We start from the raw sequence: 57671 nt of genomic DNA on the forward strand, positions 1-57671 counted from the left end.
GTCTTGCCTTTGGCCGGCGGCGGTGTCGCGAACGCGTCTTCGCCCTTGTCCCGGTATTTCTTCGCCCAATCAACCACGGTGCGCGAGGAGGCCAGGCCAAGCTCCTTGGCTAAAACGACTTTGTGTTCGCCATCGAGATACCGTTTCGCAGTCGCGATCTTCGTCTCTGCCGGTATCCGGCGGCGCTGGTGCGGTTCCATGACCGATATTGTTCCACGCACCAGCCACCGGTCGTGGAGGGGCTTGAGTGAGGGTTTGTGGACGTTGAGGATCGTGGCTGTCGAGGCATAGCCGTGCCCTTGGTCGAAGAGTTCGATCGCGGCTTTGGCTTGTTCGTCTGTGATCAGACAGTCCTTACGCATGGAATGGTCCCTTCAAGTTGGCTTGTGTTGATCACAGTCCAACTTTTGGGGACCAGTCCACGCCAGGCAGCTGGGCCCCCGTCAGGTAGTAGTTAGGAGAGGAGAAGGGAAGGGATGGAGACGAAGACAATTGACGCTCTCAGAGCCGAGCTTACTCGCGACGGCGAAGTCGCGATCGGGTTCAATCGGGCGAAACAGTTTCTGCGGAACCCTGCAGGTTTTCTCGGGGTCCGCCGTTCCTCCCCGCCCTCACCACAGGTGATCGTCAACGAGTTCGGTCTGTGGGCCGCCGTGGACGGATTCCCCGAAGGCGGCGTGCCGTGGCCCCGCATCCTCGAAGTGCACATCACCAAGGTGAACGTCAGCTCATATCTCGACGTCAGCATCAGAACTCCCGATACCCCTGACCGCCGGCGAACGCTGCGTCTGCCGCATATGCTCACGGTCGATCCGGAAGATCTTGCCAAATGGATCGTCATGGAACTGATGGAACGCGGCAACCCGATCTGACTTTCATCACGACAGTCCAATGACGACCATCAAGTCGGTGTCCTACTGAGGGGATCCCTTCCGGATGGTAGGCGACGCGTTCTCGCACCGAAGCTCAAATGCTTGTCCATAGTTATGTTGCATGTCACGATGAAACTGTCCGCTGCGCCGGATGCAAGTGAATAGTGACATCCGAATAGACAGCAAGGGAGAGACCGCATGAACGTATCAACCATCATCTGGATCGTCGTCGCCATCGTCGTGGTCCTGATCATCGTCGGCATCATCATCGCAGTCAGCCGAAAGGCGGCAGCGAAGAAGCGCGAACACCAGCGGCAAGAGGCCGCGCAGATTCGGCAGGAGGCTGCCGAATCCGAACATGATGTTCGTGCTCGAGAGGCCGAAGTCGAGAAACAGAGGGCAGATGCAAAGCGCGCAAAGGCTGAGGCCGATGCTCGAGCTGCCGAGGCTGATCGTCAGGCGGCCGAGGCTGAACAGCTGGATACCCAGGCCGCGAAGCGCGAAGAAGCTGTGAAGGCCGAACGGCTCGAGCACGACCGCAGGCTGCAACATGCCGACGAACTTGACCCGGATACACAGCAGGATTCCGGTGACGCTCGTCGTGCAGACAACGCCGGTGCTGCTGGGGCGGCCGCGGCCGGGGCTCATGGGACGTCGACGGCCAGCCAGACTGATCACCGCCCCGACGAAACCGTACCGCAGGCCGGGCATCGGCCCGACGAACCAGTCCAGCGAAACGATGTCCGCCATGAACAGCCTGTTCGGCAGGATGCGCCGCGTCCGGACCAGCCTGGCCCTCAGGAACCCGTGCGCCGCGATCCGTACGCGGAGCAGGACATCCGCGCGGACCAACAACCGCCGGAAAACGGAGTCCGGCCCCACGCCGAGGAACCGCTTGCCGGGGAGTACGATCCTCGAGTCGACCAACGCGGCACTCAAGACCCATACGCTCGCGGCGATCGGAGGGTGGATCCGCTCGATGACGGAGGGGACCCCGAAGCTCCGAGGCACTGACACATCGTCGGCCTGAGTCAGATGAGACGGTGCCCGAACCACCCACGGTTCGGGCACCGTCTCGTTGGTCTCGGACCTCCGGGCACTGCAAACGATCGTGCTTCGCATGGGAAGGCCGCCTCCGCGCGGGTTCTCGCTCGAGCGCAGTGAGACGTATTCGTGACAAGCGGTTGCGTTGAAATCGATTGATGCTTCTGTAGTGTGTACGGCAAGATCCTAAGGAAGGCACCCTATGCTCGATAAGCTGCACGACGCACTTCGACTCCGCACCAACCCGGCCATCTTCTTCTCCTCAGCGGCCGTGATCATCATCTTCGTCCTCGGGACGATCTTCTTCACCGATCAGCTCGACGCAGGAGTCTCGGTCGCCTCGGATTGGCTGCTGACGAACCTCGGCTGGTTCTACATCCTCGGCGTCACCGTCTTCGTCGCGTTCCTCATCTACATCGCCGCCTCCCGCTACGGGCGAGCGAAACTCGGCCCCGACGACGAACCGCCGGAGCATTCCAACGGCGCCTGGTTCGCCATGCTCTTCGCCGCCGGCATCGGCTCGATCCTCATGTTCTGGGGCGTTGCCGAACCCGTCAGCCACTTCGGCGATCCACCGCGTGCTTCCCTCGGCATCGAACCGGGCACGCCTGCCGCCGCGGTCGATGCCATGAACTTCACGTATTATCACTTCACCCTGCACACCTGGGCGATCTTCACCCTGCCCGCGCTGTGCTTCGCCTACTTCATCCACAAGAGGAATCTGCCGCCGCGCGTGAGCTCGATCTTCCAGCCCATCCTCGGTGAGAAGATCCACGGTCCCATCGGCAAGACGATCGATGTCGTCGCCATCATCGGCACCGTCTTCGGCATCGCCGTTTCGATCGGTCTGGGCACGCTGCAGATCAACGGCGGTCTCGCCCAGGTCATCGGCGTTCCCGAGAACGCTCTGTGGCAGCTGATCATCATCGGCGTCGTCTGCGGACTGGCTACGATCTCGGTTTCGCTCGGCCTCGACAAAGGCATCAAGGTCCTGTCGAACCTCAACATCGTCGTGGCTGTGCTGCTGCTCGTCTTCATCGTCGCCTTAGGCCCGACCCTGTTCATGGCCAAGGGCGTCTTCGAATCCCTCGGCACCTATATCCAACAGCTGCCCGAACTCGCGCTGTGGAACGACACATTCGCCAACACCGGCTGGCAGAACACCTGGACGGTCTTCTATTGGGCGTGGACGATCACCTGGTCGCCGTTCGTCGGCATCTTCATCGCGCGCATCTCCCGCGGACGCACCATCCGTCAGTTCGTCATCGGCGTGCTCGCCATCCCCTCTGCCTTCTCGATTCTGTGGTTCGGCATCTTCGGCTACGCCTCATTCGACATCGAGCTCAACCAAGGCGGAGGACTGGTCGACCGAGTCGTCGACCAGGGCGACATCCCGGGAGCGCTGTTCGCGTTCCTCGACCACTACCCGCTGGCCGGTCCGACATCGGTGATCGCGATCATCCTCGTGGTCATCTTCTTCGTCACCTCGGTCGACTCCGCGGCGCTCGTCGTCGACACGATGAACAACGGTCACGAAGACTTCAACCCGCTGCCGCAGCGCATCTTCTGGGCCCTCGCCGTCGCCGTCGTCACGGCGGCACTGCTGGTGTTCTCCGGCTCGGGAGGGCTCGAAGCGCTGCAGTCGACGATCATCCTCGTCGGCCTGCCGTTCTTCATCATCGCCTACTTCCAGATCTACGCTCTCATGCGAGCCCTGCGCGAGGATGCGGGCGTTCTGCCCCGCGTTCGCATGCGCCGTTGGAAGAAGGTCCTGCCACCCGAGGAGGTCGCACGCCGACTAGGCGGAGACGAACAGTTCGGACACGAATACGACGACGATGAGGAAGTCGTCACCGAACCCGAAGCGGTCGAACCGGCACCGGAGTTCCGGGATCCGTATATCGAGGAATTTCGCGAGAAGAAGAGCCGGCGCGAGGGGACCTTGGCCAGCCGCACCGGCAGCCGTTCGAAGAGCTCGGGCCACGGTAAGGGCGGCGACCCAGGGCAGGACGACGGCGCCGACTGAGGCAGCTCACCGTGGCCAGCGGCGACAGTCTGATTCTCGCGACCCGGAGCGATCAGCCTGATCGGCGCGGCCGGGCATGACGAAGGGGGGCGCTGCGATCGCAGCGCCCCCTTTGTTTCGGGTCTGGGCCGAAGTTCCCACTCTGGTCATCGAGTCAGCGCAGGGCAGCCTCGGTGATCTGGGATTCAGACGATCGGGTCAGATCATTGACCGTTCTTGATCATCTCCGCGCACTTCTCACCCATCATCATCACGGTGATGTTGGGGTTGACCGTGGTGATCTCCGGCATCGCCGAGGCATCGACGACGCGCAGACGGTTGACGCCCTTGACCCGCAGCTGCGGATCCAGCGGCGACATCTCGTCATCGGCAGCACCCATGCGCACCGTGCCGACCGGGTGGTAGACGGTGTTGTGGGTGCGGGTGATGTAGTCGGCGATCTGCTCGTCGGTCTGGACGTCCTTGCCGGGGAACAGCTCCTCGCCGGCCCATTCGGACATGGCGTCCTGGGCGACGATCTCGCGGGCCTTCTTGATGCCGGCGACCATGACGCGCATGTCATGGCCTTCCGGATCGGTGAAGTAGCGGGGATCGACCTTCGGTTTGTCACGGAAGTCCTTCGAACGCAGGCGCACGGTGCCGCGCGACTTCGCATGAGTGACATTCGGGGTGAGGCAGAAGGAGTTCTCCGAGGTCTTAAACCCCTGCCGCAGGGTGTGCATATCGAAGGGCACCGAACCGTAGTGCATCATGAGGTCCGGACGATCGAGTCCCTCCTCGGTGGGGGAGAAGATGCCGATCTCCCACCACTGGGTGGAATCCTCGACCATCGGCTTCTTGGCCTCCCAGGAGATGACGCCCTCCGGGTGATCGCCGAGGTGCTCACCGACTCCCGGCGAATCCACGCGAGCTTCGATGCCGACCTCGGCGAGGTGGGCCTTCGGGCCGATGCCCGAGAGCATGAGCAGCTGCGGGGTGTTGATCGCGCCGGAGGAGACGATGACTTCCTTCTTCGCCTCGATCCGGTTGGTCTTGCCGAAGGCATTGTTGACCACGAGTACGGCCGTGCAGTTGTCGTCCTCGTCGAACTCGAGCTCCTTGGCTTGAGTGTCGGTGAGGATCGTGAGGTTCTCACGGTCGAGGATCGGGTGGAGGTAGGACACCGAGGAGGACGAACGGGTGCCGTCGTCCTTGCGGTTGACCTGGAAGAAGTTCGCACCGTTGATGACGGTCTGGCCTTCGTTGAACTGCACGCGAGGGATGCCGGCCTGCTCGCAGGCGTCGAGGAGCGCGACACCACAGGGATCGACCGGGGGCACGTTCATCAGACGGACGGGGCCGTCGTGGCCGTGGTGGTCGCCGGGCAGCTCATTGTTCTCGAGCTTCTTGTACAGGCCGAAAGTGTCCTTCGAACCCCATCCCGCCGCGCCGTGCTTCTCTTCCCACTCGTCGAGATCCTCGCGCGGAGCCCAGAAGGCGATGCACGAGTTGTGGGAGGAGCAGCCGCCGAGCACCTTGGCGCGAGCGTGGCGCATGTGCGAGTTGCCGTTCTCCTGCTCTTCGATCGGGTAGTCCCAGTCGTAGCCAGATTCGAGGAGCTCCATCCAGCGGTTGAGCTCAAGGACGACGTCCTTGTCCGTGTCGGTGGGGCCAGCTTCGAGGAGTCCGACGGTGACTTCCGGGTCCTCGCTCAGTCGGGCCGCGACCGCTGCGCCGGCGGAGCCGCCGCCGACGACGACGTAATCAAAGCTATGAGTAGTCTTCACTGTTCATCTCTCCTTAAACTGCGGTATTCGTCTACAGGCTGCGGCGGATCACTTAGTGTGATCGGGGAACCATCCGGTGACTGCCGGCTCGAGGTTCTGGTAGATGTGCTTGGCTTCCTGGTATTCGGCCAGCCCCGTCGGTCCGAGCTCGCGCCCGAAGCCGGACTGCTTGTAACCGCCCCATTCGGCCTGCGGCAGGTAGGGGTGGAAATCGTTGATCCAGATGGTGCCGTGGCGCAGACGCTGAGCGACCAGCTGGGTCTTGCCCGCATCCTGGCTCCACACTGCTCCGGCCAGACCGTAGTAGGTGTCATTGGCGATCTCGACAGCCTCATCGACAGTGGAGAAGGTCTCGACGGTGACGACGGGACCGAAAGCCTCGTCGGAGACGACGGACATTCCGCGCTTGACCTGGTCGAGCACGGTCGGCAGGTAGTAGAACCCGTTCTCCAGGTCACCTTCACCGAACTTGCCGCCGCAGCGCAGACGCGCACCTTCGGCGATGCCCTTCTCCACATAGGCGTGCACCTTATCGCGGTGTGCTGCGGAGATGAGGGGACCGGTCTCGGCGTTCTCATCGAAGGGACCGCCGAGGCGGATCTGCTCGGCACGCTCCACGAGGCGGTTGACGAATTCCTCCGCGATGGATTCCTCGACGATGAGTCGGGCACCGGCCGAGCACACCTGACCGGAGTGGACGAAGGCGCCGTTGAGCGCATTGTCCAGAGCCGCATCGAAGTCGGCATCGGCGAAGATGACGTTCGGGTTCTTGCCGCCGAGTTCAAGGGCGATCTTCTTGATCGAGTCGGCGGCGTTGCGGAACAGCAGGCGACCGGTGACGAGTCCACCGGTGAACGAGACCATGTCGATGTCCTCATGCGTCGACAGCGGGGCACCGGCATCGGCACCCGCACCGAGGATGAGGTTGCCGACTCCAGCCGGCAGACCGAGCTCTTCGAGCACCTGCATGGTGAGGATCGCGGTGTGCGGGGTGAGCTCGGCAGGCTTGAGGATGAAAGTGTTGCCGGCGGCGATGGCCGGGGCGATCTTCCACGCTGCCTGCAGCAGCGGGTAGTTCCACGGGGTGATGAGCGCACAGACGCCGACGGGCTCGTGCACGATCTTCGAGGCCACGGTGTCGGTGCCGGCGTCGACGACGCGACCGGCATCGTTTGCGGCGAGCTTGCCGAAGTAGTCGAAGCAGTTCGCGATGTCGTCCATGTCGATCTGCGATTCGACGAAGCGCTTGCCGGTGTCGAGGGACTCGGCACGCGCGAACTCGTCCTTGCGCTCACGCAGAACGGCAGCGAACTTCAGGAGCAGATCGCCGCGTTCGCTGGCGGGAACCGACGACCAGACGCCGGAGTCGAAGGCACGGCGAGCGGCCTTGATCGCCAGCTCGGTATCCTCAGGGCTGGCTTCGTCCACCTCGGCGACGAAGCTGCCGTCGGCCGGATTATGGATCTTTCGGGTTCCACCATTGACGGCTGAAACCCACTGTCCGTCGATGAAGAGTGTGTTTGGCACGATTTCTCCTATTCCTAGCGGGTGAACGGTTGTGCGATCTGAAGGGCCGAACGCGCAGCCGCGGCAGTGGAGCCTGAGGTGTCGGGGAGTTTCCGAACTGCCGCGGAACTGCCGTTTGACCTGCGACTCGAACTGCTCCGGCGGCACTCATGCACATGCTTCCGGCAATCACAATAAGCGAAGTCCGGGGCCGAATGCGCAATCCGATGATGCTGGTCACACCGGCAAGTGATCTTGGTCATCACGTGGCGGGGGACGGCGGCTGCACTGGGGGACAGGCAGGCGCTAGCCGCACTGGGGGACGGGCAGGCAATGGGGCCGGAAATTCTGATCGTGGAATCGCGGAGACATCCGTCATCCGCACGATGAGCTTCCACGTCAGGTGTCATTCGTCCCCTGGTGTCGAGGCGGCGCGGACATGCGCTGCCGCCGAACCTCTTCGATTGCCGTCGGCCGTTCCACTGGATTCGCCTTGATTCTAACAGAGCACTGAGGCGGTGACCTGGGCGTTGACCCAGAGAACAGCGGGCACGGTGCTGAGGGGAATCGAGGTGCTGACGTGTCGCCGCCCACACGGCGACGAGACGGTGAGTGGACTAGAATAGAGCGGAACACCGAAAAGACTTCATAGGGAGAATCGTGGCCCAAGGGGATTCGCGAGACAGCCAGGACAACCGCCGCGCAGATGGCGGTCACCGCTCAGATCGCGACAACAATCGCAACCGTCGACCGGACAACCGGGACGGTCGCGGGCCACGCCAGTCCGACCGCCGAGGCGGCTACCAGGGCAGTCGTCGCAACGACGATGATCGCCGTGGCGGCTTCAACCGCGATCGCCGTGACGGTGATGACCGCCGAGGTGGGTACCAAGGTAATCGTCGCAACGACGACGACCGTCGGGGCGGCTACCAGGGCAGTCGTCGCAATGACGATGATCGCCGAGGGTACGGTCAGAACCGCAGCAATGACGATGATCGTCGTGGTGGGTTCAACCGTGATCGTCGTGATGACGATCGCCGGGGCGGATTCAATCGAGACCGTCGCGATGACGACCGTCGCGGTGGGTACCAGGGCAACCGTCGCAACGACGACGATCGCCGAGGCGGCTACGGACAGAACCGCCGCAACGATGATGATCGTCGTGGTGGCTTCAACCGGGATCGCCGTGATGGTGATGACCGCCGAGGTGGGTACCAAGGTAATCGTCGCAACGACGACGGTCGCCGTGGCGGTTATCAGGGCAACCGCCGGAACGACGACGATCGCCGTGGTGGGTTCAATCGCGACCGTCGTGATGGAGATGACCGCCATGGCGGCTTCAACCGCGACCGTCGTGATGGTGACGATCGCCGGGGCGGATACGGCGGAAACCGACGGGACGACAACCGCGGAGGACGCGGCGGCTACGGCCGCAACGACAACGACCGCCGTGCATCCCGCAAGACCGACACCGGCGACTACGCACGCGAACAGCGCGCCCGCCGTCCGCGCATTCAGGAACCCGAGATTCCCGAAGGCGTCACCGGTCGTGAACTCGATAAAGAGATCTCGTCACAGCTGCGCTCCCTCGACAAAGAGAACGCCGACATGGTCGCCAAGCACCTCGTCGCCGCAGGCGGGCTGCTCGACCTCGACCCGGAGCGCGCCCACGAGCACGCCAAGGCCGCTATGGCCCGCGCCGGTCGTGTCGCCGTCGTCCGCGAAGCACTCGGCATCGCCGCGTACTACGTGGAGAACTACGACGAAGCCGTCCGCGAACTGCGCACCCACCGCCGCATCTCCGGCTCGAATGACAATATCGCGCTGATCGCCGACGCCGAACGCGGCCGCGGCAAGCCCGAGAAGGCCATTGAGCTGCTGAAGAACGCAGAAGAACTCGACCTCGACAATGACACCCGGACCGAACTCGTCATCGTCGCGGCCGGAGCCAAGTCGGACCTCGACGACATCGCCGGTGCGCGCCGACTCATCGAAGCCGAGGACTTCACCCAGAAGCCCGGCGGCGGACTGGTCCGTCTCATGGCCGCCTACGCCGAGGTGCTGCGCATCGACGGCGAAACCGAACTCGCCGACAAGTACGAAGAGCTCTCCCGCCGGACCGCCAAGGCGACCGGCACCCTGTTCGGCGACGAAGAGCCCGACCTCAACGCCGGCGTCGAAATCGAAACTGTCGAAGAAGTCGAGGATGACCCCGAGGCTACCGACACCGAGACCTCTGCGGGCGCCGACGCTGAGTCAGCCGAACGTGAGGCCGCCGATGACGGGACAACCGACTCTGAGCCTGCCGACGCTGAAACCGCTGAGACGGTCGAAGCCGCAGAAGGCTCGGCCAGCGAGCCCGAAGCTAAGACACCGCAGACGGAATCTGACGTTGCCGACGCTGTCGCCGCTTCCGCGGAGGGAGCAGAAGCTGGGGACGACACCGCCGGCCCAGCCGCAGCACCGAAGTCGAAGACACATGTCTCGGCGAAGGAACTGAAGTCGGTCAAGGTCACCGACGACGAGATCGAAGCCGAACTCGACGAGATCCTCGCCGACGCAGGCTCCGAGCCCGACACAACAGCACCCGAGGCCGACGGAGAGCAGTGACACTGACCGCCGAACAGCACAACTCAGCAGATGGGCGCCTGCCCGAATCAACGGGCACGCCCATCGACTGTGTCCTGTTCGACCTCGACGGAGTCGTCTACCACGGCACCCACGCCGTCGATGGCGCCGTCGACGGCATCAACTGGCTCCACTCCCAGTCGATCCCGGTCAACTACGTCACGAACAACGCCACTCGCACGGCCGCAGCCACCGCCGAGAAGATCACCGGAATGGGCGTCAACGCCTCCGCGGACGAAGTGACCACCTCGGCGCAGGTGCTCGCCGAACGCTTAGCCGAACGATTCGGGCCGGGCGCCCACGTCCACCTCCTCGGCACGACCGGACTGCGGGTCGCACTCGAAGAGGCGGGCCTCGAGATCACCGACTCACTCGACGCGTCACCCGTCGCCGTCGCTCAGGGACTCGACCCGGAGATCGACTACGCGAAGATCGTGCGCACCTGCGAAATCATCCGCTCGGGCGCCGAATGGTGGGCGAGCAACCCCGACTTCTCCCTCCTCACAGAAACCGGGAAAGTCCCCGGCAACGGTGCCTTCGTCGACCTCATCGCCCGACTCACCGACGCCACCCCCGTCATCGTCGGCAAACCTGCACCGCACATGATGGACTTCACAGCCGGACGCCTCGGCGCGCACCGGCCCCTCATGGTCGGCGACCGCCTCAACACCGATATCGAAGGCGGCTGTGCCGCCGGCATTGACACCGCCCTCGTTCTCACCGGAATCCATGACATCCACGATGCCCTGCGTGCTGGCCCGGAGCGTCGACCGGCGTTCATCCTGCCGAATCTGCGCGGACTCGAAGCGCTCATCACCGGTACCGACCGCGGCGAGTCCGCCCGGATCGAAGCCGAACTCCGCCGAGCCTGGGCAGCCATCGATGCGGGGGAGACCGACGCCGAGACGGTCCTGGCCGAAGGACACCTGCCCCACCGGACCGGAGGGGACGAGTGAGCGAGACCCCGACCCCCGGCCCTGCTTCTGCCCCGACACCCGCCTCGGTGAGCGGGGACGTTCCGATCGAGACCTGGCGGTCCAGCCTCGACGAGGCCAAAGAAGCACCGGCGGCCGAACGGCACGAACTTCTCAACTCCTTGCTGGGCGACCTCGACGCGCAGGTGGGCTCCTTGTGAGCAGACTCGACCGGGCACTCGTCGACCGCGGACTGCTGAACTCCCGCTCTCGCGCCGCCCGCGAAATCGCCGCCGGTCGCGTCAGCGTCAACGGCCGCACCGCGACCAAGGCCTCCCAAGATGTGCGAGACACCGACGACGTCTCCGTGACCGAACCCGACCCCTGGGTCGCCCGCAGCGCCCACAAACTCCTCGGCGCGCTCGAGGCTTTCGACCTCACCGACCGACTTAATGATCTGACGGCCCTCGATGCAGGCGCCTCCACCGGAGGCTTCACCCAAGTCCTCCTCCATCACGGGGTCGCACACGTCTGGGCCGTCGACGTCGGCCACGATCAACTCGCGGCCATCCTCCGCGACGACCCGCGCGTCCACGTCCGCGAAGGACTCAACCTCCGCGAACTGACCGACTCCGACGTGCCGACCGTCGACCTCGTCGTCGCCGACGTCTCCTTCATCTCCCTGCGCCTGCTCATCGGACCGCTGCTGGCCGCGACCGCCGCGACGGGGGAACTCCTCCTCATGGTCAAACCCCAATTCGAACTGGCACGAGCATCGCTGGACAAACACGGCGTCGTCACCAGCAGGGAGAAACGCCGCCGCGCCATCGACTCCGTCCTCGACGCCGTGAGAGAACGCGCCGGACGCGTCGTCGACATCACACCCTCACCGCTGCCGGGCCCCAGCGGGAATCGGGAGTACTTCCTGCGTGTTCGGCCAGGCCGAACACATGACCAGTCCGATAGGCTCGACCAAGCAGACATCCCCGCCCACCTGGACGAAATGATGAGAGGAGAGTCGTGACCAGACACATCATGGTGCTGCTGCACCCCCAACGTGATGAGTCGGCCGTGGCCGCCGTCAGCGTGTTCAAGGCCCTCCTCGACGACGGAGTCACCCCCGTTGTCCTCTCCGACGAGATCGTCGGCATCCGCGCCCGCCAGGCCGAAGCCGTCGACGACGAACCCATCCTCAACCACTGCGTCATCATCGACCCCTCCGAACTCGGTGAGTGGAAGAACGCCTGCGAACTCGTCATCGTCCTCGGCGGCGACGGCACGATCCTGCGCGCCGCCGAACGCTTTCACGGGTCCGGTGCCCCGCTCATGGGCATCAACTTGGGCCATGTCGGCTTCCTCGCCGAAAGCGAGAAGGAAGACCTCGCCGAGGCGGTCCACCGCGCCTCCCAACGTGACTATTCCGTCGAGGAGCGGCTCGCGCTCGACGTGTCCGTGTGGCACGAAGGCGAGAACATCTTCAACGCCTGGGCGCTCAACGAGGCGACCATCGAGAAGACCTCGAAATCCCGGATGATCGACGTCGTCCTCGGCGTCGACGCCCGCCCCGTGTCCTCCTTCGGCTGCGACGGCGTCATCCTCGCCACCCCCACCGGCTCGACCGCGTACTCGTTCTCCGCCGGCGGCCCCATCGTCTGGCCCGAAGTCGAAGCACTCATCCTCGTCCCGATCTCCGCCCACGCCCTGTTCTCCAAACCGCTCGTCGTCAACCCGACCTCCCGCCTCGGCGTGGAGATCTCCCAGATGAACCCCGAATTCTCCGCAGTGCTGTGGTGCGACGGCCGCCGCGCCCTCGAACTGCCGTCCGGGGCCCGCGTGGAAGCCACCCGCTCGAAATCACCGATCCGCCTCGCCCGCCTCCACACCGGCCCCTTCACCGACCGACTCGTCGCGAAGTTCCGCCTGCCCGTCTCCGGCTGGCGAGGACCGATCAGGGAGGCCTGAATGATCTCCGAACTGCGCATCTCCCACCTCGGCGTCATCGCCGAGGCCGCCGTCGAACTCGACACCGGCTTCACCGTCGTCACCGGTGAGACCGGTGCGGGAAAGACCATGTTCGTCTCCGCCCTGTCCCTGCTCATGGGCCGCAAGGTGGGCTCCGGAGTCGTGCGCAAAGGCGCAGAGAAGGCCGAAGTCGAAGGCATCTTCACCGATGTGGCCGAACCCGTGCGCGAACGCATCGAAGAGGCCGGCGGCAGCGCCGACGACGAAGCGATCATCTCCCGCACCGTGGCGCTCAAGGGCCGCGCTCGGGCTACCGCCGGCGGTCGCACCGTGCCGATCTCCGTGCTCACCGACATCTCCTCCGACCTCATCACCCTCCACGGCCAATCCGAACAGCTGCGCCTCAAAGGCGCCGCCCAACAGCGTCACCTCCTCGACGCCGCCGGTGGCACTGCTCTCGCCGAGGTGGCCGACCGCTACCGTGTCGCCTTCGAGAACTGGCGCGAGACGGAAGCCCGCGTCACTCGCATCAAAGACTCAACCGCCGCCCGCCGCGAACGCATCCTGTGGCTGCGCGGCTGCCTGGAGGCCATCGACAAGGTCCGTCCCGAACCCGGTGAGGACGAGACCCTGGCCGCGCAGGCGGCGAAGCTCGGGTCCGCCGCCGAGATCACTCGTGCCGTCGGCGCCGCCCATGATCTGCTGCTCGGTTCTGAGATCGACGATGCCGGGGCGGCCGTCGACCTCGTCCACCAAGCCATCAGCACGATCGCCGATGTCGAAGGCTCCGACAGGGAACTCGTCGCCATCCGCGAAGCCCTCGGCGACGCCGTGCTGCGCCTCTCCGACTCCGCCGCGGAACTGTCCTCCTACCTCTCCGGTTTCGACGAACTCGGCGAAACATCGCTGGAAGAGACCGAAGCACGCCGCGCGGAACTCGGCACCTTGGCCCCCTACGGCCAAGACGTCGCCGAAGTCCTCGACTTCGAAACCCGCTCGGCCGCGGAACTCGCCGAACTCGAAGCCGAGGACCGCGACCTCGACGGACTCGACGCCGAACTCGACTCAGCTCGCGAGACCATGGAGGCGGCCGCCTCGGCACTCACCGAGATCCGCAAGGCCACCGCGGACGAATTCTCCGCAGCGGTCAGCGAAGAGCTCACCGCCCTGTCGATGCCGAAAGCCACGGTCGCCTTCGAGATCTCCGAACGCGAACCCACCACCCACGGAGCCGACGAGGTCCGACTGACCTTCGCCGCCCACGAATCCTCCATCCCCGACGACATCGCGAAGATCGCCAGCGGCGGTGAGCTCTCCCGCGTCATGCTCGCCATCGAAGTCGTCCGAGCCGCCAGCGAATCCATCCCCACCTACGTCTTCGACGAAGTCGACGCCGGAGTCGGCGGCAAAGCGGCCGTGGAGATCGGCCGTCGGCTGGCCAAACTCGCCCAGGGCGCCCAGGTCATCGTCGTCACCCACCTGCCGCAGGTCGCCGCCTGGGCCGACACCCATGTGACCATCGTCAAGGACGACGACGCCGAGACCGTGCGCTCGGGAGTGCAGGAGCTGACCGACAAAGAACGCGTCGTCGAACTCTCACGCATGTTGGCGGGCATGGACGACTCCGCCTCGGCGAAGGCCCATGCAGCCGAACTGCTCGACAACGCTCGGCAGGTCAAGGAGGCCGGCGTTGGCAGCAGATGAGAGAATGGGCGGACCATGAAAGTGCGCAGACAGAACCTCACCGCACCGACCCGGTTCGGCCCCGCCCCTGCCCGCTTGGATCGACGCACGAAGAATCTGACGAAACGCCTCCAAGCAGGCGACATCGCCATCATCAAGCACTCCGATATCGACCGCATCTCCGCCGAAGCCCTCGTCGCCTGCCGGCCGGCCGCGGTGATCAACGCCGACAAGTCGATCTCCGGCCGCTACCCGAACCTCGGCCCGAGCATCATCGTCGACGCCGGCATCCCCCTCATCGACGCCGCCGGAGCCGAGATCTTCGATGCGGTCGACGAGAACGCCGCGATCTCCATCGAGGGCGCCACTGTGTACGCAGGCGCTGACGAAGTGGCCACAGGAGTCCGGCAGACGGCCGAGACGATCTCCGAGGACATGCACGCCGCCGAGGCCGGAATGAACTCTGTGCTCGTGGACTTCATCGACAACACGATCGAATACATCCGCAAGGACTCCGATCTGCTCTCGGCCGAGCTCGTCGTGCCGGAGGTGAAGACGAAGTTCACCGACCGGCATGTGCTCATCGTCGTCCGCGGGTACCACTACAAGGAGGACCTGGCGATGCTGGCCTCCTATATCCGCGAATACCGTCCGCTGCTCATCGGCGTCGACGGCGGAGCCGATGCCATCATCGAAGCCGGCTACCGACCGGACATGATCGTCGGGGACATGGACTCCGTGTCCGATACAGCTCTGACCTCGGGGGCCGAGATCGTCGTCCACGCCTACCGCGACGGCACCGCCCCGGGCACCGAACGGGTCGAAGCCCTCGGAGTCGAATGCGTGGCCTTCCCGGCCTCGGGCACGAGCGAAGACATCGCCATGCTGCTCGCCGATGACAAGGGTGCCGAACTCATCGTCGCCGTGGGCACCCACGACACCGTGATGGAATTCCTCGACAAGGGCCGCAAGGGCATGGCCTCGACCTTCATCACCCGACTGCGCGTGGGTTCGAAGCTCATCGACGCCAAGGGCGTGTCCCTGCTCTACCGGCAGCGCATCTCCAGCCTGCAGCTGGCCGTGCTCATCATCGCAGGACTCGTCGCCCTCGGTGTGGCGATGACCGCGACCTCGGCCGGACAGACCTTCCTCGGGCTCATCGGCGCCCAACTCGACGGCCTCTTCGGCTGGATCGGCTCCCTCTTCGGCGGCGACCCCGCAGCATCGACCGACTCCGCCGGCCTCATCCAAGGACTGACCAGTGATTGATTTCCGCTACCACCTCGTCTCCCTCGTCTCGGTGTTCCTCGCCCTCGCCGTCGGCATCGTCCTCGGCGCGGGACCGCTGAAGGAACCGATCGGGGAGTCCCTGCAGAGCCAGGTCGACGCCTTGCGCTCGGACCGCGACAACCTGCGCTCCGACCTCGACGCCGCCAAGGGCAATATCGACAAGCAGAACGAATTCGTCACCGCCGCGGCCCCTGAACTCATCGACGGCACCCTCGACGGGCAGGAAGTGAGCATCATCGCCGCCCCCGAGGCGGACTCCGAACAGGTCGAAGAGGTCAGCAACCGGGTCAAGGAAGCCGACGGCACCATCGCCGGCGACGTTTCGTTCGTGCCGAACACGCTCAGCCTCGAGGATTCCACCCAGTTCCTCAAGCGGCTGCGCACCGTCGTGCCGCACCTGCCGAAGGACGACTCGACCGCGATCCGCTCCGCTCTCGTCATCGCCCTGACCGGGGACGCCTCGATGCTCGAAGACGAAGACGATCAGGCCGATGCGGAGAAGCAGGCGGCGAAGCTCTACGACGTCTTCGTCGAAGCCGACCGTCTGCGCACCGACACGGACCACAAGACCACCTCGCTGTTCATCGTCATCGACGATGAGAACTCGACACTGGCCGAGGACACCGAACCCAGCCCGAAGGCCCCCGACGACAAGGGAACCCGCACCCTCGTCACCGACTTCATCACCGCGCTCACCGCCGAAGCCACCTCGGTGGTCGTCGCCGGCGACGCCGGATCGGCACAGAACGGACTCGTCAACGTGCTGCGGACGGAGAAGTCCCGCGCCAGCACCGTCGACGGCCTCGGCCTCGGCGCCGGTCCCGTCATCACCGTGCGGGCACTGGCCTCCGGCGAAGCCGGAAAGCACGGACATTTCGGATTCGCCGAGGACGCCGAAGGCATCCTGCCGGGCAAGATCGAAGAGAAGCCGTCCGACGACACTTCGAAGGGAGACGAGAAATGATCCGCTCCATCGTCAGCACCGCCGTCGCCGGACTCGCCGGCTTCGCCGCGACGAAAGCCGTGCTCAGATCGCGGCTGCGCACCCACGATTCCGTGGTGCGCACCAACCACGCCGGACACGACGTCTCGCTCGCCGAGGGCCCTGCCGTGGCAGTGGGACTGCTGGCCGGCAGCCTGCTCATCGAAGACCCTCGGCAGCGGTCGGCGGCCCTGCTGGCCACGGCGGCGGCGGGCAGCCTCGGTGCCGTCGATGACTTCTGCGAATCCGGAGCCTCCAAAGGACTGCGTGGTCATCTGTCGGCGCTGGCCCGCGGGGAGCTCACCACCGGGACGATCAAGGTCACCGGCATTCCGCTCGCCTCGATCGCGGCCGCCGCGATTCTGCGCAGCCGCACCCGGCCGTCCGGGCTCTTCGGCTCCACGCACTCGACAAGCGACCGGCCCTGGTACGCGGCCACCGCGGATGTCATCGTCACCGGGGGAGTGATCGCGGGCTCTGCGAACCTGTTCAACCTCCTCGACCTGCGGCCGGGCCGGGCACTCAAGGCCGGAGCACTGACCCTGGCCTTCACCGACCACGATCGCCGCGTGTCCTGGGCACCAGCCGGAGCGATCGTCGGAGCCACGGCCGCAGCCTGGCCCGACGACCTGGCCGGTGATGCGATGCTCGGCGACACCGGAGCCAATGCCCTGGGGGCGGCGATCGGCGTGATCCTCGCCGAAACCGCCGCCCCGGCACAGCGGCGCCTCATCCTCGCTGTTCTCGCCGGTCTCACCCTGGCCAGCGAGAAGGTCTCCTTCACCTCCGTCATCGAATCAACACCGGGCCTGAGGGAGATCGACTCGTTCGGCCGCGAGGATAAGTGAACAAGCTCGTTCGAGTCCTCGCCTCCACGGCGCTGCTCGTATCGATCATCACCCTGCTGACCCGACTGGTCGGCTTCTTACGCTGGCTGGTGTTCTCGGCAAACGTCGGCGCCGGCACCGTCGGCACCGCCTACCAGAGTGCCAACCAGGTCCCGAACATCCTCTTCGAAGTCGTCGCCGGAGGCGCACTGGCCGGAGCGGTCATCCCTCTGCTCGCCGTTCCCTTGGCCAGATCGGACCGGGAGACCGCCGGCCGCATCGCCTCCGGCCTGCTGACCTGGGCGATCAGCGTCACCCTGCCCCTGTCGATCCTGCTGGCCGTGTTCGCTCCGCAGATCGCGAGGATCCTCGTCGATGAGAAGACGAGCGCCGCGGGAGTGCAGGCGACCGTGGAGCTGCTGCTCATGTTCTCCCCGCAGCTCGTCCTCTACGGAATCGGTGCTGTACTCACCGGAGTGCTGCAGGCCCATCGGAAGTTCCTGTGGCCGGCGTTCGCCCCGCTGCTCTCCAGCCTCATCGTCATCGGCAGCTACATCGCCTACAGTTCCGTCGGCGGCAGCGATGATACCTGGCAGACCCACCTCGGTTGGCTCGGCTGGGGCACCACCGTCGGCGTCGCAGCCCTCGCGCTGCCGCTCGCCCTGCCGATGGCCACGACCGGGCTGAAGCTGCGCCCCACCTTCTCCTTCCCACCCGGAGTCGCCCGCCGTGCGCTGCGCCTGGCCGGAGCCGGAATGTCGGCCCTGCTGGCCCAGCAGGCCGCTGTGCTCGCAACCCTGAGCCTGGCCAACCATGCCGGTGGGGACGGCACGCTCGTCCTCTTCAGCTACATCAACGCCGTCTACCTGCTGCCCTACGCGGTGCTCGCCGTGACCGTGGCGACGGTGGTCTTCCCGACCTTGTCGACCTGGGTGGGACGATCCACCGACCCCGAGGCGACCGAGCACAGACGTGCGGAAGCCGGGGCGCGGATGCGGTCGGTGACCTCGACGACGACGGCCCTCATCATCGCCATCGGCGGACTCGGCGCCGTCATCCTGCTCTCGGCAGCGGGCCCCCTGCAGACCTTCTTCATCGCCATCGACGCCGAAAGCGAATCCGCTGCCCCCTTCGACTCGATGGCCACGGCGATCATGGTCATGGCCTTGGCCGTGCCCGGGTGGTCCTTCGTGGCGTGGGGCACTCGCGTCTTCTATGCGGTGGAACGCTCCCGCTATTCGGCGGTCGCCACGACGACGGGGTGGATCCTCGTCATCGTCGGCATGGTCGGAGCCATCCTCGTGACCGGCTCGAACGGCAATCCCGGACTGACCCTTGTCTGCATCTGCAGCGGATATGTGCTGGGCATGACCGTCGCCGGAGTGTTCCTGCTCGTGAACATGCGCCGCGTCCTCGGCCCCACCGGACTCGCCCTCGTCGGACGTCGATCGCTGCTCGCGCTCGGGGCCGCCATCGTCGCAGGCACCGCCGGAGTCGTGTCCTCGCAGTGGTTCGGGGGACTCCTCGACAACTCCGCAAGCTCCGCGGTCATCGCCGGAATCGTCGCAGCTCTCCTCGGCTGCATCGTCTTCGGACTCATCGTGCTCGTCGTCGACCGCGGGTTCCTCGGCGAGGTCCGCGGCCTGCTCGCCGACCGGAACCGGGTTGGCGTCAACGATGAAACGACCGTGCATGCCGCCGAAGCGCAGAACAGAGACCACGGACCCAGCGACACCGACAGGGAGGAAGACTCATGAGAATCGTCTTCACCATCGGCACCTCGACCGGGGGAGTCGGTACCCACGTGCATGCACTCGCCCGCGACCTCGCCGCCGCCGGCCATGAGATCGGCGTCATCGGACCGGCCGCCACCGACGAACACTTCGGCTTCTCACTGCTGCCCGGAGTCCGATTCGGCGTCCTCGAACTCGGCACCGGAGTCGGCCCCTCCGATGCCGCCCTCGTCCGCCGGCAGCGCACACTGCTGCGCAGCTTCTCCCCGCAGATCGTCCACGCCCACGGTTTCCGCGCCGGTCTCATCACCCTGCTGACCCTGCGCACGCTGAAGACCCGGCCGAAGTTCGTCCTCAGCCTCCACAACCAGGCCAGCGGGCAGGGACTGCGCGGACGAGTCGAAACCCGAGTCGAGACGATGCTCGCCCGCGGGGCCGACCTCGTCCTCGGTGCGAGCACCGACCTCGTCGACCGCGCCCGCGAACTCGGCGCGCAGGCCGCCCGGTTCCTCCCGGCCGCCGCCCCCGAGGTGACCCAAGTGTCCGCCGAGGCGGCCGCCGCCAAGCGTGCGGCACTGGCCGAGGAGTTCGACTTCGATCCCGGGGCACTCATCGTCCTTGCCGTCGGTCGCGTCGCCGAACAGAAGAACTACCCGATGCTCGTGCGCGGGCTCGCCCGCCTCGGCGAGGAGCGACCCGCCACGACGGACTCGTCCCAGAGCCGCGCCTCCTCAACCCGCCTCGGCGAGGAGAACCACCAGGGCGAGATCGTCGCCCTCATCGCCGGTGCCGCCGACGAGGAGGTGCTCGCTGATGTCCGCGCTCAGTACGACGCCGCCGCAGCCGCCTCGGCGATTCCGGCCCTGCATTTCCTCGGACCTCGCGATGACATCGCCGAACTCGCGGCGGCTGCGGACATCTACGCGCTCACCAGCGTGTGGGAGGCCCGGGCGCTCGTGCTCCAGGAGGCGCTCATCTCCGGCAAGGCGATCGTGGCCACCGCCACCGGCGGCAGCGCCGAACTCGTCGGCGATGCGGGGATACTGATCGACCATGACGACGATGCCGCCTTCGCCGCAGCCGTGGCCGAACTCGCCGTCGATCCTGCCCGCCGCGCAGAACTTGGAGCCAGGGCACGGGCACGCGGAGGGGAGCTTCCGGATGAGAGTGAAGTTGCCGAAGAACTCGCAGGTCTTTACACGGAACTCGTGCCTGCCCAGGTAGGCTAGAAGCAGCGTCGAACGAAAGTAGAGGATGAGGAAATGAGCGAATCCGGCGAGGTCAACCCACTGAGCGCAGACACGAGGATTCTGCACGTGCTCGCCGATACCACCGGTCCCGTCGTCGAAGTGGCGAAGCTCGCCGTGCTCGGTCACCTCCGGGCCGGTTTCAGGGTCGCCGTCGCCGCGCACCGGTCACTGCTGGGCACCTTCGGAGTTCCTGAGGAACTGGCCGGCGAATTCCGCGAGATCGAACTCACCGCCCGTCGCCGACTCACGACCGCTGACCCCGGCTCCGCCTTCACTCTTCACAAGTACTACCAGCACGTGGACATCGTCCACGCGCACGGACTGCATGCGGCGACGCTCGCCGGACTGGGCTTCACCGGTCTGCCCGCCCGCCTGCACCCGAAGGTCGTCGCCACCATCGAATCCTTCGACTCCGCCAACGTCATCGAGAAGACCGGAGCCGAGATCGTCGGCCGCACGGCCACCGCAGTGCTCGGCACGACCGAACCCGTCGTCGACTACTACGGCGGCCGCGTCCCGGTCGTCGAACGCGCCGAACTCGTCCACCCGGACATCGACGCCGACCTCACGGTCCGCACCCCGCGTGCAGAGGTCCGTCGCGAACTCGGCCTCGCGCAAGGCACCTGGATGGTCGCCAGCCCCATCGCGCTGCGTGACCACACCGCCCTGGCGACGGTCCTCGACGCCGCCGACCAGATCAACCAGCGTCGCCGCGACCGCAAAGTCGTCTTCGTCCTCACCGGCACAGGCAAGGACCGGTCGACGATCTCCCGCGAATTCTCCGACCGCGGAGTCCTTGTGGCACCGGCCGGAGACCTCGTCGATGTCGCGGCCGCCGCCGATGTCGTCATCGCCAGCGAGACGATGACGGGCCTGTCCCACGAAGACCTCATGCAGCTGTCGAAGCCCGCGGTCTTCATCGGCAGCGAACGCCGCGCCGGCATCTGGGGAGAGGCGGCGAAGGCCGTTCCCGCCGACGACACGGAGGCGCTGCTGCGTGAGATCAATCATCTTCTCGACGACCCTGCCGGACGCGGAACCTCCGCCGTGGCAGCAAAGAAGCGGGTCATCGACGTGAGCAACGGTGCGGCGATCTCCGAGACGCTGCTCGATCTGTACGCCGAGGTCGACGCTGTCTCGGATTCGTGAGCCGGACTTTGATAGAATCAAATCCCGTGGTGAATCGAACTGGCCCAGGCGGCACACATACGGCAAAGCACATCTTCGTCACGGGAGGCGTCGCCTCCTCGTTGGGCAAGGGTCTGACGGCATCGAGCCTCGGCCATCTGCTCACTCAGCGCGGCCTCACCGTGGCCATGCAGAAGCTGGATCCCTACCTCAACGTGGATCCCGGCACGATGAACCCCTTCCAGCACGGCGAAGTCTTCGTCACCGAGGATGGTGCCGAGACCGACCTCGACATCGGCCACTACGAGCGCTTCCTCGACAATGACCTCGACGGCGCAGCGAATGTGACTACGGGACAGATCTACTCCTCGGTGATCGCGAAGGAGCGCCGCGGCGCATACCTCGGCGACACCGTCCAGGTCATCCCGCACATCACCGATGAGATCAAGGCGCGGATGCGTGCCCAGGCCGAACGCCCCGAGGCGGACCGCCCCGACGTCATCATCACCGAGATCGGCGGCACCGTCGGCGATATCGAATCCCAGCCCTTCCTCGAGGCGGCCCGCCAGGTCCGTCACGACATCGGCCGGGACAACGTGTTCTTCATCCACGTCTCCCTCGTGCCCTACCTCGGGCCCTCAGGAGAGCTGAAGACGAAGCCGACCCAGCACTCGGTGGCCACCCTGCGCTCCATCGGCATCCAGCCCGATGCGATCGTGCTCCGCTCCGACCGCGAGCTGCCGGATTCGATCCGCGCGAAGATCGCCGGCGCCTGCGACGTCGAGACAGAAGCTGTCGTGTCCTGCGTCGACGCCCCGAGCATCTACGACATCCCGAAGGTCCTCCACGACGGCGGCCTCGACGTGTTCGTCATCCGCAACCTCAACCTGCCGTTCCGCGACGTCGACTGGACGAAGTGGGACTGGGTACTCGAACGCGTGCACAACCCGTCCCGGGAAGTCACCATCGGCATCGTCGGAAAGTACATCGACCTGCCCGACGCCTACCTCTCCGTCACCGAGGCGCTGCGCCACGGCGGCTTCGCCAACGATGCGAAGGTCATAATCAAGTGGATCCAGTCCGATGACTGCTCCACCGAAGCCGGAGCCGCGTCGGCACTGTCCGGCCTCGACGCGATCTGCGTGCCCGGCGGCTTCGGCATCCGGGGCATCGAAGGCAAGCTCGGCGCACTCGAATACACCCGCACCAACGGCATTCCGACCCTCGGCCTGTGCCTGGGTCTGCAGTGCATGGTCATCGAATACGCGCGCAACGTCGCCGGCATCGAGGCGGCCTCGTCGTCCGAATTCGACCCCGAGACCACGGTTCCGGTCATCGCGACCATGGCCGAGCAGCTCTCGATCGTCGAAGGCGAAGGCGACCTGGGCGGCACCATGCGTCTGGGCACCTACGAAGCCAAGCTCACCGAAGGCAGCGTCGTGGCCGGCGTGTATGGGGACACGACGATCAGTGAGCGTCACCGTCACCGCTACGAGGTCAACAACACCTACCGGGATCAGCTCGCCGAGGCGGGGCTCGAGTTCTCCGGAACCTCACCGAACGGTGAGCTCGTCGAATTCGTCGAACTTCCGCACGAGACGCACCCGTTCTACGTCTCCACTCAGGCGCACCCCGAGCTGAAGTCGCGTCCGACCTCTCCGCATCCGCTGTTCGCAGGTCTGGTCGCCGCCGCCCTCGAGCGTCAGTGACCATTGTCCATCTTCACAGCGAATGCCGTCGGCCAGAGCGCCGGCGGCATTCGCCGTTCCACCACCGTCGAGTTTCGAGAGGCAGCCGATGAGCACTCAGCACGATGAGATCCTGCAGGACGATCCGGTGATCCCGCCGATCACCTCCTCCGAGGTCGTCTACGAAGGCGCAGTGTGGGATATCCGCAAGGAGACCTTCGACCTGCCCGAGGCGTCCGGGCTCGTCCGCGATCTCATGGCGCACACCGGTGCCGTCGGCGTGGCCGTCGTCGATGACGAGCAGCGGATCCTCCTGGCCCAGCAGTACCGGCATCCAGTCCGAGCCAGGCTGTGGGAGGTCCCGGCCGGTCTGCTCGACGTCCCAGGAGAGGACCCGCTCGAAGCGGCAAAGAGGGAACTTATCGAGGAAGCCGACCTCACGGCCGACCACTGGGACGTCCTCAGCGACTCCTGCCTGACACCGGGCGGCAGCTCGGAGACGATGCGTCTCTACCTGGCACGCGGGCTGTCCTCCGTTCCCGAGGCCGACCGTCACGAACGCGGCGCAGAAGAGGCAGGATTCCGTTACGCCTGGGTCGGCATCGACGAAGCACTCGCGGCCGTGACCGATGGACGGATCACCAACGCGATCGCCCAGCTCGCGATCTTCCATGTCGACCGGGTGCTGCGCGCCGAAGCTGCGGGAGCACCGGTGGAGTTTCGTCCCGTCGATTCGCCGAGGCGACTCGTCGACGGCCGCCCCGAATTCGGCCGTGGTGCACAGGTCGAGACGACCGATTCGGGCGAGGACTGAGACCCTGTGGCTCGGCACGGCGCCGAACTCCTGCCGGAGAACCTGCCCGGAGACCTGCGGCGCGCCTTCGAGTCCTATCTCGCGTCCCTGCGGTTCGAACGCGGACTGTCGATGAACTCGATCGACGCCTACGCTCGTGACCTCGCCCGGTACGGAACCTGGCTGACCGATGACGGGGTAAGCCGCCCCGGCGAGGTCGATCGACAGAAGGTGGAGAACTTTGCGCTCCACCTGCTCGATTCGGGACTGGCACCGCGGAGTCGGGCACGCGCACTCGTCGCGGTGCGACGATTCCATACCTTCGCACTGGGGGAGAACCTCGCGCCCACGGACCCCGCCTCCGAGGTCAGCCCACCGCAGGAAGGACTGCGGCTGCCCAAAGCCTTGGCACTCGACGAGATCGAAGCGATGATCGCCACCACCGAAGGTGAGGAACCCGTGCAGATCCGGGCCGCGGCCCTGCTCGAACTCCTCTACGCCACGGGGGCGCGCATCTCCGAGGCCGTGGGCGTCGACCTCGACGATCTCGACCTCGACTCAGGGCTCGTCCGGCTCTACGGCAAGGGCGGGAAGGAGCGAATCGTGCCCTTCGGATCCCACGCCGCCCGCGCCCTGGGGGCGTGGGTGTCACGCGTGCGTCCGTCGATGGCGGCGAAGGCGAGATCCTCGGCCCCGGCCGGGGCACTGTTCCTCAACGCACGCGGAACCCGGCTCTCCCGGGTCTCGGCGTGGCAGATCGTCAAGGATGCCGGAGAGGCGGCGGGAATCGACGCCGAGGTGTCTCCACATACGTTCCGACACTCGTTCGCCACGCACCTCCTCGAGGGCGGTGCGGACATCCGCGTCGTCCAGGAGCTGCTCGGCCATGCCTCGGTGACGACGACGCAGATCTATACGAAAGTCTCCGAGGAGACACTGCGGGAAGTGTACGCGACCTCGCACCCCCGAGCGCGGTAGGGTTGGACGTAGAGCAACGAAAGGTGGACATCCGAGAGATGAATACGCAAGAGGCGTTGGAGATTCCCCAGCAGCGGACCGCAAACGAGCCGCAGGACTTCCCGGAGCCGGCACCCCTGGCTTCGCACGGACCCGCCCGCATCATCGCGATGGTCAACCAGAAGGGCGGGGTCGGCAAGACGACCTCGTCGATCAACCTCGGTGCGGCTCTTGCCGCCTACGGACGCAAGATGCTGCTCGTCGACTTCGACCCGCAGGGAGCACTGTCCGTCGGTCTGGGACTCAACCCCTATGAGCTCGACATCAGCATCTACAACCTGTTGATGAACCCGCGACTGGACCCGCACGAGGTCATCGTCGAAACGGAATTCGACAACATCGACATCCTGCCGGCCAATATCGACCTCTCCGCCGCCGAAGTCCAGCTCGTCGGCGAGGTCGCCCGCGAGCAGGTGCTCGCCCGTGCCCTGTCGAAGGTCGCCGACGAATACGATGTCATCCTCATCGACTGCCAGCCCTCGCTGGGACTGCTCACCGTCAATGCTCTGACCGCCGCCCATGGTGTCGTCATCCCGCTCGAGACCGAGTTCTTCGCCCTGCGCGGCGTCGCCCTGCTCGTCGAGACGATCGAGAAGGTCCAGGACCGGCTCAATCCCTCGCTCGAGGTCGACGGAATCCTCGCCACGATGTTCGACTCGCGGACCCTGCACTCGAAGGAAGTCATGTCGCGAGTCACCGAAGCCTTCGGCGACAAGGTCTTCGAAACCGTCATCAACCGCACCGTGAAGTTCCCCGACGCCTCCGTGGCGGCCGAACCGATCACGAGCTTCGCCCCGAAGCACGCCGGCTCCGAAGCCTACCGCCGACTCGCTCGGGAGCTCATCGCCCGCGGAGGCGCACCCTGAGCGACTCCGTAACAGACGTGGAGGAAGCGGCGTCTGCCTCGAGTGCTGGCGTCGCCTCGGGTGACGCCTCCGAGAATAACGCCGCACGGGGATTCCAGGTGCGGTTGGACAACTTCACCGGCCCCTTCGACCTGCTGCTCGGTCTGATCTCGAAACGACGCCTCGACGTCACAGAGATCGCACTCGCCGAGGTGACCGATGAGTTCATCGCCTACACCACAGAGCTGAAGGACCAGGCGAACCTCGCCGAGATCTCCCAGTTCCTCCTTGTCGCAGCGACCCTGCTCGATCTCAAGACGGCCCGGCTGCTGCCGCACGAAGACGGTGAAGAGGTCCTCGACCTCGAGCTGCTCGAGGCCCGAGACCTCCTCTTCGCCCGGCTGCTGCAGTACAAGGCATACAAGTCCGTGTCCGGTTACCTGGCCGAGGCGATGGCCGCTGGCTCCATCCGCGCCCCACGCGATGTCGCCCTCGAACCGGAGTTCCAAGACGTGCTGCCGCCGCTGAAGCTGAACATCGGACCCGGCGAACTGGCCGGAATCTTCGCCACCGTGCTCCAACGCGATCACACCCCGCCCAGCGTCGCCGTCGACCATATCCACTTACCGCTCGTGAGCGTCTCCGAGCAGCGCGGGCACATCCTGTCCCTGCTGCGCGCCGGAGACGTCGACTTCCAGGACCTGCTCGAAACGGCCGAGAACACCCTGGTCGTCGTCGCGAGATTCCTCGCCCTGCTCGAACTGTTCAAGGTCGGCCTCTGCGACTTCGACCAGCCCGAACCCCTGGGTCGGCTGCTCATCCACCGGACCGAGATGAACGAAGACGGAGTCGACCTGCGCACCGAAGGCGACTGGAGCGGCGACGAAGAAGGGGAACACTCATGATCGATGACGAGATCCTCGCCGGCATCGAGGCCGTGCTCATGATCACCGATTCGGCCGTGACCGCCGACGACCTCGCAGGCTCCCTCGGCCTCGACGAAGACACCGTCCTCGAAGCCATCCGCATCCTCAAGGCCGACTACGACGGGGATGAGGACCACCGCCAGCGCGGGTTCGAGATCCGTCACGTCGCCGGCGGTTTCCGCATCTTCTCCCGCGGCGACTACCACGAAGTCGTCAAGGACTTCCTCACCGCCGGGCAGAGTGCGAAACTCTCCCAAGCCGCACTCGAGACCCTTGCGGTCATCGCCTACCGGCAGCCGATCTCCCGGCCCCGCATCGCTGCCATCCGCGGAGTCAGCGTCGACGGCGTCATCCGCACCCTGCTGCTGCGGGGACTCATCGTCGAAGCCGGCAAGGAGGCGACCACCTCGGCGCTGCTCTATGCCACCACGCCGCAGTTCCTCGACACGATGGGCATGAACGCGATCGACGACCTGCCCGATATCGCCCCCTACCTGCCCGAAGACGCCGACGTCGCCGAACTCGGCTCGCAGGACACCGAAGTGCTCGCCGAGATCGACGGCGCCCTCGACGACGATCTTGACGACGATTCCGATTCGACCGCCGAGATGTCACGAGTCGCTGATTGATTTGAGAGAATGGATGTATGAGTCCCTACCGTGATCACCGCGCCCCCGGCGGGCGCCAGAACCGACCCAGCCGAAAACAGCGCGCAGCGACGGCGAATCAGGCCTCGAACAAGGGCGGTTCGGGAGCCGGTCAGACATCAGACGCCCACGTCAGCGGGGGTGTGCGACTGCAGAAGGTGCTCGCCGAGGCGGGACTGGGATCACGCCGTTCCTGTGAGCAGCTCATCGCCGATGGCCGCGTCGAGGTCGACGGGTCCATCGTCACCGAACTCGGCACCCGGATCGACCCCGAAACACAGTCCGTGTACGTGGACACAGTGAGAATTTCGACACAGACCAAGAAGGTCTACCTCGTGCTCAACAAACCCGCGGGAGTCGTGTCGACCATGAGCGACCCCGAGGGCCGTCCCTGCCTGGCCGACTACGTGCGGAACAACAACGAACGCCTCTTCCACGTCGGCCGTCTCGACACCGAGACCGAGGGCATCATCCTGCTCACCAACGACGGGGAGCTGAGCAACCGCCTGGCCCACCCGCGCTACGAGATCCCGAAGACCTACCTCGCGAAGGTCAAGGGGCAGTTGGCGAAGGATGCCGGTGCCATCCTCAAGGCCGGAATCGACCTCGAAGACGGGTTCGTCAAGGTCGACGACTTCAAGCTCGTCGATTCGACCCCGGGCAAGTCCGTCGTCGAACTCACCCTCCATTCCGGCCGCAACCGCATCGTGCGCCGCCTGCTCGCCGAGATCGGCCACCCGGTGGAGCGCCTCGTGCGGCTGAAGTTCGGACCGATCGTCCTCGACGAGCAGAAGCAGGGCAAGATCCGCCCGCTGCGCTCCGATGAGGTCGGTGCGCTGTTCGAGGCCGTCGGTCTGTGAGAGTCCACATCATCGGCACCGGCCTGCTCGGTGCCAGCCTGGGGTTGGCGCTGGGCGCAAAGGGCCATCAGGTGACCCTCGAAGACACCTCACCGACCGCTCAGCAGCTCGCCGCGGATCTCGGTGCCGGTCAGGTCGTCAATCCCACCGAAGAACTCGCCGAGGCGGCCGACCCGACCGTCGCCGCCGACGCGACATCGCCTGCCGCGCACCCGGACATCGTCGTCGTGGCAACCCCGCCCGACGTCGCCGCACGGGTCATCGCCTCGGCGCTCGAGGACTACCCGAACGCAACGGTCACCGACGTCGCCAGCGTGAAGACGCGCCTCCTCGAAGCGGTGCGCGAATTGGTCACAGAACCTCAGCTCGATCGCTATATCGGCTGCCATCCGATGGCCGGACGCGAGAAGTCCGGAGCGATCGCCGCCCAGTCGGACCTGTTCACGGCCCGTCCCTGGGTGATCTGCTCGGATGAGCAAACCCCGGCCGACCGCCTCGGCGAGGTCATCGCCATGGCCGAAGATACGGGTGCCTCGGTGCTCCACCTGGATCCGCGCATCCACGATGCCGCGGTCGCGAAGGTCTCGCACGTGCCGCAGATCGTGTCATCCCTCGTCGCCTCCCAACTGCGTCACGCGCCTCTGGAGGAGATCTCGCTGGCCGGGCAGGGACTGCGCGATGTCACCCGCATCGCCGCTTCGGACCCGGGACTGTGGACGCAGATCCTGACCGGAAACGCCGAAGAGGTCCGCTCCGTGCTCATCGATCTGCGCACCGAGCTCGACGAGGTCATCGGCGCACTCGAACTCGGACCCGGGTCGACGGGACTGCTCGCCAAGGCGATCGCTTTGGGCAACGAGGGACACGACCGGATTCCCGGAAAGCACGGGCAGCCGCCGACCACCTATGCTGTTGTCACGATCCTGGTTCCGGATACGCCCGGAATGCTGGCCCGGCTGTTCAAGGACATCGGCGACCTCGGCGTCAATGTCGAGGACTTCCGGATGGATCACGCCTCCGGTCGGAAACTGGGCATGGTCGACGTGTCCGTGGTCCCGGCCATCCAGCAGGAGCTGGAGATCGGATTGCTGTCGAAGGGATGGCAGATCCCCGAATCCGCCATCGAGAAAGAAGGAACTGCATGAGCGTCGTAGCCATTGACGGACCGTCCGGAGTGGGCAAGTCGAGCACCGCCAAGGAGGTGGCGCGGCGACTGGGGTACCAGTACCTGGACACCGGTGCGATGTACCGGGCGATGGCGTGGCTGTGCCTCAACCGCGGAGTCACCGACCCCGTCGACGTGCTCGAGCAGGTACGCGGAGCAGATCTGGAGATCTCGCTCAGCCCCGACGAATTCTTCGTCTCCGTCGACGACATCGACGTCACCGAGGACATCCGCGGTGAGGACGTGTCGGCGAACGTGCAGACGGTCTCCGGTGTCATCGACGCCCGCGAGGAGCTCATCGAGATGCAGCGGGCCTATATCGCCGCCGCACCCGAAGGCATCGTCGTCGAGGGCCGGGACATCACCACCGTGGTGGCCCCCGATGCCGATGTGCGCATCCTCATGACCGCCCGCGACGAGGTCCGCGTGGCCCGCCGGGCCAAGGAAGTGCACGGCAATGCCGACGCCGAGGCGATCGCCGCCACCCAAGACCTCGTCACGGGCCGTGACGCCAAGGACTCCGCCACGACGAGCTTCCTCGAGGCCGCCGACGGAGTGTTCACACTCGATACCAGTGACATCGACTTCGACCAGGTGGTCGAGACGGTGCTGCAGCTGGTGAAGGACGCACAATGAGCGAATCCGAATTCCACGAGACACCCGACGAAGACCTCGTCGATCGTGTCGAAAGCATCAGCGACGAGGAGGCCGAGCAGCGGGCGACCGCGCTCGAGGCCGGACTCGAAAGCTATGAGCTCGAAGACGAGGACCGTGCGCTGCTGCGCGCCTACGGCTTCGACGAAGACGAAGACGAAGCGCTCGGTGCCGCACCGGTGCTGGCCGTCGTCGGTCGCCCCAACGTCGGCAAGTCGACGCTGGTCAACCGCATCCTCGGTCGCCGCGAAGCCGTCGTCGAGGACGTTCCGGGCGTCACTCGTGACCGCGTGAGCTACCGGGCGGAATGGAACACGAAGGAATTCACCCTCGTCGACACCGGCGGCTGGGACCAGGACTCGAAGGGCATGGCCTCGCGCATCGCGATCCAGTCCGAGGTCGCCGTGGACATGGCCGATGCCGTGCTCCTCGTCGTCGATGCCACGACCGGCCCGACCTCGACCGATGAGATGGTCGTGAAGATGCTGCGCCGGAAGAAGAAGCCGGTCCTCCTCGCTGCGAACAAGGTCGACGACGAGCGCGGCGAGCTCATGGCCGCCGAACTCTGGGGCTTGGGCCTCGGCCAGCCGTGGACCGTCTCGGCTCTGCACGGTCGGGGAGTCGCCGACCTGCTCGACGAAGTGCTCACGATCCTGCCGGAGGTCTCGGCCGTCGACACCCGCGTCGAGGAGGGCGGACCGCGTCGTGTGGCCCTCGTCGGCCGTCCGAACGTCGGCAAGTCGTCCCTGCTCAACCAGCTCATCGGTTCCGACCGCGTGCTCGTGGACAATGTCGCAGGCACCACTCGTGACCCTGTCGATGAGCTCATCGAGCTCGGCGGTAAGCAGTGGCGCTTCGTCGACACTGCCGGTATCCGCCGTCGCGCCCATCAGGCCAGCGGTGCCGACTTCTATGCGGCGCTGCGCACGCAGACTGCGCTCGAACGCGCCGAGGTGGCTCTCGTCCTCATGGAGGTCCAGGATCCCCTGAGCGAGCAGGACGTCCGCATCGTCACGACCGCCGTTGAGGCGGGACGTGCCGTGGTGCTGGCGTTCAACAAGTGGGATCTGCTCGATGACGAACGTCGCTTCTATCTGGAGCGGGAGATCGAACGGGATCTCGGCCATGTGGCGTGGGCGCCGCGCGTGAACATCTCGGCGAAGACCGGACGTCATGCGGAGAAGCTCGTACCGGCGATGGAGACCGCTCTCGAAGGCTGGGACACCCGTATTCCGACGGGACGACTCAACGCGTTCCTCGGTGAGCTGGTCGCGGCCAACCCGCACCCGGTGCGCGGCGGTAAGCAGCCGCGCATCCTCTTCGGCACTCAGGCGCAGTCGCGTCCGCCGAAGTTCGTGCTCTTCACCACCGGCTTCCTCGATCCCGGTTACCGCCGTTTCATCATCCGCCGCCTGCGCGAGACCTTCGGATTCAAGGGCACCCCCATCGAGGTGTCGATGCGCATCCGCGAGAAGCGTCGGAGACGCTGAATGGACGAGGACGAGCAGGCGACGGCGTCGGGCGTCGCTGACGGTGCGGCCGGATCAGCCGGCGATGCCGCGCGCCCGGCCGAGCCTGCACCGTCCTCACAAACGGCGGGGGAGACGTCCCAGGCTTTCTTCTCAGCGGGGGATTGGTCCGGTACTGCCGCCTCGGCGACAGTGGGTTCCACTACTTCAGATACAACGGCGGGCACAGCTTCTGGAACTTCGGCGGGCGCGGCGGCCGATGAAGCATCCGGTGCCGACTCCGGCACAGCGGGCGAGGCACGCCCCTGGCACGCGCGGCCGCCTGCACGAGCGCTGATGATCGCGGTGACGCTGGCGGGGCTGGCGTACGCGCTGATGTTCTTCCGCGGACTCCAGGACATCGTGGCTCCGGTGTTCCTCGCGCTCAACTTCTACATCGTCGTCTACCCGGTCCAGCGGCTGCTCACCAGGATCAAGGTGCCGCGGGCGATCGGGGCGTGCATCTCGGTCGTGCTCGTGCTGTGCATGATCTTCGCGTTCTTCGGCCTCACGGCTTGGTCTGTCGCCGAGCTCGTCATCCTCATCCCCAGCTACAGCAACGAACTCGTGGCCACCTACCAGAGCACTCTGGCGCTGCTGTCGGACATCGGGGTGACATCCTCGGTGATCCAGCAGCAGCTCTCGGCCTTCGACGTCCGCTCAGTCCTCGACGCCGTCTACCCGCTGCTGACGAATCTGTCGTCGGTTGCGGGCCTGCTGACCACGGTGATCATGGCGGTGTTCTTCGTGGCGATGGATTCGATGGGCATCGACAAGCGGATGGCGATGCTGCTCGATGTGAAGCCCTCGCTGTCGGCGTCGATCGGCGACTTCGCCAGCGGTGTCCGCCGCTACTGGGTGGTGGCGACGGTCTTCGGCCTCATCGTCGCATTCCTCGACGTCATCGCCTTGGCGATCATCGACGTTCCGCTCATCTGGGTGTGGGGAGTCCTCGCATTCCTGACGAACTACATTCCGAACATCGGCTTCGTCATTGGCCTGATCCCACCGGCACTGCTGGCGCTGGTCGACAGCGGTTGGCAGTCGGCCCTGTGGGTGGTCATCGCCTACAGCGTGCTCAACTTCGTCATCCAGGCGATCATCCAGCCGAAGTTCACCGGTGAATCGGTGGGTGTGACTCCGCTGATCTCGTTCCTGTCTCTGCTGTTCTGGGTGTGGATCCTCGGCTGGCTCGGCGCTCTGCTGGCGTTGCCGGCTACACTGCTCATCAAGGCTCTGCTGGTCGACGCGGATCCAAGAGCCAGGTGGGTCAATATCCTGCTCGCCTCCGATCCGCATACGGGCCGAGCCGAACTGGTCAAAGGGCTGAAGAAGCCAGTCACCTCTGCCTGACGAGTCCCGCGGGCCTGGTCAGAACGCCTGGCGTTTCGCCTGGTCATGCTCGACTTTACGGCCGGATGAGTCCTGCCATCCTGCGCTTTAGGGTCGGTTGTCCGTGAACCCCTCGCACTGTGGCGGCAGAGTGGTTAGCATGAAGTATGGCGACTCTACTGAATATCCATCCGGAGAACCCGCAGGACCGACTGATCGAGAAGGCCGCTGAGTCACTCAGGAACGGTGGCCTGATCGCCTATCCCACGGATTCCTGTTATGCCCTCGGCTGTGCCTTGGACAACAAAGAAGGCATCGAACGGATCACCCGCATCCGCCACCTCGGTTCGAAGCACCACTTCACGCTGATGTGCCATGACTTCGCTCAGCTGGGTCAGTTCGTCATCGTAGACAATTCCGATTTCCGAGCTATCAAGTCGATGACGCCGGGGCCGTACACGTTCATCATGAAGGCGACGAAGGAAGTCCCGCGCCGAATGATGCACCCGAAGAAGCATTCGGTCGGTGCTCGGATTCCGCAGAACGTCACGGCACTCGCCCTCGTCGAGGCGATGGGGGAGCCGATCCTGTCCTCGACGCTGCTGCTGCCCGGCGATGAGGATCCACTGACTCACGCCGAGGATGTCATGGACCAGCTCGGCAACGACCTCGACATCGTCATCGAATCCGGGGTCCCCGGAGTCGTGCCGACCTCGGTCATCGACTTCACCGGACGGTACCCCGAGGTAGCTCGCGTCGGAGCCGGGGACGTCTCCCGGTTCCAAGACGAGTGAGACGGCCGGGCACGCCCAACCGAATTGAACGAGTGTGACTGATCGTTCTGAGCGGTCGGACCGATCAACTCAGCGAAATCTCGCCGAGGTGGCCAGGCCGCCTCGGCGAGATTTCAGTTCGGCCATTGGAATTCCAGAACGGAAAGAAGATCGTCGTGTGTTCGTCAGAGACCGAGGTAGGCCGCCTGCACTTCGGGGTTGTCGAGCAGCCGGGAGGCATCATCAGCGAGGACGATCCGCCCCTCCGCAAGGACGTATCCTCTGTGGGCGATCGCCAGTGATGCCTTCGCGTTCTGCTCGCTGAGAAGGACGCCGATGCCGTTTCGATTGATCTGAGCGACTGACTCGAGGACCTGCTCCACGACGATGGGAGCCAGGCCCATCGACGGCTCATCCAGGATCAGCAGGCTCGGGTCTGACATCAATGCTCGTCCGATTGCGACCATCTGCTGCTGTCCGCCGGACAGGGAGCCTGCCGGCTGCTTCGCCTTCTCTTTGAGGATCGGAAACATATCGAGCACCTCAGCGTAGACCTCTTCTGTTCGCGATCTGTTCCGGTGAGGATAAGACCCCAGACGCAGATTCTTCTCCACCGACATCTTGCCGAACAGGTGGCGACCTTCGGGGCAGTGCGCGATACCGGCCTTGACGACGGCATTCGGGCGAGCTCGATGAAGCTGACGTCCCTCATAGGTGATCGACCCGGCACGAACACGCATCAGTCCGCTGACGGTTCTGAAGAGTGTCGTCTTGCCTGACCCGTTCGCTCCGAGGACCACGGTGAGCTCACCTGGATTCGCTTTGATGCTCACCCCGTGGAGAACGTTCGTGGCGTCGTACCCGGTGCTGACATTGTCGAGCGTGAGCATCAGTTCTCCTCCTGTGCTGTCGAACCGAGATAGGCACGGATGACATCCGGATTCGATTGGATCTCCGCAGGTGCGCCGAGCGCCAGCTTCTGCCCGTGGTCGAGGACGAGGATCGTGTCCGCGAGGTCCATGATCATCGTCATCTTGTGTTCGACGAGGAGGACTGAGACGCCTCGCTGCGGCAACGACCGAATGAGGTTGCCGAAATCGACGGTCTCCTCTTCGGGGATGCCGCCGGCGGGTTCGTCGAGCAGCAGCAACTCGGGCTCGGTGGCCAGCGCCATGGCCACTGCGGTGCGCTTCTGCACCTCCTGCGGAACATTGGACGCGAGATCGTGCCGATATTCCACGACCCCGCAGAACTCAAGAGCTTCCATCGCCTTGTCTTCGTTGATGCGTGATTCACGACGATGGCGAGGCGTGTGGAAGACCGCGTCGAAGACGTTGGACTTCGAACGGACGATTCGACCGGCCAAGACGTTTTCCAACAGAGTGCTGTCATCGAACAGGTTCGTTGTCTGGAATGTGCGGGCAATGCCGCCGGCGACAGTCCGGTGTGGGGACGAATGTGTGATGTCCTCACCCTTGAAGCTGATGGTCCCGGCTGTGGGCCGATAGAAACCATGGACAAGGTTGAACAGCGTTGACTTGCCTGCTCCATTGGGACCGATGACTGCGGTGATCTGACCTGCCTCGACGTCCAGACTGACGTCCTTGACCGCATCGAGCCCGCCGAAGCGCTTACCGAGGTCTCGTATTTCAAGCATTGTCATTTCGTCTCCTCGGAAGAGGGGGTGTCTCCGGTCCGGCCGGCACCCGATTCGGTCCCGTCGGCGATGTTCCGTGCGTGGTGGTCGCCTGTTCCGCCGGAGGTCGAAGCACCTGTCGAATCGAGATCGTCGTCGGGACCACGGGCTTCCTCCGCCCTGCGCCGTCGATTGCGTTTGTCGACGAACCCGCCGAGGTACCCGACGATACCCCGCGGTGCGAAGATCACGAGGGCGACGATGATGGGACCCAGCACGATGAATCGATAGGCCTGGAAGTCCTGGAAGAGTTCGAACAGGAATGTCACGATCATGCTTCCGAGCAGAGGACCTGCGACAGTGCCCATGCCTCCGACGAGAATGAACATGAGGAATTCGAAAGTCTTGTCGATCGATGCCGCATCGGGTCCGATGAAGCCGACGACAGTTGCGTAGAGACCACCGCCGACGCCTCCGAAGACCGCCGAGGCGGCGAATGCGAGCTGTTTGCTGAATCCGACGCGCACACCGATCGCATCCGCCAGGTCTTCGCTCGTCCTGATAGTCAGCAGTGTGCGGCCGACGCTGGAGCGCCGAATCGCGTAGGTCGTGTAGACGCAGATGAGCAGGATTGCGAATACCAGGTAAAATATGGCGACCGGAGATTCGAAGTCGATGAGCCCTCCGCCTTCGGGGAATTTCACATTGTTGACTCCGGAATGGGCATGGGTGACAGGCTCCCAGCGGCTGATGACGAGGAAGATGATGAAGCCGATTGCCATTGTGAAGATGGCGAAGTACTCATCCTTGGTCCGCAGGGCAATCAGCCCGCAGAGGTAGCCGATCACCGCAGTCCCGATGACGGACACGACGAACGCTGCCCAGAAGCTCCAGTCGTAATCGGTAGTGAGCAGCCCGACTCCATAGGCACCGATTCCGAAGAACCCGCCTTGGGCCAGGTTCAACTGTCCCGTGAAACCGAGGATGATGTTGAGGCCGTAGACAGCGATCGCCGCACACATACCCACGGTGATCACTCGCATCGCGTAGTTCTCCTGTGCAAAAGCCAGAGGCGTCAGGCCGAGCAGGATGATGACGGCGATGGTGCCGATGATTCGAGGATTCTTCATTGAGCTCATCGCTGCACCGCCTTCGTGAACAGTCCGTTCGGCTTGATGGCCAGCACAGCGACGAGAACGATGAATGCCACGGCCTCTCCGACAGCTGAGGAGATGTAGGTCGCCGTCATCGTCTCTGCGATAGCGAGTGCGAAACCGCCGACGATGGCGCCGGGAAGCGACCCCAGGCCACCGAGGATGATAATTGCGAATACCTTGAGATTGAGCGCGTCGCCCATCGTCGGGGACAGGAGATTGATCGGTGCGACGAGGCCGGCCGCGATGGTGGCCAGGAGGGCGGACAGCCCCAGCGTCAGCATCGATACCATCGACGGGTTGATGCCGACCAGCGATGCACCGACGCGGTCCTGTTCGATCGCTTCGATCGTCTGGCCATGGATGGACCGCTTGATGAACAGCGCCAACAGCGCCAAGACGATCACCGCTGTGACGATGATGACGATTCGCTGCGCAGAGATCTCGGCGCCGAGAATGCGGAGCTCGCCGGTGATCGGTGTGTCCATGCGGCGGAAGTCAGCGCCCCAGATCGCTTGAGCCAGTGCTTGGAAGAAGAACATCGCACCGACGGCCGCGATCATGTGGTGAGTATGCGGGGAGTTGCGCAAGGGGTGGAAAACGAGGCGCTCGAGACCGACTCCGACAACGAACAGCATGATCGCAGCGATGCCGATTGCGGCAATATAGGGAACGCCGACTGTTGTCAGGAAGAAATAGGTGATGTAGGCGCCGAGCATATACAGCGCACCGTGTGCCAGATTGGGAATGCGCAGCACTCCGAACACCAATGTCAGACCGATGGCGGCAAGACAGTAGACACCGCCCAGTGCAAGGCCATTGAAGAGTTGCTGGATGAAGAGGGTCATGATTTTCGGGTCCTCTGCAGGCATAAGAGCGGCCCGGTGAGGCGCACCGAAGCGCATCACCTTCAGACCAGCCGCTGACGGAGATTACTTGTCGTCGGATACCTGTTCGATCGGCACCTTGGTGTACTTGCCGTCCTCGTTGAGGAAGGTTGCTTCCAGGTTGGGATTGAGGAGGTGACCCTGTTCCGTGATCTCGTCGGGGAAGCCATTGACCTTGTACTTGCCATCGACCTCAGGCAGTGCCTCACTGATGGCTTCGCGAATCTTCTCGGGGTCGTCGGTTGTCCCAGCGGTTTCCATCGCCTTCGCGATGATCGCAATTCCCTGGTAGTTCAGGGCAGTTTCGCTGGTCGGGACCTTCTTCTCTCCGGCCTTCTCAGCAAATTTCTTCAGGAAGTCCTCGGTACCGGGATCCTCATATTCGGAGACCGGCAGGACGCCGACCGAATTCTTGAGATTGTCGAGCTTCGTCACCGTGGCCATTTCATCCAGTTTCGCCTGGTCCATGACGAGGAAGCTGCCCTTGAAGCCCTGCTTTCGAGCTTCTTCCATGATCAGCGCGGTCGGTTGGGACGGTCCGCCGACGAAGATGGCGTCGGGCTTCTCTGACAGAGCTTTCGAGACGGGGCCCGCAAAGTCGGAAACGGTGGCGTAGTCGACGCTGTTGTCGCCGCCGATCTTCCCGCCGGCCTCACTCCACGCATCCGTGATCGACTCGGTCCACTGTTGTCCGTACTCACTCTGAGTTCCGAGTAGAGCGAGCTTCTTGCCTCCGTGCTCCATGGCAGTTTCGGAGAATTCCTCGGCATAGGACTCGAAGTTCGGCGGAATCATCATCGTCAGAGGGTTGTCGGCCTGCACGATTGCCGGGTCAGAGGTGTAGGCGGAGATGAGGAAGTTCGACCTGCCGCTGTTGATCTGCTGAATCGCCTTGATGGCTCCGGCGTTCGGGGAGACGACGACCGGAGCCTTGTCCTGATCTGCTAATCGTTGAGCATTGCTAGCGGCAGTGGATGGTGCGTATTTGTCGTCGAGGGACTTCAACTCCAGAGTCACGGGATTGCCGTCGACCTCTACGCCGTCTGCGTTGAGGTCGTCGATGGCCATTTCGAGACCGATCTTCACGTTCTCGCCGTACGCAGCGCCGCCTCCGCTGAGCGGTCCGGTATAGCCGATGACAACCGTGTCGCCCTCACCCGAGCCACCACCGCCTCCGCAGGCTGTGGCAGTCAATGCGATTGCTCCCAAAACTGCGGCTGCCGAGAGTCTGCGGCGGCGACTTCGCGAGACAGAGTTCATCTTTTCTCCTTTGAAAAGCTCTTGGAACACGTTTGCTCCACACGGTGTCCGAGACGTCGTCAATGACAGTTCTCAGAGTCGTCGTCAATACGTAATGGACTTCGACTGATGTGAACAATTCCAAATCACTCTGGTGAAGTCAATGGTTTTGAGCTAGATTTTTGAACGTTCGATAATCTTCGGGGTCGGACCTGGCTTGGAGAACATAAGGCGAGGTCGGGCGACATGCGCGCAGAATCGTCAAGAGCTGTTTCGGGTCGCTGACATGTTCGAAGCGGCTATCTGTCTGAAAGGTGAGCAAACAATCGTTCAGTGACGGAATTGGTCTAGAGTGGCCTTAGCTGCATGGGAGAGCTGTGTCACATCGGTTCCGGTGCAGACGCGAACCGCAGTCGAACACTCGGTTCCGCAGGGCAATGACGCAATATCATCTTTAGGAGCTTGTTCATGACTCGTACAGCAATCGTCACCGGTGGAGGCCGCGGCATCGGAGCCGCCATCGCCAAGCGACTCGGAGCCGACGGACTCAAGGTCGCCGTTCTTGATATGGGCCCCACCGATGAGACCGTTGCCGCCATCAAGGAAGCCGGCGGCGAAGCGCTCGGCCTCGAAGCCGATGTCTCTGACGAAGACTCGGTCAACGCTGCGGTCAAGCAGGTCGCCGAGACCCTCGGCGCGCCGACCGTTCTGGTCAACAACGCAGGGATCCTGCGTGACAACCTCCTGTTCAAAATGACTCACGAGGAGTTCAACAAGGTTCTCTCCGTCCACCTCGGGGGAGCGTTCCTCATGGCTCGGGCGGTGCAGTCGTACATGGTCGAAGAGAAGTTCGGCCGCATCATCTCGATGTCCTCCACCTCGGCTCAGGGCAATCGCGGACAGACGAACTACTCCGCTGCCAAGGCCGGTATCCAGGGAATCACGAAGACCTGGGCGATCGAGCTCGGCAAGTTCGGCATCACCGCGAATGCCATTGCTCCCGGCTTCATCGAAACTGATATGACCAGGGCCACCGCTGAGCGCGTGGGTATGGGCTTCGAGGAGTTCGTCGAAGCTTCGGTCAAGCAGATCCCCGTGGCGCGGTCGGGCAAGCCCGAGGACATCGCCCACACCGCATCGTTCCTCGCCTCCGAGGGCGCCGGGTTCGTCTCCGGTCAGGTCATCTACGTCGCCGGCGGTCCGAAGGACTGATCGCCACCGTCCTCACGACGAGTTCAACAACATCTTCGAAAGGTGAGACCCATGAGAGAAGCAGTGATTGTGTCGACGGCTCGCACGCCGATCGGCAAGGCCTACCGTGGTGCCTTCAACGACACCCAGGCTCAGGAGTTGGCCGGCCATGCGATCAAGCATGCTGTGGAGCGCGCCGGTCTGGAAGGCGGTGAGGTCGAGGACGTCGTCTTCGGTGCCGCTCTGCAGCAGGGCAGCCAAGGGACGAATGTCGCTCGGCAGGCGGCACTGCGAGCCGGGCTTCCTGTGACGGTTCCGGGAATGTCGATCGACCGGCAGTGCGCTTCCGGGCTGATGGGCATTACGACCGCGGCGAAGCAGGTCCTCTTCGACGGCCAGGAGATCGCCGTCGGCGGTGGCGTGGAGTCGGTGTCGCTGGTCCAGAATGACAAGATGAACACGTTCCGGGCCAAGGATCCGTGGCTCGTGGAGCGCATCCCGGGCATCTACTACCCGATGCTGGCCACGGCCGAGGTAGTGGCCGAACGCTACGGCGTCAGCAGAGAAGCTCAGGACGAGTACTCCCTGTCTTCGCAGCAGCGTACCGCCGCCGCTCAGGAGGCCGGACGGTTCGATGACGAGATCGTGCCTCTGCCGACGACGAAGGTCGTCGTCGACAAGGAGACGAAGGAGACCACGCGTCAGGATGTGCTGCTCGAAGCCGACGAGGGCAATCGCCCGTCGACGACTCTGGAGAGCCTGGCCGGACTCAACCCGGTGCTCGAGCCCGGTGTGGCGTCGAAGGTTCCGAGCATCACCGCCGGCAACGCCTCTCAGCTCTCCGACGGAGCATCCGCTTCGGTGGTCATGTCGAGCGATGAGGCCAGCCGACGCGGACTCGAACCGCTGGGCATCTACCGCGGTATGGCCGTGGCCGGCTGTGAGCCGGACGAAATGGGCATCGGGCCCGTCTTCGCCATTCCGAAGCTGCTGAAGACCCATGGGCTGTCGATCGACGACATCGGCCTGTGGGAGCTCAACGAAGCGTTCGCTGTGCAGGCACTGTACTGCCGTGATCGGCTTGGCATCGATCCGGAGAAATACAACGTCGACGGCGGCGGCATCTCCGTCGGACATCCTTATGGGATGACCGGCGCTCGTCTTGTCGGACACGCCCTCATCGAGGGGCGTCGCCGCGGAGTGAAGTACGTCGTCGTCACGATGTGCATCGGCGGCGGACAGGGCGCTGCCGGACTGTTCGAAGTCTGCTGAGGCTTTCAATCAACCGTTCAGCCGGAACAGTGAAACTCTGCCGCTGAGCGGCAAAGGCCGACGAGATCCGGATCGTTTCTGATCCGAGTGTCGTCGGCCTTTCTGCGTTGTCGAACGGTGTGGAGTCCGACCTCTCGCCGGTGGCCTGCCGACAGTGAGCCGTCAGCGGTAGTGAAGTCGTCGTAGTCGGACGTCAACGGAGGGCCCACCGCGCAGGATGCCTCTCAGAATGGTGGAGGTTCGCCGGAGTCCCAGAACCAATCGCGCAGCTCCGAGCCGTCCTCATCTTCTGGCAGGGCGCCGGACGGTTCGCCGGTTCTGCTCGGCGCAGATACCGGTATGAATGCGCAGAGATCCCCGGCAACGAGTTCCCTCCAGCCGGGGGTGCCTTCGGCCGCCGCTGGTTCAGGGCATTCCCGCGCTCGTTTCCGATCGCCGGGAGCCGGGTGCTTCGCATCTGCACCGCTGCTCTGGGCCGTCGACGCCTCGGTGTCAGATCCCCGCTCAATGACAGAGTCACGCTCAGCGACAGATTCACTTTCGGGCGTTGGCGCATGGTCGTGGGCAGATGGATCCTCTGTGCTCGACTGCTCCACTGTGACCGCTCGGCACTGTCGTGCGGTGCCACTGCCGAATCGTTCGAGGAACAGCCGGGCATGCTCGACGCTGATGGGGTTGTCCGGTGCGACGCCCTCCACGGTTACACCTTTGCGGAAGACATACTCGAGGTGGCCGGGTTCGGTCATCCGCACGTCGAAATTGCCGTTTGTCTTCTGCAGGTGGTGCGCCTTGCAGAGGCAATGGAGGTTGCCGAACCGAGTGAGTCCGCCCTGGGTAGGGTCGGAGTGATTGAACGGGTCAATGTGGTCGACCTCTGTCACCTCAGCTGGTTGAGTGCAACCGGGGAATGTGCACGTAACGAATTGGGCGACGAGTGTCTTGCGCACGCTGTTGGGAATCGCGTAGGACGTTGCCTTCGCGTCGACAGGTGTTCCGGACGCCGGGTCGGTGAGCAGCCTGGTCCACGTGGTGGAGTAGCCGGCGACTCGTCGTGCCATGTCGGCAGGGATCGGCGACCCGTTTGGAAGCATGCCCGCCAGATCACACACCTCACTTGAGGTTAGCGGTACGTCAGGGCCTGTGGGCTGCGCTGTTGGGGTGATCGGGGGTGTTGGTGACTCGGTGGGAAGTGGGGGAGCTGAGGCGTCCGTCGGCGGCGGCGGTGCACCTGAGGGTTCGCTGCTCGCCGGTGGTGCACCCGGGGGATCCGTGGGCGGCAGCGGAGGACTGCCGTCTTCCGACTGGAATTGGCTGAGCAGCGTCAGCAGAGGAACAGTGATAAATGTGCTCGCCTGATTCGCCAGCCAATACTCGCTGGTCGGCATATCCAGGAGGAATTCGAAGCTGATGCGGCGCTCGCCGGCATCGAGGATGGGCTTGCCGAACGCGTCGACAGCGCCGGCTGCTGCAGCAGCGGTGCCCTCGGCGGCGGGGCGGGCTCCGTCCGCACGCGAGCCGATGAGGGCCGAGAGCGAATCGGCCGTGTTGTGATTGGTCGTGCTGTTGCTGCTGAGGATGGCCTCGAGCAGCCGGGACTCGAAAGTGCGTCCTGCCGGAGTGATCGGCGCCTTGGGGCTGGGTTCGCTCTGTGCTGTGGCTCCCGAATCGGCCGACGCAGTTTGCGTCGGTGCCTCGTAACCGTTCTTGTCCATGTCGTCGAATACCCGCTCGATGTAGTCGAGCAGGGCCTCGCCTTCGTGCATCGGGATGCCGTCGGGGCCGGCGAAGAGGCCGTCGAGAGAGAAATCGGAGCTCGTCGATGAGCCGTCTGCGTCATTGGTGCTGATGATGCGCAGCTTCAGCTGAGGACGCGTGCGCGTGAGGATGTCGAACATCAGGGCAGAGATCGACCGTTCCTCATCAAAGCAGTCGCCTGCCTTGAGCTGGCTCGTGAACGCACTCGTATTGTTCTTATGCACTGCCCGGCAGAAGGCGTCGAGCCTCCTGAAACAGGCCTGAAGTTCCGGGGCGGGACCGGTCAGCGTGAGGTAGGCAGTTCCGTCGTCGCCGGTGCTGAAGTCGACCCGACGCCGCAGCGATACGCTCTTCACCGTATCCTCGGCCGGCTGAAGCGCGGCTATCTTCAGCGCGACCGAACGTTTGAACGTCTCGATCGTGATGTCGGCGCGCCTGTGGGCCAGATAGTCGTCGAGCGCCGGCAGATGCTCGAAGTGCAGGTCTCGGCATGCACGAGTCACACAATCGACATGCTCGATCGTGAAGTCTCCACCCAGGCAGCGTTTGAGGAATCGCGGGAGCCCGTGCGCCAGCGTCATCGACGACGTCATGTGCTGGAGCGATCTGCTCGTGGTAGCGCCGAGCAGGCTAGAATACACGCCCGCCTCAGTCGGCTCGATATTGCTGCGCAGCCATGCGAAGAAAGTCATTTCCGGGTCAAAGCCTGGAAAGTCAGGCAACAGAGCAGGATCGGACAGGAACTCCTCGGCCAACTTCCGGACTTGACGGAGACGGCGACCGGCGGCACGATCCTTCTTCGGCCCAGCGCTGATGCCGATCTTCGTTCCCGATTCGGCTTCGACCTGAGCCACAGCTCGTGTCCACGCCAGATTCTCTCGGTTGGTCCAGGTCCTGCGCGTGGAGAAGAGGTCGTCGGAAGGGAGGTCGACTGCGCAGATCTTCTGGTCGATGGCGTCGTAGTCGTGGCTTCGGTGCGAACCGACGGCACCGTCGGCTGCTTGGGGCTGAGCCTTCTTCTCGCCGAGGGCAGCAGATGTTCTGCCGGTTTCAGGCGAGGAGTAACGGGTACAGGTCTCGGTGAATGATGCGAACTCATAGGCCGCGTCGGGATGGCATCCCAAGAGGCCGAGGGCATAGGCAACATCCTGTGCAACGGCACGGCTGGTGGCGACCATGGAGTGGAGCTGCGCGAGGCTGCTCTGCATATAGGCATCCAGCAGATCGACGAGGTCACTGTCTTCGGCCTCTTCCATGCGCCGCCCGTGCGCACGACGGAACTGGGACAGGGTCCGACTGTCCGCCTCTGCTGGGGGAGCGGCAGGCAGGAGCGACGTCAGTCCGTCGTTGTCTCCGATGTTCTTCATCGGTGTCTCACCTCTCCACGCCTCTGTGGAAGTCGCTCGTCGGGAAGTCGCCTATCTCAATTATATGATCTGCAGGCACATATAAATATTACAATACGATTACAAATAGAACAAAAGATGATTATTGATCGGTCATGACTTATTCGTTCTCATCCTCGGTGATGCTGCTCTGTTTGTCCTCCGACTCTACGGTTCGGCACTGACGCGACAGTGCGATCGAGGTGAGCCCACCTTCGCACAGGGGCGCTCCTCGGTACCTGTCGGCCCACCTTCGCGCAGGGACGATCCGCGGCACTCGGGCCCAGCGAGACCGGTTCGCTAGAATCGGGGCGTGGCAGAGATCGACAAAGACATTCTCCGTTTGGCCCTTCCCGCACTCGGAGCCCTGATCGCCGAACCCATTTTCCTGCTCACGGACACGGCCATGGTGGGCCACCTCGGTGCCGGTGCTCTGGGATCGCTGGCGATCGCCTCGACGATCCTGCAGACGGTGCTCGGTCTGATGATCTTCCTCGCCTATGCCACCACACCGCGAGTAGCCAAACGGATGGGAGCGGGGGACGGGCCGGGTGCGATCACGGCCGGGTTCGACGGAATCTGGCTGGCGCTGGGCACGTCCGTCCTGCTCATCATCATCGGTCTGCCGCTGCTGAATACTGCGATCGAGGCTTTCGACCCGGACCCGGCGATCACCGAGGGCGCACACTCCTATCTGGCGATCTCATGGTGGGGGCTGCCGTTCATGCTCATGGTCATCGCGGCCACCGGACTGCTGCGCGGGCTGCAGGATACGAAGACTCCGCTGATCGTCGCGGCCGCCGGATGCATCGCCAATATCGGCCTCAACGCCGTCTTCATCTACGGGCTCGATATGGGCGTCGCGGGATCGGCGATGGGCACGGTCATCGCGCAGGCCGGAATGTGCGCGGTCTACCTCACCATCTCCATCCGCGCCGCCCGCCGCCTCCATGCCAGCATCCGCCCGGATTGGACGGGCGTGTTCACCTCGGCGAAGACCTCCGGGTGGCTGCTGGTGCGCAACGCCTCGCTGCGTGCGGCCCTCATCCTCCTCGTCTTCCTGGCGACGGCGATGGGCACGACGGACCTCGCTGCGATCCAGGTCGCTCAGAGCATCTTCTTCGCTCTCGCGCTCGCCCTCGACTCGCTGGCCATTGCGGGCCAGGCGATGATCGGACTTGAGCTGGGTGCGAAGAACACCGAGGCGGTCGCCGCGATCAACCGCCGCCTGTGCCTGTGGGGGATCGTCTTCGGCATCGTCGTCGGCGTCGTCCTGTTCGCCGGCTCCGGAATCATCCCCCGTGCCTTCGCGTCGGACCCGGCCGTGGTGTCGGCACTGGCCGCCCTCGTGCCGGTCCTCGCCTTGAGCATGCCGATCGCAGGCTTTGTCTTCGTCCTCGACGGAGTGCTCATGGGAGCTGAGGACGCGAAATATCTGGCTCTGGCACAATTGGTCGCTGTGATCGGATACGCAATTCTGCTCATCCCGATCGTCAACATCTGGCCGGGAGCACCCGGGCTCTGGGCCGGCTTCTGCATCGGATTCGTCGGTTTCCGCGCCCTGACACTGGGCTGGCGAGTACGCAACCGGGCGTGGATCGAACGCGCCGTCGAGAAAGGAATCTCATGAATGCTGCACACACTGACGCTCATGATCCGCAGAACACCTCCGCTGATTCGCAGGACACCTCCGCCGAGGCGGCCGCCGCCTCCCTGCGCGGACGGATCCGTCCGCTCCCGGCCGAGACCGATGACGAGATCTTCCTGCCCTTCCTCGATCTGTGCTTCAACTGGTCGATGGACAGGCCCCGGATCGAAATCGAGGACCTCCGATTCCGCAGCGATGCCGTATTCTACTACCGCGGCTGGGGACGAGAGGGAGATATCGCCGTTGCCGCGCACGCCGAAGCCGATGCGCAGTCACCGATCGTCGGACTCGCCTGGGTGCGCCTGGCCGATATCGACGACGTCGTCGGGAGGGCCGACGAAAAGGTGGGCGGCGACTTCGCTTCTGCCCTGGACAAGACCGGCACCGAGGTGGTCCGCAGCGAGGTCGTGCCCGAAAGTGACGCGGAGGCGGGGGCCGACTCCGAGACCGACGCGGAGTCTGGGGCTGACTCAGCTTCAGATGCACCGGCCGGCACCGACACCGACGAGTCCGCTGACGCAGACAACGCAGCCACTGAGCCGGCAGCAACTGAGCCGGCAGCAACTGAGTCGGCGGCCGCTGGGTCAGCGGCCGCCGATCTGACGCCGTCGGATGAGCAGACGCCCTTCACCGGGTACGGTTGGGTCGCAGCCGATATTCCTGAACTCTCGATGGCAGTGCTGCCCGACCACCAGGGGCAGGGAATCGGCGGAGCCCTTCTCGACACGGTCTGTGCGCTGGCGCGGATGAGCGGCTTTCCCGCCGTCAGCCTGTCCGTCGAGGACGGCAACGGGGCGGCGAAACTCTACGCCGACCACGGATTCGTGTCCGTCGGACGCAACGGCGACTCGGACGTGCTCGTCCGCAAGCTCGGCTGAGGCGCAACCAGGCCGTTACCGAAGTTCCGGAAGTTCCGGAAGTTCGAGCTCCTCGAGCCATGGCCGGACCACCTCGGCGATGTCACGGTCTGCCACCTCGGATACGCAGCGGATGAACTCCTCGGTGCTCACCGACGAATGACGGTACCGCTTCGTCCACTCGCCGACCGCGGTGAAGAAATCCGCATCGTCGAGTTCGAGGCGCAGGGCATGCAGACACAGAGCACCGCGCTTGTACACGCGGTCGTCGAACATGTCCGGCCCTCCCGGATCACCGAGCATGATGTCCTGCGGCTGAGAGGACAGCTCCTTCCACCACTGCCGTGCACGTTCATCGGCACTCGCACGCCCGGACTCCTCCGACCACAGCCACTCCGCGTAGCAGGCGAAGCCCTCGTTGAGCCAGATGTCCTTCCACCGGGACGGCGTGAGCGAGTTCCCGAACCACTGGTGGGCCATCTCGTGGGCGACGAGACGTTCGGCCTCCCACTCGGGCCCAAGATGATTGGGCCCGAGCACGGACAGCGGCTGCGACTCGAGCGGGATCTCGAGCACGTCATCGGTCACGACCACGTCGTAGACATCGAACGGATAGGGTCCGAAGCGGTCGATGAACAGGTTCATCATTCCGTGTTGGACACCGAGGCGTTCGACTGCCACATCCCAATGATCATCGGCATAGACGCCGAGGGCAACAGGGGACTCGGTCCGGCTGTGCCTTGTACGCTTGCCCGACGAATCGTGAACAGACACGTCCTTGCCGGCAGGGCCGGTGACTCCTCGGACAGCGCTGGAGAGGGCATCTCTGGCGGAACCGGCAACGGCATCCTTCGCCGCCCCGCGCATCGCGGCGCCGAACCTCGTCGCACTGGAGCTCAACGGGATCTGCCCGTACTTGTAGCGTCCGATCTGCACCGTCGCCAAGTAAGTCGCCAGGGGAGTCGTCGACTCATACGTCCAGCGGGTCCGCCCGGCCTTGCGGGTCTTCTTCGTCAGCGACCCATTGGACACCACCGTGTACTCGGACTCGACGAGCACGGAGATCCTGTACTGGGATTTGTTCGAGGGATGGTCATTGCAGGGGAACCAGGTCGAGGCGCCGACGGGCTGACCGGCCACGAGCACTCCGTCTTCGAGCTCCTCCCAACCGATGTCTCCCCAGGTGCCGATCGCCGGTTCCGGATTGCCCGTGTAGCTGATGTCGATGACCACCGGCTGGTCGCTCTTCAGCACCGGGGTCGTCAGCCGCAGCTTCTTCCCTCGTGCGGAGAAGCGGACCTTCTTGCCGTTGACGCTGGCCTTCGTCACCCGCAGACCCGTGAGATCGAGGACGATCGACGAAGCTTCCGTAAGGATGCGTCCCTTGAGCACCGCCCTGGCGGAGAGCCGATTCGGCCCGATCCGATAGTCGAGGTCGAGATCGTAGTGGTCGATGTGAAGGTCCGCATTGCCGACGCCCTGGGTATAGGAATCAAGCATGCGATCGGCTCGATCGGTCTTCGTCTCGGTCTTCTTCGAGTGAGGGAAGTTCTGGGGCATCTACCCAGGGTATGACAGGATTGCCGCTGAAGTAGGCATGGGCCGGCACGAACTCGCCGCGCATGACCAGTGACGTCGCCCCGACAGTGGCGTTCTCACCCAGGGTGGAGGCCGGGAGGATGACGCTGTTGGGTCCCAAAGTGGCACCGGGATCGAGCTGAACGGTATCAAGGCTCATCACCCGATCGTGGAACAGGTGAGTCTGGACCACACAGCCGCGATTGACTGTCGAGTTGTCCCCGAGATCGACGAGGTCGGCCTCCGGCAGCCAGTAGGACTCGCACCACACGCCGTGACCGATCTTCGCACCCATCGCCCGCAGGTACCACACGATGGCAGGAGTGCCCACGGCATTCCGGGCGAACCAGGGGGCGGCCACGAGTTCGACGAAGCAGTCGGCGACCTCGTTGCGCCAGATGAATGACGACCACAGCGGATGCTCCCCGGGCCGGATCGGACCGGCGAGGATCCATTTCGCAGCCACGGCCAGTCCCGCCGCCACGGCACCGGCGGCCATCATCACGATCCCCGAGGTGAGCAGGGCCAGCAGCACGGAGGCGAGGAACGTCGTCGACTGAGCGGCCACCCCGCCCGGCAGACCGAGGAAGAACCAGATGGTGAGCACGACAGCGGTGATGAGCACACCGCCGGCGATGATCGATGAGATCCGCAGCGTCTCCCAGAAGGCACGGGCGGCCTTGACCCCGAAAGTCGGAGCGTAGGTGAGCGACTCGTCGGATTCCACGGCGGCGCGGCGCAGCTGCACCGGGGGAGAACCGAGCCACGACGATCCCTTCTTCGCCTTCGCCGGTGCAGCAGAGAGCACCGCCACGAGGGAGTTCTTCGGCACCCTGCGACCGGGGGAGGCGATTCCCGAGTTGCCGAGGAAGGCACGTTTGCCGACCTTTGCGCGGCCGGCTCGCATCCAGCCGTGGCCGAGCTCGTAGCTGGCAACCATCGTGTCATCGGCAAGGAAGGCACCGGCCGCGATCGTCGTCATCTTCGGAACGAAGACGACCGTCGAGATCTCAGTGCCCGGCCCCACCTTCGCACCGAGGAGGCGCAGCCACCAAGGGGTGAGCATCGACGCGTAGAGCGGGAACAGCAGGTCCCGCGCCATGTCGAGCAGCCGCTCAGTCGCCCACACCCGGTAGCCGCGGGCCGAGCGGACGGGGAACTCTCCCTCTTCCATGCCGATCGCCAGGATCCGCACCGCGATGAGGATGAACAGTGCAGTGGTGAAGAACCACAGACAGGCCACGACCGGTGACCATGCAACCAGCAGCCAGGGCGACTCGACGACCTCGACCCCGGAGACTCCGAGCATGAGCGCGACGCCCGGCACCACGGCGAGATACGGCAGGAGCGCATTGATCTGGGAGCCCACGGCGTAGAACAGGAACGGCAGACGTCGCCTGGGCGGGGGAGCAGGCCAGGACTTCTTCGCCTTCCCGACGCGAACGGCCGGCGAACCCGAGTAGATGTGATTCTTCCGCACCCGACCGGTCACCGCGGATCCGGCTTCGACGAGGGCCCCGACCCCCACCTCGGCGCCGGGCATGAGCGTCGACCGGGCGCCGATCGTGGCATTGCGACTGATGTCGATTCGTCCGATGCGCAGCAGATCGCCGTCGACCCACCAGCCCTTGAGATCGACCTCGGGTTCGACCGCCGCACCCTCGCCGAGGGTGAGGAAACCGGTCACCGGCGGCACCGAGTGCAGATCGGCATCGGGCCCGATGCGGTTGCCCAGCAGCTTCGCATACCAGGTCACCCACGGTGCGCTCGCCACCGATACCGCCGCAGCAAGATCGGCGATGTGCTCGGCCAGCCACAGCCGCTTGTGCACCCAGCCCGATCGCGGATAGTCCCCGGGCCGGATCCCGATCATGAGCAGACGCGCTGCTCCGGCTGAGATGAGCATCCGCCCCCAGGCGGTGACGAAGACGAGGAAGAGGACGGCGACGACCGGCCACGGAGTCAGCGGCAGATCCGCGCCGAGTCCGACACCGATATTGGCCGCCAGCATCGCCAGCACCACCCACCGGACCCCGCCGAGGATGTGCACCGGGATCCCGAGCAGAACCTGGAAAGCCTGCATTCCCCGGGAAGTCCGTGTGATCGTGCGCTTGGGTCCCGTCGGTCCGATGCCGGACCCTTCTTCGCCGAGGCAGAGCCTGGACAGGGCGCCGAAGCGCGGGTGGGCGTAGATATCGCCGACCGTGACGCTGGGATGGCGGGTGCGCAGCCGGGACACGAGCTGGGCTGCTCCCAGGGAACCGCCGCCGGCGGTGAAGAAGTCCGTATCGCTGCCGGGTCGGGCACCGAGGACCGCGGCCCACTGCTCGGCGACCCACTCCGTGTCCTCGTCGAAGACTTCGTCGGTCCCGGCCGTTTCGGCACCATCGTCGAGCGGCCACGGCAGAGCATTGCGGTCGACCTTGCCGGAGGTCTTCGTGGGCAGATCCTCGACGAGGGCCAGGCGCGGCACGAGTGCGGCGGGCAGCTCCTCACGCAGAGTCGACTCCCAGGCGGGAAGGTCGGCCTTGCCGGAACCGGCACCGGGGGCGAGATAGCCGATGAGGACGTCCGTGCCGGCCGCGGTCTTCTTCACTGCCGCGGCAGCGCCTTCGACACCGGGCAGGGCCTGCAGTGCAGCATCGATCTCGCCGAGCTCGATGCGCCTGCCTCCGAGCTTGATCTGCTCGTCGGCGCGACCGACGAAGATCAGCCCGGCCCGATCGTTGACGACGAGGTCGCCCGACCGGTACGCCCGCTCCCAGCCGAGGCTCGGCATGGGAGCGAACTTCTCGGCGTCCTTCGCCGGATCGAGGTAGCGGGCCAGGCCGACTCCGCCGATGATGAGCTCACCGGTCTCGCCTGCGGCGACGGGCACGCCCTCGGCATCGACGACGGCTAGGTCCCAGCCCTTGAGCGGCAGGCCGATGCGCACCGGCTCGGATCCGTCGAGCATGGCGGCGCAGGCGACGACGGTCGCCTCGGTGGGACCGTAGGTGTTCCACACTTCGCGGTCGTCATCGCTGAGCCGGCGCCCCAGCTCGGGCGGACACGCCTCGCCGCCGAAGATGAGGAGGCGGACATTGTCGAGACTCTCCGCCGGCCACAGCGCGGCCAGGGTCGGCACGGTCGAGACGACGGTGATCTGCCGCGACGACAGCCACGGCCCCAGATCCATACCGGACTTCACCAGTGCACGCGGGGCCGGGACCAGGCATGCGCCGTGCCGCCATGCCAACCACATCTCCTCGCAGCTGGCGTCGAAGGCTACGGAGAGTCCGGCGAGAACGCGATCGCCTGGACCCAGCGGCTCCTCGACGCAGAAAAGGGCCGCCTCGGCGTCGACGAAGGCCGCGGCCGAACGGTGGGTGACGGCAACGCCCTTCGGGGTGCCCGTCGACCCGGAGGTGAAGATCACCCAGCAGTCGTCATCGGGCGTGGGAGACCGCAGCTCGGAACGGTCGAGGGGGCCGCGGTCGGTGCGGGATTCGATGTGCGGTCCGGCGGTGATCACTCCGGTCACGGCCGCCTCGGCGAACACGGTGCGTGCCCGCTCATCCGGATCGTCGACGTCGACGGGAACGTAGGCCGCGCCGAGCATGAGCGTGGCGAGGATCGCCAGGTACAGATCCACCGACCCCGAAGGGACACGGACGCCGACCTTGTCACCGGGGCCGATCCCGGTCTCGGCCATCTCCAGTGCGAGATCGCGGATCGCGGTGATGAGCTCCGAATAGCTGAGCACCCGCGTGCCGTCGTCGAGGGCCGGCTGATCGGGATGCGCGGCGGCCGACTCGAGGAGGACGTCGATGAGGGTGCGGTCCTCACGGGGCCGTACAGGGGACGGGAACTGCGGTGCGTATTCTCTCACGTGTCTTCCGGGTCGTTCGGGAGCTGATCGGCGCCGGGCCGACCGGTGCCGCCCGTGACCATAACCCAGGAAGGTGTCGCGGACGTGAACACGGGTCGGGGCGCGAACAGTGCGCATTCCGGTTCCGATGTCTGATCTTAAGTCACCGTTCTTCGCGACACCGCCCTGATCGTCGCGGAGCGGTCGCTCTCGTCACAGCGCGGAGCGGTCCCTCTCGTCACAGAGCAAGCGTCCGTGATAGATGTGAGGAGCCGGCCGTCGACGGTCGTCCAGCTGATTTTGAACGATGAGGAGCACGCCCATGGTCACAGTTCTCACCCATGCCACGGTCTTCGACGGAACCCGCTTCCTGCCCGCCACCCGGGACGTCGTCATCGACGACGGACGGATCGCCTCGGTGGCGGAAGGAGGGCAGGGTCCGCACAACGCAGGTGACGACTACGTGGACTGCACGGGGAGGACGATCATCCCCGGAGTCATCGACTGCCACGTCCATCTCACGAGCACCGGCGCGGCAGCCACCTCGAACTTCCACGACCCGTTCTCGCTCCAATTCTTCAACTCCGTGAAGAATATGGAAGCCACCCTCAAAGGCGGAGTCACGACCGTGCGCGACGCCGGAGGAACAGACCTCGGTGCGAAGGTCGCCGTGGAGACCGGTGTGGTGCGCGGTCCGCGGCTGACGATCGCCGTCAACATCATGTCCCAGACCGGAGGCCACGGAGACTTCCACCTCGTCTCCGGGGCGGAGTCTCCTTTCCTGGCCCCGCACCCCGGCCGGCCCTCGGGCGTCGCCGACGGACTCGAAGAGGTGCAGAAGAAGACCCGCGAACTGCTGCGAGCCGGGGCCGACCACATCAAGATCTGCTCGACCGGGGGAGTGCTCTCCCCACGCGACGATCCGCGTCACTCCCAGTTCACCGAAGCCGAGATCGCCGTCATCGTCGCCGAAGCGGCCGCCCAAGGCGCGCACGTGATGTCCCACGCGCAGGGCGCACCGGGAATCAAGAACGCCGTCCGCGCCGGGGTGCGCTCGATCGAACACGGAATCTACCTCGACGACGAAGCCATCGACCTCATGCTCGAGCACGGCACATTCCTCGTCCCGACCCTGCAGGCCCCGCAGGCCGTCATCAAGGCCGCCGACGCCGGTGCCGGACTGCCCGCCTCCGTCGTGGACAAGGCCCGACGCGTCGTCGACGCCCACCAGGAGTCGATCAGCCGGGCCCACGAAGCAGGAGTCCCGATCGCTCTGGGCACCGATGCCGGTGTCGGACCGCACGGGGCGAACCTCGAAGAGATCAGCCTGCTGGCCGAGGTGGGACTGTCCACGACGGAGGCGCTCGCCGCCGGAACCTCCGTGGCCGCCCGGCTGCTCGATGACGATCGGGTCGGCCGAATCAGCGAGGGCGGACTGGCCGACCTCGTCGTCGTGGACGGCGACCTGCGCACCGCCGACGTCCGTGGAATCGAGGACCGGGTCAACTCGGTCTACCTCGACGGCGGGCTCGTCTGAGCGGTTCATTTGAGAGGGACCTCGCCGAGGCGGTGCCCGGCATTCTCCGGCACTGCCTCGGGCGTTCCGACTGCACTGTCTCGTGGGCGCTCCGACTGCATCGCCTCGGTGGGTGAGATCGGTCTCGACCGGCCGCTCTGTGAGGGCAACCTAACCTAACGGGGCTATGATGAGAGAGACCGATCCGTGAAGCCGCAGTGCGTCCGCGCAGCGGAATGCCCAGAGAGAGGAGTGCGCCGCACCGATGAATCCGCTCGACTGGTCGTTTCCGATCGCAGTGACATGGCTGATCATGTTCGGCATCATCGTCGTCCGCGCCGGCGGCACCTTCGTCCTCGGCCGTTTCGCCCGCAAGGGAATCCGCAAGTTCCACCGAGTCGAGAAGATCATGGCCGGACCCAAATACCGCCGCGCCGAGGACACCATCGACCGCTTCGGGGCACCCGTCGTGGCCCTGAGCTTCCTCACCGTCGGGCTGCAGACCGTGGTCAACCTCGCTGCCGGAACCACGGGGATGCGCTACCGCCGCTACGTCCCGGCGCTCGCCGTCGGCGGATCGTTGTGGGCGCTCGTCTACTCAACCGTCGGGTTCCTCGGCTTCAAGGCGGTGGCCAAGGCCTACCAAGCCGAACCGGGGCTGACCGTCGGGCTCGGCCTCGTCTTCATCGTCGCGATCGGCGGTCTGCTCATCGGACTGCGCAAGGATCGCACTCCCGCCGAGGAGTCGGCCCCCGCCTCGGCGAACTGAACGGCACCCCTGCTGACTCACCGGGCGTTTCGGCGAACTCGACGATCTTCGCCCACGGTTCTCTGTGTCCATGCGGCAAGCTGCGTCCGTGTGGCAGACCGTGGTCCGGTGCGCCGTACGAGTTCAGTAGAGTAAGACAGCGTCAACGTCGACTGGACGAGCCTGCTCGTCGACAGTGAGTAAGGGAGTCCCCGGATGGTCGTGGCCTGGTGGAGCATCATTCCGTTCGTTCTGCTGCTCGGATGCATCGCGGTGCTCCCGCTCATTCCGGCCACGGAGAAGATCTGGGATCGCAACCTCGTCAAGCTCATCGTCGCGCTCATCCTCGGTGTGCCGATCGCCGTGTGGTTCCTGCTCAGCGGAGAGTCGACGACCGTCATCCACGCGCTGCTCGAGTACTTCCAATTCATCATGCTCATCGGCAGCCTCTTCGTCGCCTCGGGTGGAATCTTCCTCGTCGGCGACATCAAGGCGACACCTCGGAGCAACACGATCTTCCTCGCCGTCGGCGGTGTGCTCGCCTCGTTCATCGGCACCACGGGTGCGGCGATGCTGCTCATCCGCCCGATCCTCAACACGAACCAGGACCGCAAGCACCGCACCCACACCGTCATCTATACGATCTTCATCGTCGCGAACTGCGGCGGCCTGCTCACACCGCTGGGCGACCCGCCGCTGTTCCTCGGAATGCTGCGCGGAGTGCCCTTCGAATGGACATTCGGGCTCTGGCCGTACTGGCTGTTCGTCAACGCCCTGCTGCTCATCAGCTACTTCGCCCTCGATAAGAAGATGTATGCGAAGGAACCGGCCGAGGCGCTGGCCAAAGATGCCGAGTATGCGACGAAACTCGGCCTGCGCGGCGCCAGCGGTCTGCTGTTCCTCGCGATCATCATCGTGGCCGTTGCTTTCATCCCGTCGGTCGACATGCATGCGATCGAAACAGGACATGCGAGCGCCTCGGACTTCGTGCCGTGGCGTGAGCTCGTCATGCTCGTCTCCGCGGCGACGTCATTCCTCGTCGGTGATCGCGGTGCCCGGTTCAACCTCAACAAGTTCACCTGGACGCCGATCCTCGAGGTGGGGTCGCTCTTCATCGGCATCTTCCTCACGATGATGCCGGCCCTGCAGTACTTGGGGCAGATCGCCCACAAGATCCCGCTGGGCGAGATCTCCCTGTTCATCTTCACCGGCGGTCTGTCCTCCGTGCTCGACAATGCTCCGACCTATGTCACCTTCTTCGAGATGGCCGCCCAGGTGCCTGGCGAACCGAAGGTGGCGGGAGTGCCCGAGACGCTGCTCATCGCGGTCTCGCTCGGCGCCGTCATGGGTGGTGCCATCACCTACATCGGCAACGGACCGAACTTCATGGTCAAGTCCGTCGCAGATTCGGCGAATGTGGCGATGCCGAGCTTCGGCGGCTACGTGTGGTGGTCGCTGCGCCGTCTGGTGCCGATCCTCGCCTCGATGGTGCTCATCTTCATGACCGGCTCACTGTGGTGGATTCTGCTCGGAGTCCTGGTGGCGCTCGTGATCCTCGGGCAGGCCGGACGCGACCTGCGCGCGGCGAAAGTCGTCAAGGCAGAGTGAGGGCCGCAGCCGGGGTCGGCCTCTACTTCACCGGCAATGGTGCCGTCTTCGCCGCTCTCCTGCCGTGGTATCCGCTGCTCGTCGACCGACTCGGATTGAGCTCCTGGCAGTTCGGTCTCGTCGTCGCCTGCTTCGCTGTCGGGTCGCTGTTGTCCTCGGCCCTGCCCGCCGCCCTCATCGCCCGATTCGGAGCGCACCGGGTCGTCATCGTTGGGACGGTGATGCTCGGTGTGGCCGCCTCGGCGACGGCGTGGTCGGTCAACGGCGTGATGATGGCGATCTGCCTGCTCCTGTTGGGGTGCTGCGATGCGATCGTCGATGTCGCGCAGAACGTCGTCGGCATCTCCGTCCAGGAGCGGGCCGGTCGCACGATCCTGTCGTCGATGCATGCGCTGTGGAGCCTCGGCGGTCTGCTCAGCGGAGCCGCCGCAACCGCTGCCGCCAGCTCCGGTGCCGACATGCGAATGTGGCTGGGGCTCATCGGAGTCGCCGCGGCGGTCATCACGATCGTTGGACGCCGCCTCATCGGAGACTATGCCTCGCCGAGGCGGGTCGCCGATTCCGACGCCGAGCCTGAAGGCCGTAGCGGAGATGGGGCCGTGGGGCGATCGAAACGGATGGTCCTCTGCGCGGCGCTGCCCTTGGCGATCGTCGCGATCTGCGGTGCCGCGGTCGAGGACATCGCAAACAATTGGGCGGGGCTGGCCGCGGTCGAATTCGCAGGAGTTCCGGCCGCCTCGGCGGGGATCGCCTTCAGCGTCGTCATCGGCAGCCAATGCCTCGGACGATTCAGCGGGGACGTGCTCGTGACGTGGTTCGGGGCCGGCCGGATCGCGGGCTTCGGTGGCGGTCTCATCGCATGCGGCGGAATCGGCGTCATCGCAGCCCAGGAGCCCGTTCTGCTGCTCGTCTCGATGGGAGCGCTCGGATTCGGGTCAGCGACGCTCGTGCCCGGAGCACTGGGAGCGGCCGCTCGTCTGCCCGGGGTTGGGCGTGCAGGGGGAGTGACGGTGGTGAATTGGCTGATGCGGGTGGGGTACCTCGGGACCAGTCCGCTGGTCGGGGTTGTCGCCACCGGAGGGGGACTGCGGTGGGGACTCGGCATCATCGTGCTCGTCGGCCTCGTGACGGTGGTCTTCGCGAACCGCTTGGACGTCCGTCGGACCTGACGAGTGTGGGAACGAAAAATGTGCCGCTCCTTCGTCTCAGCGAAGTGGCGACACATTCTATTGAAAGCGGGTGATGACCCGGATGGTCGGGCTAGCGGGATTTGAACCCACGACCTCTTCACCCCCAGTGAAGCGCGCTACCAAGCTGCGCCATAGCCCGTTACCGTACTCCCTCGTGGGCAACGAGAACTAGCTTATACCGAGCGGAGGCCAACTGCCAAAACCGCGTTCCGTGACCTTCGAAAAACAGGTATCATCCCAGGTAGATACCGAAGAAGCGGGTCGTGCAGATGCCTGACAGGGTGACTCAGTAACATTTCCGTTTCGTGATTGTTATGAAAGTGGCCCAGGCGGCTATG

General features: G+C 64.9%; 47 protein-coding genes and 1 tRNA gene. 34 read left to right on the forward strand and 14 right to left on the reverse strand.

Translation table 11 applies throughout. From position 1 onward, the window contains the following. A partial coding sequence (locus BI49514_RS09005; RefSeq protein WP_145996199.1) for a helix-turn-helix domain-containing protein occupies positions 1-362 on the reverse strand: 362 nt, incomplete at its 3' end. A 114-nt stretch (positions 363-476) separates the two neighbouring features. Here BI49514_RS09005 and BI49514_RS09010 point away from each other — a divergent pair. Then, positions 477-872, forward strand: coding sequence for a hypothetical protein (locus BI49514_RS09010; protein ID WP_101546228.1), 396 nt, complete (start codon positions 477-479; stop codon positions 870-872). 207 nt (positions 873-1079) lie between these two features. Here the strand turns inward: BI49514_RS09010 and BI49514_RS09015 are convergent, their stop codons facing one another. Continuing rightward, on the reverse strand, positions 1080-1883 hold the full coding sequence (locus tag BI49514_RS09015) for a hypothetical protein (RefSeq protein ID WP_145996200.1): 804 nt from the start codon (positions 1881-1883) through the stop codon (positions 1080-1082). Positions 1884-2118: 235 nt separating this feature from the next. Between BI49514_RS09015 and BI49514_RS09020 the strand changes: the two genes are divergently transcribed. Further along, a complete protein-coding gene (locus tag BI49514_RS09020) occupies positions 2119-3942 on the forward strand; it encodes a BCCT family transporter (protein WP_101546230.1) in 1824 nt (607 codons plus the stop codon). 203 nt (positions 3943-4145) lie between these two features. Here the strand turns inward: BI49514_RS09020 and BI49514_RS09025 are convergent, their stop codons facing one another. From BI49514_RS09025 to BI49514_RS09035, 3 genes are all read right to left on the reverse strand, one after another. Further along, positions 4146-5708, reverse strand: coding sequence for a GMC family oxidoreductase (locus tag BI49514_RS09025; protein WP_101546231.1), 1563 nt, complete (start codon positions 5706-5708; stop codon positions 4146-4148). A 48-nt stretch (positions 5709-5756) separates the two neighbouring features. After that, entirely contained in the window at positions 5757-7235 is a 1479-nt protein-coding gene (locus BI49514_RS09030; RefSeq protein WP_101546232.1) for an aldehyde dehydrogenase family protein, read from the reverse strand. 699 nt (positions 7236-7934) lie between these two features. Then, the gene (locus BI49514_RS09035) at positions 7935-8546 is read right to left on the reverse strand and encodes a hypothetical protein (protein ID WP_101546233.1); all 612 of its coding nucleotides are present in this window, start codon (positions 8544-8546) and stop codon (positions 7935-7937) included. Between the two features lie 276 nt (positions 8547-8822). On the opposite strand from BI49514_RS09035, the gene BI49514_RS09040 reads away from it, so the two are divergent. From BI49514_RS09040 to BI49514_RS09155, 24 genes are all read left to right on the forward strand, one after another. Beyond that, the gene (locus BI49514_RS09040; protein ID WP_180954370.1) at positions 8823-9824 is read left to right on the forward strand and encodes a prolipoprotein diacylglyceryl transferase; all 1002 of its coding nucleotides are present in this window, start codon (positions 8823-8825) and stop codon (positions 9822-9824) included. Continuing rightward, positions 9821-10798, forward strand: coding sequence for an HAD-IIA family hydrolase (locus tag BI49514_RS09045; RefSeq protein ID WP_244195133.1), 978 nt, complete (start codon positions 9821-9823; stop codon positions 10796-10798). The genes BI49514_RS09040 and BI49514_RS09045 overlap by 4 nt, the downstream gene beginning before the upstream one ends. Further along, entirely contained in the window at positions 10795-10977 is a 183-nt protein-coding gene (locus BI49514_RS16675) for a hypothetical protein (protein ID WP_101546234.1), read from the forward strand. Before BI49514_RS09045 ends, BI49514_RS16675 begins: the two co-directional genes overlap by 4 nt. Then, entirely contained in the window at positions 10974-11780 is an 807-nt protein-coding gene (locus BI49514_RS09055) for a TlyA family RNA methyltransferase (RefSeq protein WP_101546235.1), read from the forward strand. The genes BI49514_RS16675 and BI49514_RS09055 overlap by 4 nt, the downstream gene beginning before the upstream one ends. Further along, positions 11777-12718 carry an NAD kinase gene (locus BI49514_RS09060; protein ID WP_180954371.1) on the forward strand — a complete coding sequence of 314 codons (942 nt, stop codon included), beginning with the start codon at positions 11777-11779 and terminating at the stop codon, positions 12716-12718. Before BI49514_RS09055 ends, BI49514_RS09060 begins: the two co-directional genes overlap by 4 nt. Beyond that, positions 12719-14422 carry a DNA repair protein RecN gene (recN, locus tag BI49514_RS09065; RefSeq protein WP_101546236.1) on the forward strand — a complete coding sequence of 568 codons (1704 nt, stop codon included), beginning with the start codon at positions 12719-12721 and terminating at the stop codon, positions 14420-14422. Between the two features lie 15 nt (positions 14423-14437). Next, positions 14438-15670 (forward strand): putative cytokinetic ring protein SteA, encoded by a 1233-nt coding sequence (gene steA, locus BI49514_RS09070; protein ID WP_101546237.1) that lies wholly within the window; start codon positions 14438-14440, stop codon positions 15668-15670. After that, positions 15663-16655 (forward strand): copper transporter, encoded by a 993-nt coding sequence (locus tag BI49514_RS09075; RefSeq protein ID WP_101546238.1) that lies wholly within the window; start codon positions 15663-15665, stop codon positions 16653-16655. Before steA ends, BI49514_RS09075 begins: the two co-directional genes overlap by 8 nt. Continuing rightward, a complete protein-coding gene (locus BI49514_RS09080; RefSeq protein ID WP_101546239.1) occupies positions 16652-17521 on the forward strand; it encodes a hypothetical protein in 870 nt (289 codons plus the stop codon). The genes BI49514_RS09075 and BI49514_RS09080 overlap by 4 nt, the downstream gene beginning before the upstream one ends. Then, the gene (gene murJ / locus BI49514_RS09085; RefSeq protein ID WP_101546240.1) at positions 17518-19257 is read left to right on the forward strand and encodes a murein biosynthesis integral membrane protein MurJ; all 1740 of its coding nucleotides are present in this window, start codon (positions 17518-17520) and stop codon (positions 19255-19257) included. Before BI49514_RS09080 ends, murJ begins: the two co-directional genes overlap by 4 nt. Continuing rightward, a complete protein-coding gene (locus BI49514_RS09090; RefSeq protein WP_101546241.1) occupies positions 19254-20462 on the forward strand; it encodes a glycosyltransferase family 4 protein in 1209 nt (402 codons plus the stop codon). Before murJ ends, BI49514_RS09090 begins: the two co-directional genes overlap by 4 nt. A gap of 33 nt (positions 20463-20495) precedes the next feature. Continuing rightward, complete coding sequence (locus tag BI49514_RS09095) at positions 20496-21632, forward strand: glycosyltransferase (RefSeq protein ID WP_101546242.1); 1137 nt, start codon at positions 20496-20498, stop codon at positions 21630-21632. Between the two features lie 8 nt (positions 21633-21640). Then, positions 21641-23320: a CTP synthase gene (locus BI49514_RS09100; protein WP_420808561.1), complete on the forward strand. Its 1680-nt coding sequence runs from the start codon at positions 21641-21643 to the stop codon at positions 23318-23320. Positions 23321-23408: 88 nt separating this feature from the next. Further along, on the forward strand, positions 23409-24113 hold the full coding sequence (locus tag BI49514_RS09105; protein WP_101546244.1) for an NUDIX domain-containing protein: 705 nt from the start codon (positions 23409-23411) through the stop codon (positions 24111-24113). Positions 24114-24119: 6 nt separating this feature from the next. Further along, positions 24120-25070 carry a site-specific tyrosine recombinase XerD gene (gene xerD / locus BI49514_RS09110; protein WP_101546245.1) on the forward strand — a complete coding sequence of 317 codons (951 nt, stop codon included), beginning with the start codon at positions 24120-24122 and terminating at the stop codon, positions 25068-25070. A gap of 38 nt (positions 25071-25108) precedes the next feature. Continuing rightward, positions 25109-25975, forward strand: a complete 867-nt coding sequence (locus BI49514_RS09115) for a ParA family protein (protein WP_101546302.1) — start codon at positions 25109-25111, stop codon at positions 25973-25975. A gap of 98 nt (positions 25976-26073) precedes the next feature. After that, positions 26074-26859 carry a segregation and condensation protein A gene (locus BI49514_RS09120; RefSeq protein ID WP_208635007.1) on the forward strand — a complete coding sequence of 262 codons (786 nt, stop codon included), beginning with the start codon at positions 26074-26076 and terminating at the stop codon, positions 26857-26859. After that, positions 26856-27509: an SMC-Scp complex subunit ScpB gene (scpB, locus tag BI49514_RS09125; RefSeq protein WP_101546246.1), complete on the forward strand. Its 654-nt coding sequence runs from the start codon at positions 26856-26858 to the stop codon at positions 27507-27509. Before BI49514_RS09120 ends, scpB begins: the two co-directional genes overlap by 4 nt. A gap of 17 nt (positions 27510-27526) precedes the next feature. Next, the gene (locus BI49514_RS09130) at positions 27527-28387 is read left to right on the forward strand and encodes a pseudouridine synthase (protein ID WP_101546247.1); all 861 of its coding nucleotides are present in this window, start codon (positions 27527-27529) and stop codon (positions 28385-28387) included. After that, entirely contained in the window at positions 28384-29532 is a 1149-nt protein-coding gene (locus BI49514_RS09135; RefSeq protein ID WP_101546248.1) for a prephenate dehydrogenase, read from the forward strand. Before BI49514_RS09130 ends, BI49514_RS09135 begins: the two co-directional genes overlap by 4 nt. Then, positions 29529-30188, forward strand: a complete 660-nt coding sequence (gene cmk / locus BI49514_RS09140; RefSeq protein WP_101546249.1) for a (d)CMP kinase — start codon at positions 29529-29531, stop codon at positions 30186-30188. Before BI49514_RS09135 ends, cmk begins: the two co-directional genes overlap by 4 nt. Continuing rightward, a complete protein-coding gene (der, locus tag BI49514_RS09145) occupies positions 30185-31696 on the forward strand; it encodes a ribosome biogenesis GTPase Der (protein ID WP_101546250.1) in 1512 nt (503 codons plus the stop codon). The genes cmk and der overlap by 4 nt, the downstream gene beginning before the upstream one ends. Then, the gene (locus BI49514_RS09150; protein WP_244195131.1) at positions 31697-33067 is read left to right on the forward strand and encodes an AI-2E family transporter; all 1371 of its coding nucleotides are present in this window, start codon (positions 31697-31699) and stop codon (positions 33065-33067) included. A gap of 146 nt (positions 33068-33213) precedes the next feature. Then, on the forward strand, positions 33214-33840 hold the full coding sequence (locus BI49514_RS09155) for an L-threonylcarbamoyladenylate synthase (protein ID WP_101546252.1): 627 nt from the start codon (positions 33214-33216) through the stop codon (positions 33838-33840). A gap of 164 nt (positions 33841-34004) precedes the next feature. Here the strand turns inward: BI49514_RS09155 and BI49514_RS09160 are convergent, their stop codons facing one another. The 5 genes from BI49514_RS09160 to BI49514_RS09180 all read right to left on the reverse strand — a co-directional run bounded on the left by BI49514_RS09160 (position 34005) and on the right by BI49514_RS09180 (position 38690). Continuing rightward, on the reverse strand, positions 34005-34709 hold the full coding sequence (locus BI49514_RS09160) for an ABC transporter ATP-binding protein (RefSeq protein WP_101546253.1): 705 nt from the start codon (positions 34707-34709) through the stop codon (positions 34005-34007). After that, on the reverse strand, positions 34709-35476 hold the full coding sequence (locus BI49514_RS09165) for an ABC transporter ATP-binding protein (RefSeq protein ID WP_101546254.1): 768 nt from the start codon (positions 35474-35476) through the stop codon (positions 34709-34711). The genes BI49514_RS09160 and BI49514_RS09165 overlap by 1 nt, the downstream gene beginning before the upstream one ends. 2 nt (positions 35477-35478) lie before the next feature. Further along, the gene (locus BI49514_RS09170) at positions 35479-36585 is read right to left on the reverse strand and encodes a branched-chain amino acid ABC transporter permease (RefSeq protein WP_244195130.1); all 1107 of its coding nucleotides are present in this window, start codon (positions 36583-36585) and stop codon (positions 35479-35481) included. Between the two features lie 5 nt (positions 36586-36590). Next, positions 36591-37457 carry a branched-chain amino acid ABC transporter permease gene (locus tag BI49514_RS09175; protein ID WP_101546256.1) on the reverse strand — a complete coding sequence of 289 codons (867 nt, stop codon included), beginning with the start codon at positions 37455-37457 and terminating at the stop codon, positions 36591-36593. Positions 37458-37541: 84 nt separating this feature from the next. After that, on the reverse strand, positions 37542-38690 hold the full coding sequence (locus BI49514_RS09180) for an ABC transporter substrate-binding protein (RefSeq protein WP_257904121.1): 1149 nt from the start codon (positions 38688-38690) through the stop codon (positions 37542-37544). A gap of 513 nt (positions 38691-39203) precedes the next feature. Here BI49514_RS09180 and BI49514_RS09185 point away from each other — a divergent pair. Further along, complete coding sequence (locus tag BI49514_RS09185) at positions 39204-39947, forward strand: SDR family oxidoreductase (protein ID WP_101546258.1); 744 nt, start codon at positions 39204-39206, stop codon at positions 39945-39947. 51 nt (positions 39948-39998) lie between these two features. Beyond that, positions 39999-41198 carry an acetyl-CoA C-acyltransferase gene (locus tag BI49514_RS09190; protein ID WP_101546259.1) on the forward strand — a complete coding sequence of 400 codons (1200 nt, stop codon included), beginning with the start codon at positions 39999-40001 and terminating at the stop codon, positions 41196-41198. Between the two features lie 224 nt (positions 41199-41422). On the opposite strand, the gene BI49514_RS16550 is transcribed toward BI49514_RS09190, so the two are convergent. Then, complete coding sequence (locus BI49514_RS16550) at positions 41423-44320, reverse strand: HNH endonuclease signature motif containing protein (protein WP_101546260.1); 2898 nt, start codon at positions 44318-44320, stop codon at positions 41423-41425. A gap of 331 nt (positions 44321-44651) precedes the next feature. On the opposite strand from BI49514_RS16550, the gene BI49514_RS09200 reads away from it, so the two are divergent. Further along, positions 44652-45968, forward strand: coding sequence for an MATE family efflux transporter (locus BI49514_RS09200; protein WP_101546261.1), 1317 nt, complete (start codon positions 44652-44654; stop codon positions 45966-45968). Then, complete coding sequence (locus tag BI49514_RS09205) at positions 45965-46864, forward strand: GNAT family N-acetyltransferase (RefSeq protein WP_244195129.1); 900 nt, start codon at positions 45965-45967, stop codon at positions 46862-46864. The genes BI49514_RS09200 and BI49514_RS09205 overlap by 4 nt, the downstream gene beginning before the upstream one ends. A 15-nt stretch (positions 46865-46879) precedes the next feature. Here the strand turns inward: BI49514_RS09205 and BI49514_RS16930 are convergent, their stop codons facing one another. Both BI49514_RS16930 and BI49514_RS09220 read right to left on the reverse strand, forming a co-directional pair. Further along, positions 46880-48403: a M1 family metallopeptidase gene (locus tag BI49514_RS16930; RefSeq protein WP_244195128.1), complete on the reverse strand. Its 1524-nt coding sequence runs from the start codon at positions 48401-48403 to the stop codon at positions 46880-46882. Continuing rightward, positions 48336-52292 carry a Pls/PosA family non-ribosomal peptide synthetase gene (locus BI49514_RS09220; protein WP_244195127.1) on the reverse strand — a complete coding sequence of 1319 codons (3957 nt, stop codon included), beginning with the start codon at positions 52290-52292 and terminating at the stop codon, positions 48336-48338. The genes BI49514_RS16930 and BI49514_RS09220 overlap by 68 nt, the downstream gene beginning before the upstream one ends. Before the next feature lie 301 nt (positions 52293-52593). On the opposite strand from BI49514_RS09220, the gene BI49514_RS09225 reads away from it, so the two are divergent. The 4 genes from BI49514_RS09225 (at position 52594) to BI49514_RS09240 (ending at position 57312) form a co-directional block, all read left to right on the forward strand. Next, complete coding sequence (locus tag BI49514_RS09225; RefSeq protein ID WP_101546263.1) at positions 52594-53808, forward strand: metal-dependent hydrolase family protein; 1215 nt, start codon at positions 52594-52596, stop codon at positions 53806-53808. A 244-nt stretch (positions 53809-54052) separates the two neighbouring features. Next, on the forward strand, positions 54053-54556 hold the full coding sequence (locus BI49514_RS09230) for a DedA family protein (RefSeq protein WP_101546264.1): 504 nt from the start codon (positions 54053-54055) through the stop codon (positions 54554-54556). Between the two features lie 195 nt (positions 54557-54751). After that, positions 54752-56143: a sodium:proton antiporter gene (locus BI49514_RS09235; RefSeq protein ID WP_101546265.1), complete on the forward strand. Its 1392-nt coding sequence runs from the start codon at positions 54752-54754 to the stop codon at positions 56141-56143. Next, on the forward strand, positions 56140-57312 hold the full coding sequence (locus BI49514_RS09240) for an MFS transporter (protein WP_101546266.1): 1173 nt from the start codon (positions 56140-56142) through the stop codon (positions 57310-57312). The genes BI49514_RS09235 and BI49514_RS09240 overlap by 4 nt, the downstream gene beginning before the upstream one ends. An 83-nt stretch (positions 57313-57395) precedes the next feature. Here BI49514_RS09240 and BI49514_RS09245 read toward each other — a convergent pair. Beyond that, a tRNA-Pro gene (locus BI49514_RS09245) sits at positions 57396-57472 on the reverse strand. Between the last annotated feature and the right edge of the window lie 199 nt (positions 57473-57671).

The sequence above is a fragment of the Brevibacterium iodinum ATCC 49514 genome (genome assembly GCF_900169265.1).
Lineage (GTDB): Bacteria > Actinomycetota > Actinomycetes > Actinomycetales > Brevibacteriaceae > Brevibacterium > Brevibacterium iodinum.

Bases quoted from the DNA above. Each gene is read 5' to 3' on its own strand.
- scpB (WP_101546246.1), top strand. From the start codon at position 26,856: ATGATCGATGACGAGATCCTCGCCGGCATCGAGGCCGTGCTCATGATC.
- BI49514_RS09115 (WP_101546302.1), top strand. From the start codon at position 25,109: ATGAATACGCAAGAGGCGTTGGAGATTCCCCAGCAGCGGACCGCAAAC.
- BI49514_RS09225 (WP_101546263.1), top strand. From the start codon at position 52,594: ATGGTCACAGTTCTCACCCATGCCACGGTCTTCGACGGAACCCGCTTC.
- BI49514_RS09080 (WP_101546239.1), top strand. From the start codon at position 16,652: ATGATCCGCTCCATCGTCAGCACCGCCGTCGCCGGACTCGCCGGCTTC.
- BI49514_RS09090 (WP_101546241.1), top strand. From the start codon at position 19,254: ATGAGAATCGTCTTCACCATCGGCACCTCGACCGGGGGAGTCGGTACC.
- BI49514_RS09040 (WP_180954370.1), top strand. From the start codon at position 8,823: ATGGTCGCCAAGCACCTCGTCGCCGCAGGCGGGCTGCTCGACCTCGAC.
- cmk (WP_101546249.1), top strand. From the start codon at position 29,529: ATGAGCGTCGTAGCCATTGACGGACCGTCCGGAGTGGGCAAGTCGAGC.
- BI49514_RS09150 (WP_244195131.1), top strand. From the start codon at position 31,697: ATGGACGAGGACGAGCAGGCGACGGCGTCGGGCGTCGCTGACGGTGCG.
- BI49514_RS09230 (WP_101546264.1), top strand. From the start codon at position 54,053: ATGAATCCGCTCGACTGGTCGTTTCCGATCGCAGTGACATGGCTGATC.
- BI49514_RS09235 (WP_101546265.1), top strand. From the start codon at position 54,752: ATGGTCGTGGCCTGGTGGAGCATCATTCCGTTCGTTCTGCTGCTCGGA.
- BI49514_RS09170 (WP_244195130.1), bottom strand. From the start codon at position 36,585: ATGAAGAATCCTCGAATCATCGGCACCATCGCCGTCATCATCCTGCTC.
- BI49514_RS09165 (WP_101546254.1), bottom strand. From the start codon at position 35,476: ATGCTTGAAATACGAGACCTCGGTAAGCGCTTCGGCGGGCTCGATGCG.
- BI49514_RS09175 (WP_101546256.1), bottom strand. From the start codon at position 37,457: ATGACCCTCTTCATCCAGCAACTCTTCAATGGCCTTGCACTGGGCGGT.
- BI49514_RS09035 (WP_101546233.1), bottom strand. From the start codon at position 8,546: ATGGCGGTCATCTCCATCACGACGGTCGCGATTGAACCCACCACGGCG.
- BI49514_RS09160 (WP_101546253.1), bottom strand. From the start codon at position 34,709: ATGCTCACGCTCGACAATGTCAGCACCGGGTACGACGCCACGAACGTT.
- BI49514_RS09130 (WP_101546247.1), top strand. From the start codon at position 27,527: ATGAGTCCCTACCGTGATCACCGCGCCCCCGGCGGGCGCCAGAACCGA.
- der (WP_101546250.1), top strand. From the start codon at position 30,185: ATGAGCGAATCCGAATTCCACGAGACACCCGACGAAGACCTCGTCGAT.
- recN (WP_101546236.1), top strand. From the start codon at position 12,719: ATGATCTCCGAACTGCGCATCTCCCACCTCGGCGTCATCGCCGAGGCC.
- BI49514_RS16930 (WP_244195128.1), bottom strand. From the start codon at position 48,403: ATGCCCCAGAACTTCCCTCACTCGAAGAAGACCGAGACGAAGACCGAT.
- steA (WP_101546237.1), top strand. From the start codon at position 14,438: ATGAAAGTGCGCAGACAGAACCTCACCGCACCGACCCGGTTCGGCCCC.
- BI49514_RS09205 (WP_244195129.1), top strand. From the start codon at position 45,965: ATGAATGCTGCACACACTGACGCTCATGATCCGCAGAACACCTCCGCT.
- BI49514_RS09155 (WP_101546252.1), top strand. From the start codon at position 33,214: ATGGCGACTCTACTGAATATCCATCCGGAGAACCCGCAGGACCGACTG.
- BI49514_RS09190 (WP_101546259.1), top strand. From the start codon at position 39,999: ATGAGAGAAGCAGTGATTGTGTCGACGGCTCGCACGCCGATCGGCAAG.
- BI49514_RS09095 (WP_101546242.1), top strand. From the start codon at position 20,496: ATGAGCGAATCCGGCGAGGTCAACCCACTGAGCGCAGACACGAGGATT.
- BI49514_RS09010 (WP_101546228.1), top strand. From the start codon at position 477: ATGGAGACGAAGACAATTGACGCTCTCAGAGCCGAGCTTACTCGCGAC.
- BI49514_RS09185 (WP_101546258.1), top strand. From the start codon at position 39,204: ATGACTCGTACAGCAATCGTCACCGGTGGAGGCCGCGGCATCGGAGCC.
- BI49514_RS16550 (WP_101546260.1), bottom strand. From the start codon at position 44,320: ATGAAGAACATCGGAGACAACGACGGACTGACGTCGCTCCTGCCTGCC.
- BI49514_RS09020 (WP_101546230.1), top strand. From the start codon at position 2,119: ATGCTCGATAAGCTGCACGACGCACTTCGACTCCGCACCAACCCGGCC.
- BI49514_RS09105 (WP_101546244.1), top strand. From the start codon at position 23,409: ATGAGCACTCAGCACGATGAGATCCTGCAGGACGATCCGGTGATCCCG.